Origin of the sequence: Micromonospora antibiotica (genome assembly GCF_017599305.1) — a bacterium.
Classification (GTDB): Bacteria; Actinomycetota; Actinomycetes; order Mycobacteriales; family Micromonosporaceae; genus Micromonospora; species Micromonospora antibiotica.
Genome location: NZ_JAGFWR010000020.1, coordinates 1 through 56586 on the forward strand (window position 1 = coordinate 1; position 56586 = coordinate 56586).

55 protein-coding genes (1 of these 55 only partly in view) are annotated in these 56586 nt (G+C 71.6%); 29 read left to right on the forward strand and 26 right to left on the reverse strand.

The features are described from left to right. Positions 1-173: 173 nt before the first annotated feature. A complete protein-coding gene (locus tag JQN83_RS24915; RefSeq protein ID WP_208569591.1) occupies positions 174-956 on the reverse strand; it encodes an aldo/keto reductase in 783 nt (260 codons plus the stop codon). Between the two features lie 116 nt (positions 957-1072). Between JQN83_RS24915 and JQN83_RS24920 the strand changes: the two genes are divergently transcribed. Beyond that, positions 1073-2260 (forward strand): threonine synthase, encoded by a 1188-nt coding sequence (locus tag JQN83_RS24920; protein WP_208569592.1) that lies wholly within the window; start codon positions 1073-1075, stop codon positions 2258-2260. Positions 2261-2442: 182 nt separating this feature from the next. Here JQN83_RS24920 and JQN83_RS24925 read toward each other — a convergent pair whose 3' ends face one another. Next, positions 2443-2835, reverse strand: coding sequence for a cupin domain-containing protein (locus JQN83_RS24925; protein ID WP_219467678.1), 393 nt, complete (start codon positions 2833-2835; stop codon positions 2443-2445). Positions 2836-3072: 237 nt separating this feature from the next. Beyond that, positions 3073-3480, reverse strand: coding sequence for a hypothetical protein (locus JQN83_RS24930; RefSeq protein ID WP_208569593.1), 408 nt, complete (start codon positions 3478-3480; stop codon positions 3073-3075). Positions 3481-3733: 253 nt separating this feature from the next. Between JQN83_RS24930 and JQN83_RS24935 the strand changes: the two genes are divergently transcribed. Beyond that, positions 3734-4429, forward strand: coding sequence for a response regulator transcription factor (locus JQN83_RS24935; protein ID WP_208569594.1), 696 nt, complete (start codon positions 3734-3736; stop codon positions 4427-4429). Positions 4430-4543: 114 nt separating this feature from the next. On the opposite strand, the gene JQN83_RS24940 is transcribed toward JQN83_RS24935, so the two are convergent. After that, complete coding sequence (locus JQN83_RS24940) at positions 4544-5944, reverse strand: cellulose binding domain-containing protein (RefSeq protein WP_208569595.1); 1401 nt, start codon at positions 5942-5944, stop codon at positions 4544-4546. A 203-nt stretch (positions 5945-6147) separates the two neighbouring features. On the opposite strand from JQN83_RS24940, the gene JQN83_RS24945 reads away from it, so the two are divergent. Continuing rightward, positions 6148-7242, forward strand: a complete 1095-nt coding sequence (locus JQN83_RS24945) for a beta family protein (RefSeq protein WP_208569596.1) — start codon at positions 6148-6150, stop codon at positions 7240-7242. Positions 7243-7247: 5 nt separating this feature from the next. Here JQN83_RS24945 and JQN83_RS24950 read toward each other — a convergent pair whose 3' ends face one another. Beyond that, positions 7248-7529: a HesB/IscA family protein gene (locus JQN83_RS24950; protein WP_208569597.1), complete on the reverse strand. Its 282-nt coding sequence runs from the start codon at positions 7527-7529 to the stop codon at positions 7248-7250. A gap of 238 nt (positions 7530-7767) precedes the next feature. Here JQN83_RS24950 and JQN83_RS24955 point away from each other — a divergent pair, with 238 nt between their 5' ends. Then, the gene (locus JQN83_RS24955; protein WP_208569598.1) at positions 7768-8493 is read left to right on the forward strand and encodes an aquaporin; all 726 of its coding nucleotides are present in this window, start codon (positions 7768-7770) and stop codon (positions 8491-8493) included. A gap of 162 nt (positions 8494-8655) precedes the next feature. Here JQN83_RS24955 and JQN83_RS24960 read toward each other — a convergent pair whose 3' ends face one another. The 3 genes from JQN83_RS24960 to JQN83_RS24970 all read right to left on the reverse strand — a co-directional run bounded on the left by JQN83_RS24960 (position 8656) and on the right by JQN83_RS24970 (position 10880). Then, positions 8656-9093, reverse strand: a complete 438-nt coding sequence (locus tag JQN83_RS24960; protein WP_208569599.1) for a nitroreductase family deazaflavin-dependent oxidoreductase — start codon at positions 9091-9093, stop codon at positions 8656-8658. Between the two features lie 75 nt (positions 9094-9168). Continuing rightward, a complete protein-coding gene (locus JQN83_RS24965; RefSeq protein WP_307799673.1) occupies positions 9169-10065 on the reverse strand; it encodes a hypothetical protein in 897 nt (298 codons plus the stop codon). A gap of 221 nt (positions 10066-10286) precedes the next feature. Further along, entirely contained in the window at positions 10287-10880 is a 594-nt protein-coding gene (locus JQN83_RS24970; protein WP_208569600.1) for a pentapeptide repeat-containing protein, read from the reverse strand. A 78-nt stretch (positions 10881-10958) separates the two neighbouring features. Between JQN83_RS24970 and JQN83_RS24975 the strand changes: the two genes are divergently transcribed. Beyond that, the gene (locus JQN83_RS24975; protein WP_208569601.1) at positions 10959-12191 is read left to right on the forward strand and encodes a serine hydrolase domain-containing protein; all 1233 of its coding nucleotides are present in this window, start codon (positions 10959-10961) and stop codon (positions 12189-12191) included. Between the two features lie 45 nt (positions 12192-12236). Here JQN83_RS24975 and JQN83_RS24980 read toward each other — a convergent pair whose 3' ends face one another. Continuing rightward, positions 12237-12701 (reverse strand): PPOX class F420-dependent oxidoreductase, encoded by a 465-nt coding sequence (locus JQN83_RS24980; protein ID WP_208569602.1) that lies wholly within the window; start codon positions 12699-12701, stop codon positions 12237-12239. A 43-nt stretch (positions 12702-12744) separates the two neighbouring features. Continuing rightward, a complete protein-coding gene (locus JQN83_RS24985) occupies positions 12745-13386 on the reverse strand; it encodes a DUF6642 family protein (RefSeq protein ID WP_208569675.1) in 642 nt (213 codons plus the stop codon). A 312-nt stretch (positions 13387-13698) separates the two neighbouring features. Between JQN83_RS24985 and JQN83_RS33900 the strand changes: the two genes are divergently transcribed. After that, positions 13699-14478 carry a D-Ala-D-Ala carboxypeptidase family metallohydrolase gene (locus tag JQN83_RS33900; protein WP_307799676.1) on the forward strand — a complete coding sequence of 260 codons (780 nt, stop codon included), beginning with the start codon at positions 13699-13701 and terminating at the stop codon, positions 14476-14478. Between the two features lie 92 nt (positions 14479-14570). On the opposite strand, the gene JQN83_RS24995 is transcribed toward JQN83_RS33900, so the two are convergent. The 4 genes from JQN83_RS24995 to JQN83_RS25010 form a co-directional block, all read right to left on the reverse strand. Next, complete coding sequence (locus JQN83_RS24995) at positions 14571-15008, reverse strand: hypothetical protein (protein WP_307799679.1); 438 nt, start codon at positions 15006-15008, stop codon at positions 14571-14573. Positions 15009-15153: 145 nt separating this feature from the next. Then, positions 15154-16578, reverse strand: coding sequence for an ATP-binding protein (locus JQN83_RS25000; RefSeq protein WP_244253157.1), 1425 nt, complete (start codon positions 16576-16578; stop codon positions 15154-15156). Between the two features lie 70 nt (positions 16579-16648). Continuing rightward, positions 16649-17425 carry a response regulator gene (locus JQN83_RS25005; RefSeq protein WP_208569677.1) on the reverse strand — a complete coding sequence of 259 codons (777 nt, stop codon included), beginning with the start codon at positions 17423-17425 and terminating at the stop codon, positions 16649-16651. A gap of 28 nt (positions 17426-17453) precedes the next feature. Next, positions 17454-18695, reverse strand: coding sequence for a sensor histidine kinase (locus JQN83_RS25010; protein ID WP_208569605.1), 1242 nt, complete (start codon positions 18693-18695; stop codon positions 17454-17456). A 133-nt stretch (positions 18696-18828) separates the two neighbouring features. Here JQN83_RS25010 and JQN83_RS25015 point away from each other — a divergent pair, with 133 nt between their 5' ends. Genes JQN83_RS25015 through JQN83_RS25030 form a run of 4 tightly spaced genes read left to right on the forward strand, consistent with a single transcriptional unit; the run spans position 18829 to position 21835 of the window. Continuing rightward, positions 18829-19728, forward strand: coding sequence for an ABC transporter ATP-binding protein (locus JQN83_RS25015; protein ID WP_208569606.1), 900 nt, complete (start codon positions 18829-18831; stop codon positions 19726-19728). Positions 19729-19733: 5 nt separating this feature from the next. Further along, the gene (locus JQN83_RS25020; protein ID WP_208569678.1) at positions 19734-20507 is read left to right on the forward strand and encodes an ABC transporter permease; all 774 of its coding nucleotides are present in this window, start codon (positions 19734-19736) and stop codon (positions 20505-20507) included. Between the two features lie 2 nt (positions 20508-20509). Beyond that, on the forward strand, positions 20510-21229 hold the full coding sequence (locus JQN83_RS25025) for a YqeB family protein (RefSeq protein ID WP_208569607.1): 720 nt from the start codon (positions 20510-20512) through the stop codon (positions 21227-21229). Positions 21230-21271: 42 nt separating this feature from the next. Then, a complete protein-coding gene (locus JQN83_RS25030; RefSeq protein ID WP_208569608.1) occupies positions 21272-21835 on the forward strand; it encodes an SOUL family heme-binding protein in 564 nt (187 codons plus the stop codon). Here JQN83_RS25030 and JQN83_RS25035 read toward each other — a convergent pair. Beyond that, entirely contained in the window at positions 21723-22949 is a 1227-nt protein-coding gene (locus JQN83_RS25035; protein ID WP_208569609.1) for a hypothetical protein, read from the reverse strand. The two genes, JQN83_RS25030 and JQN83_RS25035, sit on opposite strands and share 113 nt — an antisense overlap. A 59-nt stretch (positions 22950-23008) precedes the next feature. Between JQN83_RS25035 and JQN83_RS25040 the strand changes: the two genes are divergently transcribed. The 5 genes from JQN83_RS25040 (at position 23009) to JQN83_RS25060 (ending at position 27842) form a co-directional block, all read left to right on the forward strand. Then, positions 23009-23941 (forward strand): ParA family protein, encoded by a 933-nt coding sequence (locus tag JQN83_RS25040; RefSeq protein ID WP_208569610.1) that lies wholly within the window; start codon positions 23009-23011, stop codon positions 23939-23941. Further along, positions 23938-24396, forward strand: a complete 459-nt coding sequence (locus JQN83_RS34225) for a Rho termination factor N-terminal domain-containing protein (RefSeq protein ID WP_208569611.1) — start codon at positions 23938-23940, stop codon at positions 24394-24396. The genes JQN83_RS25040 and JQN83_RS34225 overlap by 4 nt, the downstream gene beginning before the upstream one ends. 144 nt (positions 24397-24540) lie before the next feature. Continuing rightward, a complete protein-coding gene (locus JQN83_RS25050) occupies positions 24541-25737 on the forward strand; it encodes an endonuclease (protein ID WP_208569612.1) in 1197 nt (398 codons plus the stop codon). A gap of 163 nt (positions 25738-25900) precedes the next feature. Further along, positions 25901-26752 carry an aldo/keto reductase gene (locus tag JQN83_RS25055; protein WP_208569679.1) on the forward strand — a complete coding sequence of 284 codons (852 nt, stop codon included), beginning with the start codon at positions 25901-25903 and terminating at the stop codon, positions 26750-26752. Between the two features lie 205 nt (positions 26753-26957). Continuing rightward, on the forward strand, positions 26958-27842 hold the full coding sequence (locus tag JQN83_RS25060) for a cellulose binding domain-containing protein (protein WP_208569613.1): 885 nt from the start codon (positions 26958-26960) through the stop codon (positions 27840-27842). 52 nt (positions 27843-27894) lie between these two features. On the opposite strand, the gene JQN83_RS25065 is transcribed toward JQN83_RS25060, so the two are convergent. Together JQN83_RS25065 and JQN83_RS25070 are read right to left on the reverse strand one after the other, a co-directional pair. Beyond that, a complete protein-coding gene (locus JQN83_RS25065; protein ID WP_208569614.1) occupies positions 27895-28263 on the reverse strand; it encodes a globin family protein in 369 nt (122 codons plus the stop codon). Positions 28264-28413: 150 nt separating this feature from the next. Next, positions 28414-29736: an AAA family ATPase gene (locus tag JQN83_RS25070; RefSeq protein WP_208569615.1), complete on the reverse strand. Its 1323-nt coding sequence runs from the start codon at positions 29734-29736 to the stop codon at positions 28414-28416. A 573-nt stretch (positions 29737-30309) separates the two neighbouring features. Here JQN83_RS25070 and JQN83_RS25075 point away from each other — a divergent pair. From JQN83_RS25075 to JQN83_RS25110, 8 genes are all read left to right on the forward strand, one after another. Further along, positions 30310-31062 carry a Crp/Fnr family transcriptional regulator gene (locus JQN83_RS25075; protein WP_208569616.1) on the forward strand — a complete coding sequence of 251 codons (753 nt, stop codon included), beginning with the start codon at positions 30310-30312 and terminating at the stop codon, positions 31060-31062. 74 nt (positions 31063-31136) lie between these two features. Further along, the gene (locus JQN83_RS25080) at positions 31137-31730 is read left to right on the forward strand and encodes a Pycsar system effector family protein (protein WP_208569617.1); all 594 of its coding nucleotides are present in this window, start codon (positions 31137-31139) and stop codon (positions 31728-31730) included. Positions 31731-31791: 61 nt separating this feature from the next. Beyond that, positions 31792-32496: a Crp/Fnr family transcriptional regulator gene (locus JQN83_RS25085; RefSeq protein WP_208569618.1), complete on the forward strand. Its 705-nt coding sequence runs from the start codon at positions 31792-31794 to the stop codon at positions 32494-32496. An 84-nt stretch (positions 32497-32580) separates the two neighbouring features. Then, positions 32581-33399 carry a nucleotidyl cyclase domain-containing protein gene (locus tag JQN83_RS25090; protein WP_208569619.1) on the forward strand — a complete coding sequence of 273 codons (819 nt, stop codon included), beginning with the start codon at positions 32581-32583 and terminating at the stop codon, positions 33397-33399. Next, on the forward strand, positions 33396-35711 hold the full coding sequence (locus tag JQN83_RS25095) for a hypothetical protein (protein ID WP_208569620.1): 2316 nt from the start codon (positions 33396-33398) through the stop codon (positions 35709-35711). Before JQN83_RS25090 ends, JQN83_RS25095 begins: the two co-directional genes overlap by 4 nt. Positions 35712-35722: 11 nt before the next feature. Then, a complete protein-coding gene (locus tag JQN83_RS25100) occupies positions 35723-36547 on the forward strand; it encodes a hypothetical protein (RefSeq protein ID WP_208569621.1) in 825 nt (274 codons plus the stop codon). Continuing rightward, complete coding sequence (locus JQN83_RS25105; protein WP_208569622.1) at positions 36544-37938, forward strand: OmpA family protein; 1395 nt, start codon at positions 36544-36546, stop codon at positions 37936-37938. The genes JQN83_RS25100 and JQN83_RS25105 overlap by 4 nt, the downstream gene beginning before the upstream one ends. Positions 37939-37941: 3 nt before the next feature. Next, a complete protein-coding gene (locus tag JQN83_RS25110; protein WP_208569623.1) occupies positions 37942-39306 on the forward strand; it encodes a hypothetical protein in 1365 nt (454 codons plus the stop codon). Between the two features lie 188 nt (positions 39307-39494). Here the strand turns inward: JQN83_RS25110 and JQN83_RS25115 are convergent, their stop codons facing one another. From JQN83_RS25115 to JQN83_RS25130, 5 genes are all read right to left on the reverse strand, one after another. Further along, a complete protein-coding gene (locus JQN83_RS25115; RefSeq protein ID WP_208569624.1) occupies positions 39495-40499 on the reverse strand; it encodes a trypsin-like serine peptidase in 1005 nt (334 codons plus the stop codon). A 24-nt stretch (positions 40500-40523) separates the two neighbouring features. Next, positions 40524-41282: an FAD-binding oxidoreductase gene (locus JQN83_RS33365; RefSeq protein WP_307799685.1), complete on the reverse strand. Its 759-nt coding sequence runs from the start codon at positions 41280-41282 to the stop codon at positions 40524-40526. Further along, on the reverse strand, positions 41279-41557 hold the full coding sequence (locus tag JQN83_RS33370) for a globin family protein (RefSeq protein ID WP_244253159.1): 279 nt from the start codon (positions 41555-41557) through the stop codon (positions 41279-41281). Before JQN83_RS33370 ends, JQN83_RS33365 begins: the two co-directional genes overlap by 4 nt. Positions 41558-41849: 292 nt before the next feature. Then, positions 41850-42665 (reverse strand): protein kinase family protein, encoded by an 816-nt coding sequence (locus tag JQN83_RS25125; protein WP_208569625.1) that lies wholly within the window; start codon positions 42663-42665, stop codon positions 41850-41852. A 62-nt stretch (positions 42666-42727) separates the two neighbouring features. Continuing rightward, entirely contained in the window at positions 42728-43189 is a 462-nt protein-coding gene (locus JQN83_RS25130; protein ID WP_208569626.1) for a glycine-rich domain-containing protein, read from the reverse strand. 168 nt (positions 43190-43357) lie between these two features. On the opposite strand from JQN83_RS25130, the gene JQN83_RS33375 reads away from it, so the two are divergent. Then, positions 43358-44869: a helix-turn-helix domain-containing protein gene (locus tag JQN83_RS33375; protein ID WP_307799686.1), complete on the forward strand. Its 1512-nt coding sequence runs from the start codon at positions 43358-43360 to the stop codon at positions 44867-44869. Continuing rightward, positions 44869-45459 (forward strand): GNAT family N-acetyltransferase, encoded by a 591-nt coding sequence (locus tag JQN83_RS25140; protein ID WP_208569627.1) that lies wholly within the window; start codon positions 44869-44871, stop codon positions 45457-45459. The genes JQN83_RS33375 and JQN83_RS25140 overlap by 1 nt, the downstream gene beginning before the upstream one ends. A 230-nt stretch (positions 45460-45689) precedes the next feature. Here JQN83_RS25140 and JQN83_RS25145 read toward each other — a convergent pair whose 3' ends face one another. Both JQN83_RS25145 and JQN83_RS25150 read right to left on the reverse strand, forming a co-directional pair. Further along, positions 45690-46709, reverse strand: coding sequence for a CBS domain-containing protein (locus JQN83_RS25145; RefSeq protein WP_208569628.1), 1020 nt, complete (start codon positions 46707-46709; stop codon positions 45690-45692). Beyond that, positions 46706-48511: a GmrSD restriction endonuclease domain-containing protein gene (locus tag JQN83_RS25150; protein ID WP_208569629.1), complete on the reverse strand. Its 1806-nt coding sequence runs from the start codon at positions 48509-48511 to the stop codon at positions 46706-46708. The genes JQN83_RS25145 and JQN83_RS25150 overlap by 4 nt, the downstream gene beginning before the upstream one ends. 185 nt (positions 48512-48696) lie before the next feature. Here JQN83_RS25150 and JQN83_RS25155 point away from each other — a divergent pair, with 185 nt between their 5' ends. The 4 genes from JQN83_RS25155 (at position 48697) to tmk (ending at position 54810) form a co-directional block, all read left to right on the forward strand. Further along, positions 48697-51765 carry a DEAD/DEAH box helicase gene (locus JQN83_RS25155; RefSeq protein WP_208569630.1) on the forward strand — a complete coding sequence of 1023 codons (3069 nt, stop codon included), beginning with the start codon at positions 48697-48699 and terminating at the stop codon, positions 51763-51765. Between the two features lie 660 nt (positions 51766-52425). Next, a complete protein-coding gene (locus tag JQN83_RS33380; RefSeq protein WP_244253160.1) occupies positions 52426-52710 on the forward strand; it encodes a hypothetical protein in 285 nt (94 codons plus the stop codon). Next, positions 52643-54157, forward strand: a complete 1515-nt coding sequence (locus tag JQN83_RS25165; RefSeq protein WP_372444125.1) for a B12-binding domain-containing radical SAM protein — start codon at positions 52643-52645, stop codon at positions 54155-54157. Before JQN83_RS33380 ends, JQN83_RS25165 begins: the two co-directional genes overlap by 68 nt. Continuing rightward, complete coding sequence (gene tmk / locus JQN83_RS25170; protein ID WP_208569633.1) at positions 54154-54810, forward strand: dTMP kinase; 657 nt, start codon at positions 54154-54156, stop codon at positions 54808-54810. The genes JQN83_RS25165 and tmk overlap by 4 nt, the downstream gene beginning before the upstream one ends. On the opposite strand, the gene JQN83_RS25175 is transcribed toward tmk, so the two are convergent. After that, positions 54768-55325, reverse strand: a complete 558-nt coding sequence (locus JQN83_RS25175) for a class IV adenylate cyclase (RefSeq protein ID WP_244253161.1) — start codon at positions 55323-55325, stop codon at positions 54768-54770. The two genes, tmk and JQN83_RS25175, sit on opposite strands and share 43 nt — an antisense overlap. Positions 55326-55425: 100 nt before the next feature. Continuing rightward, a protein-coding gene (locus JQN83_RS25180) for a PDDEXK-like endonuclease domain-containing protein (RefSeq protein WP_208569634.1) crosses the window boundary here: on the reverse strand, positions 55426-56586 show its 3' portion. It continues 3144 nt past the right edge of the window; only the last 1161 of its 4305 coding nucleotides appear in the window; its start codon lies off the right edge, out of view; the stop codon is at positions 55426-55428.

The window sequence follows — 56586 nt, forward strand, 5'->3', positions numbered from 1 at the left end:
CGCTCCTCATCGAGGACCCTGCCCATTGATGATCTTTGTGTGAGAACTCAGATCATGGACAGGGTCCTCCCCATTCCGCTAGACCTCCACCACCACGAATCCCCCCGACGGTCAAAACACGAGACGCGGGGGGCGTGACCCACAGGGTCACGCCCCCCGCACCCCGTCCGGGCTCAACCGCCCAGGGCGTCGATGTCGCGCATCTCCTCGGCGGTCAGCGAGAAGTTCCAGATGTCGGCGTTGGCGCGGATGCGCTCCGGGGTCACCGACTTGGGGATCACCACGATCTCGTGGTCGACGTGCCAGCGCAGCACCACCTGTGCCGGGGAGACGTCGTGCGCGGCGGCGATCCGGGTCAACACCGGGTCGGCCAGGTCGCTGGCCTTGAACGGGCTGTAGCCCTCCAGCACGATCCCCCGGTCCCGGTGCTCGGTGTGCCGCTGCCGGTCGTACAGCGTCGGGCTCCACCGGATCTGGTTGACCGCCGGGTTCTCCTCGGTGGCCTGGATCAGCTCGTCGAGCTGGGCGGTGGCGTAGTTGCTCACCCCCACCGCCCGGGTGAGGTCCGCGTCCCGGGCGGCCAGCAGCTCGCGCCAGACCGGGATGCTGTCCGCCGGTGACGACGGCGGCCAGTGGATCAGCCACAGGTCGACGTGGTCGGTGCCCAGCGCCCGCAGGCTCGCCTCGATCGTCTCCCGTTCCCGGCCGACCCGGTCCGGCGGCAGTTTGGTGGTGATGAAGACGTCCTCGCGGCGTAACCCGCTCTCCCGCACCGCCCGACCCACCTCCTCCTCGTTGCCGTACATGGTGGCGGTGTCGAGGTGCCGGTAGCCGGCGTCCAGCGCGGCCAGCACCGCGTCGTAGCCGGCCTGGCCGGTGGCCTGCCAGGTGCCGAAACCGAGCAGCGGCATCCGGACGTCGCCGGGGAGCAGGACGGTGGGTTGGTCGAGGTCCATGCCGACCGTTCTACCCGACATCGGAGCGGACATGCCGCGCCCCCGGCGAACCCGGACGGATTGCCGGAGAATGCCGGTGTGCCGAGCATCGACCCGGGCCGACGGCGAGGAGCATCGTGTACCTGACCCACCTGGAATGTCCCCGCTGCGGTCGGGAGCACGACCCCGGCCGGCTCACCAACCTCTGCACGTGCGGCTCACCACTGCTGGCCCGCTACGACCTGGCCGCGGTGGCCGCCACGGTGACCCCGGAGCGCTTCGGGTTGCGCCCGGCCGACCTGTGGCGTTACCGGGAACTGCTGCCGGTGGCCGACGAGCGGCACGTCACCACGCTGGGCGAGGGGTGGACGCCGCTGTTGCGCGCCCCGGCGTACGGCCACGAGATCGGCATCGCCGACCTGATCGTCAAGGACGAGGGACTCACCCCGACCGGGTCGTTCAAGGCCCGGGGGGCGGCGGTCGGGGTGAGCCGGGCCCGGGAGCTGGGCGTACGACGGCTCGCCATGCCCACCAACGGCAACGCCGGGGCGGCCTGGGCGACGTACGCGGCACGGGCCGGGATGGCGGCGACCATCGTGATGCCGTTGGACGCCCCGGTCATCTGCCGCCGCGAGTGCGTGGCCGCCGGTGCCGACCTGCGCCTGGTCGACGGGTTGATCGGTGATGCCGGACGCTGGGTGGCCGAGCTGGTGGCCGACGCCGACGGGGCCGTCTTCGACGCCGGCACACTGCGCGAGCCCTACCGGCTGGAGGGCAAGAAGACGATGGGGTACGAGATCGTCGAGCAGCTCGGCTGGCAGGTGCCCGACGTGATCATCTACCCGACCGGTGGCGGGGTGGGCCTGATCGGCATCTACAAGGCCCTGCACGAGCTGCGGGAGCTGGGCTGGGTGGGCGACAAGCTGCCCCGGTTGGTGGCCGTGCAGTCCACCGGCTGCGCGCCGATCGTCCGGGCGTTCGCCGCCGGGGAGGACCGCGCCCGGCCCTGGGTCGACGCGCACACGGTGGCGTTCGGGATCACCGTGCCGGCCCCGCTGGGCGACGAGCTGATCCTGACCGCGCTGCGGGAGAGCAGCGGCACGGCGGTCGCCGTGGACGACGCGGAGATCCTCGCCGACCTGCGGGACTTCGCCGCCCGGGAGGGGTTGCTGCTCTGCCCGGAGGGGGCGGCCTGCCTGACCGCCGCCCGCCACCTGCGCGCCGGTGGCTGGATCCGGGCCGACGAGCGGGTGGTGGTGCTGAACACCGGATCGGGGCTCAAGTATCCGGAGACGGTCGACGTTTCCGGCGTACCCGTGCGGTGACCGCCGGCCGCCCGCCCGGGTGCCGACCCGCGTCCCACGGACGGCACGTCCCACGGGACGCCGGTGGCGTCGACGCCGCCGGTGAGCGGTAGCGGACCTGCCGGATCTCGGCGACGACGAAGGGCCCCGGCCACACGCACCGGGCGTGGGCAGGGGCCCTGTCGGTCGGCGGTGGCACCGGGTCAGGACGTCGGCGGCTCGTCCTGGCCGGCGGCCTCCGCCGCGTCGGCTTCCTCCTTGGTCCGGTGCACCACCTGGTCGGCGTGCTCCGGCGGGCCGTAGACGGTGTAGAGGACCAGGGGGTTGGGCCCGGTGTTGACGAAGTTGTGCTTCGTCCCGGCCGGCACCACCACCAGGTCACCCTGGGCGACCTCCCGCGTCTCCCCGCCGACCCGGGCCTCACCGGTGCCGCTGACGAAGGTCAGGATCTGGTCGATCCCGTCGTGGACCTCCTCGCCGATCTCGCCGCCCGGCGGAATAGTCATGATCACCAACTGGGTCTTCTCGCCGGTCCAGAGCACCCGGCGGAAGTCTGGGCTCTTCTGGGCGACCGTCGCGATCGTGAAATGCTCCATGTTCCGCTCATACCCGCAACGACGACGGATCACGCCGGGCCGTGCAGATGATGGAATTCCCCGCCCCGGGCAGGTTTGCCCGTCGCCGGATCGGGCAACGAGCACTCCAGACCGGCGCGGCGATCGCACCGGTCGAACCAGGTCCCCGCTGGCGTACCGCCGGATGGCTGCGATGGTGGGAGACGGTCGGAGCGCGGCGACGGACGGCCGGTGGGCCGTACGGCGCCGTGCGCCCGTTCAGGCCAACACCGCCAGGTGGAACGGACGGTCGGAGACGCTGCCGTCGGTGGCGAACGTCTTGACGAACACCCCGTTGGGGATGCCGGTCCGCCCCACCACGCTGATGCCACCGGGCGGCGCGAGCCCGGCGCTGCCGGCCAACCCGATCGTGCCCACGTAACCGGCCCGGCTCACGTCCTGGTCGAAGACGACCTGGTACATGCCGGGGGCGAGCCGGGTGGCGGAAGCCGCGCCGAGACCACGGGCCAGGACGCCGTTGGCGTGCACCACGGCGTAGAGCATCCGGGCCGAGACGGGCATGCCGGTCTGCCGGTAACTGACCAGTTGGGCGTCGGCCAGGGCCACGTCGTCGCGGCCGGGAACGGGTTGGGTGGCCGGGCGACGCCGGGGACCGGTGCTGGACATGGTGCTCCTGCCTGCCGGCCACCTTCTCGGGCCGGGAGCGATGGGGGGTGACTCCACGATCCGCGCCGTACGGCCGGATCCGTACCTCGAAAATATGTCGGTCATGCCGGCTACCACCAGTCGACCGCATGTCCATTAGCTGACATAAACCCGCCTTGAGCTGCGCAAACTCCGCCCATCGGCCGAGCTGCGCCCGCCTGCGGAGCTGCGCCCGGCCGGCGGGCGGGTCGGCGGCCGGGGCTAGCCTGCTGGGGTGGCCCGACTGCTGCTCGTCGAGGACGATCTGACCATCCGTACCCCGCTGGTCCGGGCGCTGCGCGACCGGGGACACGCGGTGGCCGCCGCGTCGACCGCGATGGAGGGTCTGCGGCACACCCTCGACGACCGGCCCGATCTGGTGGTGCTCGACCTCGGCCTGCCCGACCTCGACGGCGGCGAGCTGCTGCGGATGCTGCGTGCGGTCAGCGCCGTACCGGTGATCGTGGCCACCGCCCGCGACGACGAGCGGGAGATCGTCCGGCTGCTCGACGCCGGGGCGGACGACTACGTCGTCAAGCCGTTCACCGCCGTGCAGCTCGATGCCCGGGTGCGGGCGGTGCTGCGCCGGGGCGGCCCCGACCGGCCCGACGGCGAGGCCGTGCTGGCGGTCGGCGGGCTGCGCGTCGACCCACGCGCCCGCCAGGTCACCCTGGACGGCGTACCGGTGGAGCTGACTCCGCGCGAGTTCGACCTGCTGCACCACCTCGCCGGCCGGCCCGGTGCGGTGGTGACCAAACGGGAGCTGCTCACCGAGGTCTGGCGGATCCCCTACGGCGGGGCGGACAAGACCGTCGACGTGCACCTGTCCTGGCTGCGCCGCAAGCTCGGGGAGAGTGCCCAGCAGCCGCGCTACCTGCACACCGTGCGCGGGGTCGGGGTGCGGCTCGCCCCGCCGGGGGACGACCGGTGAGCCGGCGACATGGCGCACCGGCGGCGGCAGGTCCCGGTCTGCTGCCGGCGCACCCGGCAGGGTGACGACCGGCCGGTGCCCCGACCGGGGTCGGGACACCGGCTCGGCGGTGGGTCAGCGGACGGCGCAGGTCAGCACCGTCGGGGGCTGGTTGTCACCGGTGCCGACCAGGCCCCAGGTGGTGGTCGCGCCGGGGGGCAGGCTGCCGTTGTAGTTGGCGTTGGTGGCGGTGACCTGCCGGCCGGACTGACTGACCGTGGCGTTCCAGGACGAGGCGATCTGCTGCGCGCCCGCGAAGGTCAGCGCGGTGGTCCAGCCGGTGATGGCGGTGCTGCCGACGTTGCGCACCGTCACCTCGGCCTGGAAGCCGCCCGACCAGTTGCCGGTCACCCGGTATCCGGCCGAGCAACCGGCCACCGGCGCGGGCGTGCCGGTGGGAGTGCCGGTCGGTGTCGCGGTGGGGGTGCCGGTCGGCGTGCCGGTGGGAGTGCCGGTCGGCGTCGCGGTGGGGGTGGCCGACGGCGTCGCGGTGGGGGTGGCCGACGGCGTCGCGGTGGGGGTCGGGGTCGTCCCGTCCGAGGTGGTGTAGTCGGCCCGGGTGTACGCCGCCGAGCACGTCCCACCGCAGGAGGCGGGCAGCGCGAACCGGTAGACCCGACCGTTGTTGACCAGCGTGCCGGCCGCGTCGCGGACCCGGATCTGGAAGTCGGTGCCACCGGACGCGGTCGCCCCGATCACGTACGACTGTCCCATGTCGCTGTTCATCGTGGCGGCCGTCCACACCCCACCGGCCAGGTATTCCACCCCGTGGATGCCGTTGGGCAGGTGCGAGACGGCGATCGCCGGCCAGTACCGCTGGGCGCCCTTCATGAAGCCGATCCGGATGTCGCCGGAGTAGTCCGGCGCGGGCACGAACGACCAGGAGACGTGCCGGTTGTTCCAGTGGGTGGGGTTCAGGTCCCCCACCGGCGTCCCGTTGCGCACGAACCGGTTGAGCGAGGCGGTGGAGAGGTCCAGGTGGTAGGGGTCGTCACGGCACCAGGCGTTGCCGTCGCCGCAACTGTCCGCCACCACCATGGTCAGGGTCGCCCCGTTGTAGGCGTCCGTGGTCCACGAACCGTTGCGGCAGAACGGCTGACCCGGTGCGCCGTCGTTGACGCCGGTGCAGTAGTCGCCGATGGTGACCCGCACGAACCGGCCACAGTTGAGGCCGTTGTTCCACAGCCCGATCTTCGCCGCCTGGCTGGCCGGGATCGGCCGCAGCGGGTACGACGAGTAGTCACCGGGCAGGTCGTAGGCGTTGAGCGCGACGAAGTCCGGCGAGTCCAGCTCCGCCTGGGGCAGGCCGCAGCCGCCGTACGGGGCACCGAGGCCGTCGAAGTGGGTGGCGTTGCCGGTGACCGGGGTGCTCGGCTCGGGCACCGCGAGCGCACGGGCGGGCAGCGGAACGGCCAGCAGCAGCGCGGCGGCGGTCAACGCCGCGAGCAGGCCGGCACGGTGACGCGACGATGTCATTGGGGGTACGCCTTCCGGGCAGGATGGAGCGGGGACATGGTGATCGGATGCCCTTCCACGCCCGGCGTACCGCCCACCCATGCCACCACCGGCACCGGCCACTGTCAATGCCCGATGTGGAGGGCCCCGGGTACGGTGCCGATCCGTCAGGACGATTGCCGGCAACCCCTGTGGCAGGGCCGGTCGGCCCGGTAGATTGAGGTATGGTGCCCGCCCCCGGGGGTCGGGTGGCGGAACCGGTCTACCGCCCCATCCTCACCAGCAGACGCGGTGAGCTGGAGGCGCTGGGTCATCTCGACAGCGCCTCGGCTCCCCTGGTCGCCCCGGTCCTCGACGTGTCCCCGACCGATACCGGCCTGCCCGATCTGCTGCGCCGGCTGCCCGCCGGTCTGGTGCCGGCCGTCGACGTCTGCGCCCTGCCCGACGGGCCGGCCGGCGAGCTGGCCCGGTGGGACCTGCCCGTCCTGCCGGTGGTCGGGTTGGCCTGTGGCGACCGGCGGTTGGCGGCACACGGCGCGGCCTGTCGGGCGTACGCCCGGGGTGCGGTGGTCCGGCTGCGGATCGGCCGGGACCGGGCCGGCCCGGACGCCACGACGACGGCGGTGGAGCGGATCTGGCGGCGGACCGGGCTGGTCCCGGAGCAGTGTGACCTGCTGGTCGACGCCGGTGACGTGTGCTGCCTCGCCGACCTGCGGGTCGCCGAGCCCCGGGTGCGCCGGGTGGTGGACTGGGCCTGCCGGCACGCCTGGCGCACGGTGACCGTGGCGGCCGGCGGGATGCCGCCGTCGCTGTCCCGGCTGCGCACCGACGAACCGGTCCGGGTCGACCGCTGGGACTGGCTGTTCTGGCGTCGGCTGACCGACCTGGGCGTCGGGTACGGCGACTACGGGGTGGTCCCCGCCCCGCCGGGCGACGTGGAGCCGGGCGACCGGCTGCCGACGGTGCGGTACACCGCCGACGACGGGTGGTGGATCTACCGCTGGTCGCGGCGGGGTGGCCGGGGCGACGAACGGTTCGCCGACCTGTGCCGCACGCTGGTCACCGCCGCACACTGGCCGGCCGCCGGGGCGGGGTTCTCCTGGGGTGACCACGAGTTGCTGCGGCGGGCCCGCCGGGTCACCGGGGCCGGGTCACCGGCGAACTGGACGGCATGGAGCACGTCACACCATCTGGCGCACGTGCTGTCGGAGCTGACCGGGCCGGTCGACGGGCGTCGTCGGGGCCCACCGACGGGCGTCGACGACCGGGACGGGTTCACCCGGCCGCACCGCGGCGGGGAGCACCGGTGGGCCCGCTGACCGGGTCACTCCTGCTCGGTGAAGCCGAACTGGACCACGCCCTCGTCGTCGACGGAGGCGTCCACGGAGGTGTCGTTGAGCAGTTCGGCGGCGTCGGGGTCGAGGAAGATGCGGGCCCCCTCGGTGTCGACGACCTGATCGCCCTGCGCCGGCACGGGCACCAGTTCGATGGTGAGCGCACCGGCCTCGGTGTCGGCGGCGATCCGCAGCCCGCCGTCCTGGGCCACGTCCTGCTGGGCCGCGAGGTCACGGATCACGAGTACGGCGTTGTCGGTCATCGTGAGCATGGTGGGACTCCTCGGGATCATCGGGATCATCAGGGTCGGAACGTCGCTCGACGACACGTGCGCGTTCCCTGCGGCGAACCGGTGCCCGCCGGGTGATTCGGGGCGTCTTCGTGCCGCCCTCCCCACCCACGGTGCCTGCCGCCCGGAGGTTCGTCAAATAGAGCGCCGGCTATCGGCGAATCCGCAGAACATCCACGTTTCCGCTCCTCAGCGCCCTGATCTTTCCTACCCTGAGCGCATGGACGCTGCCCGACGGTACGCCGCAGAACTGCTCGGCACCCTGCTGCTGGTCCTCGCCGGGGTGGGCACCGCCGTCTTCGCCCAACTCCAGGGCGGCGTGGTGGCCGTGGCGCTGGCCTTCGGGTTCGTGCTGGTGGGGTTGGTGTACGCGATCGGCCCGCTCTCCGGCGCGCACCTCAATCCGGCGGTGACGATGGGGGTGCTGCTCTCCGGCAAGATCTCCGTGGTCGGCGCGGTCGCGTACTGGATCGCGCAGTTCGTGGGGGCCACGGTGGCCGGCTTCGTCATCTGGGGGCTGGTCCGCTGGGGTGGCGTGGCGGACCAGACGGGAGCGTTGGGCACCAACGGTTACGGGGTGCACATCAACCGGGGTGGCACGGCGGTGCTGGAGGTCATCCTGACCTTCCTGTTCGTGCTGGTGGTGCTGGTGGTGACGAGCCGGGTCGAGCACGCCGGCTTCGCCGGTCTGGCGATCGGCCTGGCCCTGGTGGCGGTGCTGCTGGTGGGAATCACCCTGGACGGCACCTCGATCAACCCGGCCCGGTCGTTCGGTCCGGCCGTGTTCGAGGGCGGTGCCGCGCTCCGGCAGCTGTGGGTGTTCATCGTCTTTCCGCTGCTCGGTGGGGCGCTGGCCGCGCTGGCCGCCCCGCTGCTGGTGGCGCCGAGCCGGCACTTCCGTGCCGAACCCGACGCGCCCGATCCGGCCGCGCCGGACCCGACCTGACCCCGACCACCCCACCGGGCCACCCAGCCAGGGCCACCCGACCAGGGCCACCCCAACGGGGCCACCCGACCGTGGTCAGCTGACCACGACCACCCCGATCAGAGCCACCCGACCGGGGTCAGCCGACCGGCTGAGCCCGACCGGTGGACGCCACCCGGGCGGTCAGCGCCGTTGCAGCACCACCACCGGGATCTCCCGGTCGGTCTTGCTCTGGTATTCGTTGTAGGCCGGCCAGATGCCGGTCATCCTCGGCCACATCCGGGCCCGCTCCGCCGGCTCGGCGGTCCGCGCCCGGACGGCGAACGTCTCCGGGCCCACCTGCACCTGTGCGTCGGGTTCGTCGAGCAGGTTGAGATACCAGGAGGGGTGCTGGGGCGCACCACCCTGGGAGGCGACGATCAGGTAGTCGTCGCCGTCCCGCCCGTAGATGAGCGCGGTGCGGCGTAGCCTGCCGCTGCGCCGGCCCCGGGTGGTCAGCAGCAGCGTGTAGACGCCCGGCTGCCACTCGTGCCCCTCGGCACCGCCGGTCGCGACGTACCGCCGGATGTGATCGGCGACCCAGCCCTCGGGGCTGTCCAGCACCTGCTCGTCGGTCGACATCTGCGCCTCCGGGTAGCTCGTGGCATCGACCCGGCCACGCTATCCCGACATAAACCCCAAAGGCGGGCGAACGACTCAACGCACCGCTGCCGCCTGGAGGTTCACGTTGCCGCAACTGCTGTTGAAGGTCTTCTCGACGGTCCAGCGGATCAGCAGCTGCTCACCCCGGGGCACCCGGTACCGGATGACGAACTGGGCGGTGTGGGTGGTGTGCGGGTCCTCCAGCCGCAGCGTGCGGGTCGCGCCGCCGGTGGACAGCCGCACGTCCAACCGACCCTGGGCCATCCAGGTCCCGGCGAAGAGGTGCACCGTACGCGGTTCACCGTCGCCGGTCACGGCCAGCGCGAACCCGTTACCGACCCCGCAGACGAACACACCGGTGGCGGTGGCGGAGACTGCCGGCACCCCGGCACCGTCACGCCACCCGAACAACTCGGGATTGGTGTCGTACCGGTCGCGTGCGCCCCGGCCGCCCTCGTCGCGGATCTCACCGGTGCCGCCGTTCTTACGGATCAGGGTCTCCGGCCGGTTGAGGCCCCAGTGCACCCAGTCCCGGGCGCCCAGGGCGGTCAGGTCCACCTCGGCGGGCACCTCGGCCCGGGAGACGCTCAGCGTCGGCGCGGCCGGGGACGCCGCCGGGGTGGCCGTCGGCGTCGGCGGCTCGCTCGGCGGCGGCGGGGTGCGTTCCCGGGGCTGCAGGCCGGGTGCGGCGACCCCGGCCTCGCCCGACACGCCCACCCCCGTCGCCCCGGTCGGATAACCGGCCGGGGTCGGCGCACCGGCCGGCAGCACCAGGTCGGGCTCCGCCGGGTCCGGGTCCGGGCCCAGATAGGTCACCAGCACCGCAAGGCAGGCCAGACCGGCCACCGAACCGATCGCCCAGCGGCGGCGTTGCCGGCGACGGGCCTCCCGCCGTTGGGCGATGCGCGTCGTCGGGCCCGGCCCGATCCGCCAGGTCTCTTGGTCGTTCACGTGTGTCCCACTCCCCAGCCCGACGCCCGCGACCGGTCGGGGAGGGGGTGCGGTCGCGCCGTGAGCGTTCTCACGTTTTCATTCCAGGGCCGCCATGCGCCATATGCCAGCGGGTGGGCGTTTCCAGTTTGTTACCAAGTGCGTGCCGGGGAAAGTTTCCTACCTAATATGAAACCCCAGCTCAGCCGCGAAATGGCCAGAAGATCAACGATAGGGGGCCGTCAGCGGATCTCGAAACCCAGCGCCCCGGCCAGCACCATCGCCTGGGCCGGGTCGATCACCGCGCCGGCCCGCTCGACCGCCGTCGGGTCCAACGCGGTGAGGTCGCTGCCCCGCAGATCGGCCCCGGTGAGACGCACCGCGCGCAGCTGGGCCGCCGAGAGGTCCACCCGGGCCAGGGTCGCGCCGGTCAGGTCCGCCCCGGACAGGTCGACCTCCCGCATCCGGACGTCGCTGAACTGCGCGCCCCGCAGGTCGGCCCCGGGCAACCCGACGAACGACCAGTCCCCGCCCGACACCCGCAACGGACGCAGCGCGCACTGGTCGAACGTGCTGCCGACCAGCTTGCAACCGGTGAACTCGGCCTCGAACAGGTTGCACCGGCGGAACCCGCAGCGGACGAAGGCCGAGTCGGTGTGCCGGGAGGAGTTGAACGACACCCCGCCGAAGTCACACCCGGTGAACGAGGCGCCCCGGGTGACCGCCTCGGTCAGGTCGACGTCGGTGAAGACGCACCGCACGAAGTGCCGGTCGACCAGCTCCTCGGCGTACCAGTCGGTATGGCGGAACGTCTTGTCCTCGATGGTCTGCGGCACCACCCCACCCTAGGTGCGAGCACCGACACCACCACCGCACCTTCCGTCCGGCGCGTACCGGCTAGTAGTTTCGGCCGGGTGAGCGTGGCACCCAGCACCGACCCGACCCGTACCGGCTTCGACCCGGCCCGGCTGGCCCGCATCGACGAACACTTCGGCCGGTACGTCGACGACGGGCGGCTGGCCGGTTGGCAGATCGTCGTCACCCGTCGCGGCGAGGTGGCGCACTCCTCGGTCCGTGGGCTGCGCGACGTGGAGGCGGGCAGCCCGGTCGAGCCGGACACCATCTGGCGGATCTACTCGATGACCAAGCCGATCACCTCGGTCGCGGCGATGATGCTGTGGGAGGAGGGCCGGTTCGAGCTGACCGACCCGATCAGCCGCTGGCTGCCGGAGTTCGCCGACGTCCGGGTCTTCGACCGGGGTTCGGCGCTCAAGCCGTACACCGTGCCGGCGGTCGAGCCGATCCGGGTGTGGCACCTGCTCACCCACACCGCCGGGCTCACCTACGGCTTCGCGCAGACCTCGGTGGTCGACGCGCTCTACCGGGCCGCCGGCTACGACCTCGGCGTCCCGCCGGGGCTGGACCTGGCCGGGGCGAGCGCCGGGATGGCGCAGCTGCCGCTGCTGTTCCAGCCCGGCACCGGCTGGAACTACGGGGTCTCCACCGACGTGCTCGGCCGGCTCATCGAGGTCGTCTCCGGGCAGAGCCTGGCCGACTTCCTCACCGAGCGGGTCCTCACCCCGCTGGGCATGACGGACACCCGGTTCTGGGTCGATCCGGCCGACGCCAAACGGCTCGCCGCCCTCTACACCCCGCACCCGGGCACCGGCCGGGCGGTCCGCGCCGACCAGCTCGGTGCCGCCGCGCTGACCCGCCCGGAGTGCTTCTCCGGCGGGGGCGGGCTGGTCTCCACCGCCGCCGACTACCACCGGTTCACCCAGCTGCTGCTGCGCGGCGGCGAGCTGGACGGCGTACGACTGCTCGGGCCCCGCACGGTGCGCTACATGACCCGCAACCACCTGCCCGGCGGCGGCGACCTGGCGTCGCTGCAGCCGCAGGGGTTCGCCGAGACGGTGCTCGACGGCATCGGTTTCGGCCTGGGCTTCGCCGTGGTGCAGGACCCGGTCCCGGCCAAGGTGCCGAGCAGCGTCGGCGAGTTCTACTGGGGTGGGCTGGCCAGCACCGCGTTCTGGGTCGACCCGGCCGAGGAGATCACCGCCCTGCTGTTCACCCAGCTGATGCCGTCGAGCACCTACCCGTTGCGCTCGCAGCTGCGCCAGCTCGTCTACGCCGCCCTGGTCGGCTGAGCCGCGCCGGGCCGGGCGACGGCGGTGCCGGCCCGGCCGGCGGGGTCAGTCAGCAAGGTTGGCCGGGAAGCCGCCGGTGGCGATCGGGCCCCAGCTTCCGATGGTGACCCGGATCAGCGACTTGCCCTGCGCCACCATGGCCGCCCGGTACTCGTCCCAGTCCGGGTGCTCGCCGGAGATGCTGCGGAAGTACTCCACCAGCGGGTCCAGCGCGTCGGGCAGGTCGAGCACCTCGGCCGTGCCGTCGACCTGCACCCAGGGGCCGTCCCAGTCGTCGGAGAGCACGCAGGCGGAGACCCTCGGGTCCCGGCGGATGTTGGCGACCTTGGCGCGCTGCGGGTAGCTGGAGATGACCAGTCGCCCGGCGGCGTCGACCCCGCAGGCGACCGGGGAGGACTGCGGCCGGCCGTCGGCCCGGGTGGTCATCAGCAGGACCCGGTGGCGGGGGCGGACGAATTCGATCAGGGCGTCCCGGTCGACCCGGGTGTTCGTTGCGATGCTGCGTGCCATCCCCCGGTTCTACCAGGTCCGCCCCCCGGTGGCCCCGGTGGCGTCAGCCGGGGCGACCGGTGACCCGACCCCGCGCCGGCTGGGCGGGGACCCGGGGGCGGACGGTGGGCCGCCAGGCTCGGCCGTTGGCGTAGATGACCCGGAAGCCGAGGTACGCCGCGAGCGGCGCCCAGTGCGCCGAGCCCATCCGCAGCTCGGCGGCGTTGTGCCGTTGGCCGTTGGCGAGCACGTCGAGCAGCACCGTCTCGAAGGCGGCCGACTCGACCCAGTCGACCTCGCGGGTGAAGCCGCAGATCAGGGCCGCGCCGGTGACGTCGAGGAAGTCGCGCAGCGTGGCGTCGGAGGCGCGCAGCACCGAGCAGCTGCCGAAGTAGAGCCGCCGGCCCTCACCCCGGCCGGCCATCCGCTCGGCGACGTCGGCCAGCTCGACGGAATCCCAGTCGGTGAGGCAGAGCCGGCTGGGCTCGCCGTGCATGGCGAAGAAACCGACCCGGTGATCGGCGTACTGCTTGAGCAGCCAGCGGTCGAGGAAGTAGAACAGCTCGTCGCGGGTGGCGGCGTCCTTGTGGATGTAGCGGATGCGGCCGAGGCGTTCGAGCAGTTCGAGGGTGGGCAGCACGGAGCCGCGCTCGTTGAGGTCGCGGTGCCACTGCCCCTCGACACAGAAGACCCCGCCCCGCGCCACGTGCACCTCCCCGACCTCGCCGGCCGGGACGACGTTACCGGGTCCCGGTCACGAACCCCTATCGCCCTCGGTGCCCGACTGGTCAGTTTCGACAGACTTCGCCTTGGTGGCGAAATCCGTCCCCGGTCGGTACGGCCTGACCGAATTACCATTCCCCGCATTTCACAGGCAATACCCAGGTATCGCTAATCGCGAGGACAATTCTCCTTTATCACCACGAATCAGCTCGCCAGCTGTCAGGGTGGAGGTCGCAGGACGTCCCGGGCGATGCCCTGTTCACCACCCCAATCACTTCCAATCGGGAGGACTTCTGTGCGCCAGAACACTGTGAAGCGGGCACTCGTCGCGTTCGCCCTGGCTCTGCCGGGAGCCGCGATCGCCACGGTGGCCGCCGCGCCAGCGGCCCACGCCGACGGCTGCTACACCTGGAAACGCGACCTCTACCAGGGTCGCTCCGGGGACGACGTCCGCCAGTTGCAGATCCGGGTCGCCGGATGGGCGGGACGAGGGGGAATCGTCCGGATCGACGGGGACTTCGGCCCCGAGACCGCCGCCGCGGTCAAGCGCTTCCAGAGCGCGTACGGGCTGCGCAGCGACGGCATCGCCGGCAAGCAGACCTTCACCAAGCTCTACCAGCTCCAGGACAACGACTGCACGCCGGCCCACTTCAGCTACCGGGAGCTGGACGACGGCTGCGGCAAGGGCGGGTGGAGCGGCGGCCCGCTCTCCGCCACCGACACCAAGGCCACCGCGGTGCGCACCATGTGGAAACTGGAGGCGCTGCGGCGCAGCCTGGGTGACAAGCCGCTCAACGTCACCAGCGGCTTCCGCGACTCCCGCTGCAACAAGCAGGTCGGCGGGGCCTCGGACAGCCAGCACCTCTACGGCAACGCCGCCGACCTGACCTCGGGGAGCAGGTCACTGTGCGAGGTGGCCCGCGCCTCCCGTGACCACGGGTTCAGCGGCATCTACGGCCCCGGGTACGCCGGCCACGACGACCACGTCCACGTCGATTCCCGGCGGGAGAACAACCGCGACACGTCGACCAACCGCACCAGCTGGGCGGCACCCGACTGTGGCGTCAGCCGCTGACCCGCGCGGCAGCCGATGCCGGCCCGGCCCCACGGGATCATCGGGGCCGGACCGGCATCGGGGTACCGGAGGCGTCGGCCGGGCCTGACCGCTCAGCTCGCCCGGGGCCAGCGCGGCGCGGCGGCGGGGGGTGTCACCGGCCGTCCCGGCACGCCGCCACGCACCGCGGGCCGCATCCCCGCAGCGGACGGCCGTGCCCCGGGTGTCCCGGGCCGGCCGACCTGGCCACGGGCCGGATAGCCGGCCGCCGCCGGGGCGGTCCGCGCCGGTGCCGTCCCGGGCCGGGGCGTGGTGTAGGTGAACGGGAAGGGCACGTGCACGAACGGATTTCCGTGCCGGATCAGCGCGTCGATCTGACGATCGTTCAACCCGTGGTTCTCCAGCACCCGTCGTCCCCAACGGTGCAACCGGCACGGGTACGACGACCCGTCGTTGCGGCACAGCGGCCCGTTGGGCCACTCCTCGGCGGCGTGCACCACGACCGCCCGTACCGCGAGCCGGACGTCCTCGGGTGTCAACGAGACGGGCACCGGCACCTCACCCAGAACCTGATCGATGGGGTCCGTCGACTGCTCACCAACTCGCACGGCAGGCCTCCCGCAGCTCGGCAGCAGTTGCGGCTGAATCGCCGCAACGCATCCTCGCGCAGTGGTACGGGCGGTGACCGGCGTCGGTTCAATCCCCCCAGGCGGTGAGCAGATCCTCCGGCGTCAACACCTGCACACCGTCCACCACCGCACCGGCCCGGGCGACCGCCAGCAGCGCCACCTGTTCGTCGGCACCGGGCAGCCGGGACCGGTGCAGGGTGAGCCGACCCAGATCGTGCCCGTCGAAGGGCCGGTTCTCCAGCCACTTCACCGAACCGACGACGGTGATCCGCCGGGCGACCGGGCCACGGTCCGCCCCGACCAGGTCGATCTCCGGGTCGTTGGACCGGGTCCAGTAGCCGCCCACCACGCCGGTGTCCTCCGGCAGGTAGCCGGCCGGCAGTCGCCGCACCGCCTCCCGTACCACCGGTTCGATCGCCCGTCCCCGCCAGGACGTCCAGGAGGCGCGGATCCTGGCAAGGGTGAGATCGCCCCGCCCGCGCTCGATCTCGGGCAGGTACGGGCCGAGGAAGGTCAGCCAGAAGCGCAGGTACGGGTCGGCGACGGTGTACCGGGTCTCCCGGGAGGGGCGGATGGACAGCGGGGTGGCCACCTCGACGATGCGCTTGTCGGCCAGCAACCGCAGCGCGCGGCTGAGCGAGGCCTGGGGCAGGTCACCGGCAGCCCGCGCGATCAGGGAGAAGGTGCGCTCACCGGAACCGATGGCCCGCAGCACCAGACCGGCCTGCGACTGGGTCGGAAACTCGGCGGCCAGCGCCCGTTCCGCACTGACCAGAAGGGCGGAGGTCGGGTCGGTGACCGCGTCGGCGAGATAGTCGGCGAGGCCGGCCCCGGCGGGCCACTCGTCGAGGATCAGCGGTAGGCCGCCGGAGACGAGATAGGCATCGAAGGCGTCGGCGGGGGCCGCCCCGAGCATGTCCCGGACGTCGGTGGGGCTCAGCGGCGGCACCACCAGCTCCGTCGCCCGCTGGTGGAAGGGCCGCCCGTAGTCGTTCAGCGCCTCCATCATCGCCAGGTCGGAGCCAATGCCGATCAACAGCACCGGTAGCCGTGACAACTCCCGGTCGAACACCTTCTGCAGGGTGCCTTCCAACCCGGGATCCGTGGCGATCAGGTAGGGCAGCTCGTCGAGGACCACCACGGCCGGCCGGTCCGTCGGCAACGCGGCGGCCAGCAGGGTGAGCGCGGCGTCCCAGGTGCTCGGGCGCTGGGCGGCGAAGAGTTGCGCGCCGGGCAGGCTGGACCCGACCACGGCCTCGACGAACAGGGCAAGATCGGCAGCCACGGTGGGCTGGGCGGATGCGGTGAAGAACAGGTGGGGAATCCCGGCCCGGTCGACGAACTCCTCGACCAACCGGGACTTACCGACCCGACGACGCCCCCGCATCAGCAGCGCACGTCCGGGGCGGCCGGCCCGCCCGCCCCGGACGACCTTGGCCAGCATGCCGTCGAGCAGGGCGAGTTCCCGGTCCCGCCCGACGAAGCCGTGCATAGCCCGCTCCGATGCGTGCAGATTTGATACCACCAAAAATGAGGGTATCAAATTTGAGTGCTTCAGATCGTCAGGCCAGGCCCGCGTCGTGCACCAGCAGCGCCACCTGGACCCGGTTGTTGAGCGCCAGCTTGGTCAGCAGCCGCGACACGTACGCCTTGACCGTCGCCACGCTCATGAACAGCTCCGCCGAGATCTCCGCGTTGCTCCGGCCGTGGCCGAGCGCCACCGCGACCTCCCGTTCCCGCTCGGTGAGCCCGGCCAGCAGCCGCAGCGCCCGGTCCCGGCGCGGGTCCGCTCCCGGCGTCGACCCGATGGTCAGGTGGCTGATCAGCTGGCGGGTCACCGTCGGCGACAGGGTCGCCTCACCGGCCGCCACCCGCCGCACCGCCCGGACGATCTCGGCGGGTGGGGTGTCCTTGAGCAGGAAACCGCCCGCGCCGGCCCGCAACGCCCGGAGCACCTGCTCGTCGGCGTCGAAGGTGGTCAGCACCAGCACCTCCGGCGGGTGCGGCAGCGCCCGCAGCGCCTCCGTGGCGGCCAGCCCGTCCACCCGGGGCATCCGGATGTCCATCAGCACCACGTCGGGCGCGCACGCGGCGACGGCGGCGGGCACCTCGTCGCCGTCGGCCGCCTCGCCGACCACCCGGACGTCCGGCACCCCGCCGAGGATCATCGACAGCCCGGCGCGGACCAGCGCGTCGTCGTCGACGATCAACACCCGCACCGGGCCGTCGTCGCCGTCCGGCAGGCCGGTCACCGGACACCACCGGCCACCCGCTCGGCAGTCCCGGCCGGGCGGCCCGTGCCCACCGGGACGACCGGACAGGCCAGGACGACCGGACAGGCCGGGACGACCACGGCAACCGGGCGGCTCATGCCGGCCACGGCAACCGGGCGGCCAGCCGGAAGTCGCCGGTCGCGCCGTCCCGGCCGTGCGTCAGCCGGCCACCGGCCAGGTTGACCCGCTCGGCGATGCCGACCAGCCCGGTGCCGGCACCGGGCAGGCCCGCAGCCGGTGAGCCCACCGGCCAGGGGTTACGGATCTCCACGGCCAACTCCTGCCCCGGCCCGCCGGCCAGCCGGACACCGACCGCCGTGTCGGGGGCGTGCTTGCGCGCGTTGGTCAGCCCCTCCTGCACGATCCGGTACGCGCTGCGCCCCACCGCCGTCGGCACCCCCGCCAGGTCGGCGACCTCGTCGACCAGGGTGACCCGTACCCCGGCGGCCCGGGACTCGGCGACCAGCGCGGGCACGTCGGCGAGGGTGGGCTGGGGGCGTTCCGGTGCGGCGTCGCCGCCGGAGGTGTCGGCGCGGAGCACCCCGATCACCTCACGCAGGTCCTGTAGCGCGGCGTGCGCACTGCCCCGGATCACCCCGGCCGCCCGCGCCACCTCCTGCGGTGACGCGTCCGGACGGAACTCCAACGCCCCGGCGTGCAGGCTGAGCAGCGAGATCCGGTGCGCCAACACGTCGTGCATCTCCCGGGCGATCCGGTTGCGTTCCAGCTGCCGGGCCTGTTCGATGCGGAGCTGCTGCTCGGCCTCGGCCCGGTGGGCGCGGTCGCGCAGCGACAGCACGAGCTGCCGGCGGGCCCGGACGAACAGCGCCCACGCCACCACGATCCCGACGAACATCACCGTCCAGGCCACCGTCGCCAGGTAGGGCAGCGTCGGGTCGGGGCGCACGACGGTGTAGAGCGGGATGACCGCCAGGTGGAAGCCGACCAGCGCCGCGCCGATCGGCAGCGGCCGGTGGACCAGCACGGTGAACACCACGACCAGCAGCGCCACCCCGGCGGTCACCGAGAACAGGGCCAGCGGCAGGCCGGCCACGGCCAGCCCGACCGGCCAGCGCCGGCGCAGCCACAGGGCCGCGCAGAAGATCAGGCCCGCCGCCAGGTCCACCCCGACCAGCCAGGGCGGCCCGGCGTTGTGGGCGAACTGCGGGTCGGGCGACACCGCGTCGCCGAAGCCCACCAGCGCCCAGCCGACGGCGAGCAGGAAGGCCACCGTGTCGACCAGCCAGTCCCGGGGCGTACGACGGGATGCCCTCGTCTCGGGCGTCAGCGCCCCCGGCAGCAGCCAGGGATGATCGGGTACGACGGCAGCACTCACCCACCCATGCTAGAAACCCGGCCGGCCGCCCGGACACCAACCAAAGTCGAGGTCTGCCGGTAGACCTAGGTAGGGGTGACACTCGACCGCCGGCCGCAGCGCCCGGCCGGGTGGTCGCGACAGGCTCGACGGCATGATCACCGTGAAGAACCTCACCAAGCGGTACGGCCCGCACCCCGCCGTCGACGACGTCTCCTTCCGCTGCGAGCCCGGCACGGTGACCGGCTTCCTCGGCCCGAACGGGGCGGGCAAGTCCACCACCATGCGGATGCTCTGCGGGCTGACCCGACCGAGCTCCGGCACCGCCACCGTCGCCGGCCGGCCCTACCGGGAGCTACCCAACCCGGGTCGGGAGGTGGGTGTGCTGCTGGACGCCTCGGCGCAGCACGTCGGGCGCAGCGGGCGGGAGACGCTGACCCTGGCCGCCCGGACCATGGGCGTGGACGCCGACCGGGTGCCCGCCGTCCTGGACCGGGTGGGCCTGAACCCGGTGGCGGCGAAGCGGCGGGTCGGGGCGTACTCGCTGGGGATGCGGCAGCGGCTCGGCCTGGCGCTGGCGCTGCTGGGCGAGCCCCGGGTGCTGGTCCTCGACGAGCCGGCCAACGGCCTGGACCCGGAGGGGATCTTCTGGATGCGCGGCCTGCTGCGCGACTTCGCCGACCGGGGCGGCACCGTGCTGCTCTCCTCCCACCTGCTGCGGGAGGTGGAGGCGGTCGCCGACCGGCTGGTGGTGATCGGCGGCGGCCGGGTGGTCGCCCAGGGCGGCAAGGACGAACTGCTCGCCGGGGCGGGCACCCTGGTCCGGGCCCGCGACCCGCACGCCCTGCGGCTCACCCTCGACCGGGCCGGGCTGGACGCCACCGCCAACGCCGACGGCGGGTGCGTGGTCCGCGCCGAATCCGACGCCGTCGGGCAGGCCGCCGCCGACGCCGGGCTGGTCCTCACCGAGCTGCGGCCGGCCGGCGGCGGTGGCCTGGAACAGCTCTTCCTCACCCTGACCGCCGGCGCGAGCACCAAGGAGGCCGTGCAGTGACCACCATGACGACCACTCCCCCCGACACCGTCCGCAGGGCGGTCCCCGGCCCGTCCCTGGCCCGGCTGATCGGGGTGGAGCTGCGCAAGCTGGGCGACACCCGGGCCGGCCGTTGGCTGCTGGCCTCGATCGGGCTGATCGCCGCCGCGATCGTCGCGCTGCAACTGCGCTTCGTCGACGACGCCGGGCAGACCTTCAGCAACTTCTTCACCGCGTCGCTGGCGCCGGTGGCGTTGCTGCTGCCGGTGTTGGGCATCCTGTCGATCACCGCCGAGTGGTCCCAGCGCACCGCGTTGACCACGTTCGCCCTGGTGCCGCGCCGGGAACGGGTGATCGTCGCCAAGCTCGCCGCCGTGCTGCTCGCCGCGTTGGCGTCGGTGCTGGTGAGCCTGGCCGTCGCCGCCGTCGGCACCCTGCTGGCCGGGGTCACCGGCGGGGCGGGCGACTGGAACTTCGACCCGGCACTGGCCGGGCACGCCGCCGTGTTCCAGGCCATCAACGTGCTGATCGGCGCGGGGTTCGGGTTGCTGCTGCTCAACACCCCACTGGCGATCGTCACCTCGCTGCTCCTGCCGACCGTGTGGGGCATCCTGTCCGCGATGATCTCGGCGCTGCACGGTCCGGCCCGCTGGCTGGACACCTCGGTCACCATGGAGCCGTTGCTCGGCCCGGACGTGACCGCCGGGCAGTGGGGTCGGCTCGGGGTGTCCCTGCTGGTCTGGGTGGTCGCGCCGCTCGCCGCCGGAACGGTGCGCACACTGCGGCGCGAGGTGCACTGACCATGCGGGCACGGGAGCCGGGCGCCCCGACCACGGTCGGCGGTGACCTCGGGGATCTGCTGGTGATGTGGGTCGGCTTCCCGCTGCTGGGCGGCGCCCTGGGCGGGCGGCTGCCCATGGTCGCCGACTGGGTGGCCGGGCTGCCCTGGGCTCCGGTGCAGGGCTGGTTCGAGCTGGTCGCCGGGTTGCCGTACCGGCGGGCACTGGTCGGGGGCCTGCTGCTCGGGATGCTGGCCGGGCTGCTCCTCGCCCACGTCGGCACCCGGGAGCGGTTGATCGTCACGGTGGACCGGGGCGGGGTCCGGTTACGCCGCGACGGCGTCGACCGCGAGCTGGCCCGACGCACCGTCACCGCCGTCTTCGTCGACCGCAAGGAGCTGGTGCTGCTCGGCCCGGCCGGTGCGGAACTGGCCCGGGAACGGTCCGACCTGAGCGGACGACGGCTGGGCGACGCCTTCCGTGAGCACGGTTGGCCGTGGCAGGACGGCGATCCGCACCGGGACACCTACCGCCGGTGGGTGGCGGGGCTGCCCGAACTGCCGCCGGGGGCGGACCCGCTGCTGGGCGCGCGGCAGCGGGCCGTCGAGGCCGGCCGGCAGCGCGACGCCCGGGAACTGCGCGGTGAACTGGCCCGGCTCGGCGTGGTCGTCCGGGACGAGGGCAGACGGCAGTACTGGCGGACCGTTCCGCTTCCCCGGGAGGAAACCCCGCACGGGCGGTAGCGTTGCGGTGGAGAAGATCCCCCGCGACCGGGAGCGTGTCCGATGACCGAGCGGCAGCCGTACCGGGTGCTGGGCCGGCACCCCGGCTTCGAGCTGCGCCGGTACCCGGCCCACCTGGTCGCCGAACTGCACATCGACGGCGGGTTCGCCGCCGCCGGCACCGCCGCGTTCCGGCCGCTGGCCGCGTATCTGTCCGGGGCCAACCGGTCCCGCCGCCGGATGGGCACGAACGGGCCGGTGGTCCAGGCGGCGACCGGCTCCGAGCAGATCGCGATGACCGCGCCGGTGGTCCAGGAGGAGGGCGACCGACCCGGGGCCTGGCGGGTGTGGTTCGTGCTGCCCGCACGACTCACCCCGGCCACCGTGCCCGAACCGGAGGACCCCCGGATCACCGTCCGGGAGATCCCGGAGCAGTTGGCCGCAGCGGTCCGGTTCGCCGGGCGGTGGACCGACCGGGCCTTCGATCAGCGGGCCACCGCGCTGGGCCGGGCCGTCACCGACGCCGGCCTGACCCCGTCGGGGGCGATCCGGTACGCCCGGTTCGACCCGCCGTGGAAGCCGTGGTTCCTGCGGCACAACGAGGTGGTGCTGCCGGTCGTCGAGTGACCCCCGGCAGCGGCCGGGTCAGCAGCAGTGCGGTGCCGAGGCCGGCGCACAGGCCGGCCAGTGCGGGAAGCACGTCCGGGTCACCGCCGCCGACCGGGCTGTTGCCGGCCAACGCGGTCAGCGACGCGCCGAGCGGGAAAGCCGCACTGACCAGCAGCGCGACGTACCAGAGTGCCAGTGGGGCGACCAGGGTCACCGGGACGAGCACCGCGTACCGCCGCCAGGCCGGCACGGCGTCCGGACCGGGCCGGGTCAGTGACGTCACCCCCACCAGCAGGACCGCGCCGAGCACCGCCGCCGGGAGCAGCCGGTCGGCCGGCCCGACGAGCCGGACCAGCAGCAGACCCACCCCGCCGACGGCGGCCAGCGCGCACCCCGCCGCGCTGCGGGCCCGCCCCCGCCCGGATACGGCGGCCAGCGCGCCCGCCACGGTCAACGTCAGCAGGAGCAGGCCGGTCACCAGGGTGGCCGGACCGAGCGCGGGCTCCCGGTCGGTCGGCGACCGGGTCAGCACGGCGACCAGCGCCGACACCGCCGCCACGATGGCCATCCCGGTCAGCATGGTCCGGTCCCGGCCGGCCACGCCCGCCCGGTGCCGCGCTGCCGGACCTCCCCGACTGTCCGGTGCCGCCACTCCTGCCCCGCCGGGCGGGTTTCCCGGGTCGGCCCCGGTCGCCCGGTGGATCGGACCGTCCACACCGGTCTGCGCGTCCCGGCGTACGCCGAGGGTGGCGGTGATCCCGACGGCCAGCCAGCCGGCGGCGACCAGCAGCACGGTCGCGCCGGGGCCGGTGGGGTCGGCCCGGTCGACGGCGACGTCGGCGGCCAGCGCGGCGCCGCCGAGCAGCACGGCCGGCAGGGCCCAGGAGCGCCGGCCGCCGCCGGCCAGCACCAGCCCGGACACGACCGCCACCAACGCCAGGAAACGCAGGTCACGGGCCCAGTAGGTGTGCGCGCCGGGGAGTCGCTCCGACCAGGGGCCGGCCGGTTCGGTGAGCGGTTGCCAGCGGGTCATCCCGACCGCCCAGCAGACCACGGCCACGCCGGCGAGCCCGGTGCCGACGGCGGCGAGCCGGATGACCGGTCGCGGAGCGTGACCGGGCGGGGTGGGCATCATGGATGGTCAGACGACATCCGGACGGTTACGGTTCCCCCTCTGGGGAGGTGCCGCCGGTGTACGTCGTGTCCGTGATCAACTACAAGGGCGGGGTGGGCAAGACCACCGTGACCGCCAACCTCGGTGCCGAACTGGCGAACCGGGGGATGAAGGTGCTGCTGATCGACCTCGATCCGCAGACCAGCCTGACGTTCAGCTTCTACGACCCGGACGACTGGCGGGAGCGGCTACGCGACGGCCGCACCGTGAAACGCTGGTACGACGGGCTACGCGGGGACACCCCGGCGGTTACGTTGGGTGATCTGGTGGTCTCCCCCGGCCCGGCCAACGCGCACCTGACCGGGGCCGGCCGGCTGGACCTGATCGCCTCGCACCTCGGGCTGGCCGACATCGACCTGGCGCTGGCCCGGGGCGTGGCCGACGGGGAGGACTACGACCGGGAGCTGTTCCGGGTCCGGGGCGCGCTGGCCGAAGGGCTGCACGACGCGGCGCTCGACGGCTACGACCTGGTGCTGATCGACTGCCCGCCGAACTTCAACGTGGTCACCCAGTCCGCCGTCATCGCCAGCGACCACCTGCTCATCCCGGCGAAGGCCGACTACCTGTCCACCCTCGGCATCGACCACCTCTGCGGCAGCGTCCGGGAGCTGGTCGACCGCTACAACGCCGACGCCCGCCGGTTCGCCACCAGCCGCCGGCACCACAAGGTGGCCCCGGACATCGCAGGGGTGGTCTTCACCATGATCCAGCTGACCGCGCAGCGACCCATCGCCGCCCACCAGGGCTACCTGGATCAGGTACGCGCCCTGGGGCTGCCGGTCTTTCCCACCGCGCTGCGGGAGAACATCACCCTGTTCGCCGGGAACACCCCGCGCGGGGTGCCGGTGGTGCTGCGGCACCGGGTCACCTCGCCGGTGGTTCAGGAGGAGCTGCGGCAGATCACCACGGAGTTCATCGCCCACCTGCAACCCCGTGAGGTGACGGTGTGACCGGGACGCCACCCGGCGGGGACCTCGCGGCCGGGGTGCTGGCCCGGGTGGGTGAGCTGCTCGCCGGGCTGTCGGCCGCCGACGTGGCCGCGCTGACGCAGGGCCGGGCCCGGCTGGCCGTCGTCCCGGTGACGCCGGCCGGCGACCCGGTGGCACCGGCCGACGGCCCGTCGGACCGGCCGGCCGCCCCGACGCCGCTGTCGCCGACCGCGCCGGTGCAGCCCGCCCCGTCGGGCGTCGACCTGGACGCCGCGTCGGCCGCGCTCGACGCCATGGCACGACGCGGGGACGGTACGGCGTACCTGACGCCCTGGGCGATCCGGGACCTGCGGGCGCTGGCCGCCCGCCTCGGGTTGCGCGGGGTGGGCGGCCTGCGCAAGGCGGAGCTGGTGGAACGGCTGGTCGAGCGGACCATCGGTTTCCGCGTCGCCTCCGCCGCCGTCCGTGCCCGCTGAGCCGGTTGCCCGTCGGACGGGACTCCGCCCGCTGAGCCGGTCGCCCCGCCTGTCGGGACCCTGTCGCGTAGCGGTTCGCGGTGGCCGGGAATTCACCTCGTCGACCTCCCGCCGGTCGGGTGCCGGCCGATAACATCGCCGGGCATGGATATGAAGAGCAGCACCCGCCCGCGACCCGGGCGGCTGATCGCCGCGCTCATCGCCGTCGTCACCCTGGCGGTCCCGGTGGCGGTGTCCGCCACGTCGGCGTCCGCGGCGGCCACGTCGACCGTGGCGCAGGCCCTCGCCACCCAGGACGGCCGGACCGCCACGGTCACCGGCTACGTGATCGGCCAGCCGACCGCCACCAGCACGGTGCTCACCTCCGGCTACACCGCCGACACCGCCATCGCCCTGGCCGACACGGCCACCGAGACCGGCACCAGCCGGATGCTCTACGTCCAGATCACCGCCGACTACCGCAGCACGTTCGGGCTGTTGACCAACCCGTCGCTGCGGGGCCGGCAGGTCACCGCGACCGGGACGCTGACCGCGTACTTCAGTCACGGGGGGTTGAAGAGCCCGACCGCGATGAGCGTCGGTGGCGGCGGCACGCCGACGCCCACCGCGAGCGCCTCCCCCACCCCCGCGCCCACCGGCTCCACCGGGCCGTACGACTCGACGTACTACGCCGGCGCGGTGGGCAAGAGCGGCAGCGCGCTGCGCACCTCCCTGCACACCATCATCAAGACCCAGACGAAGCTCAACTACGACCAGGTGTGGGAGGCGTTGAAGGACACCGACCAGGACCCGGCGAACGCCAACAACGTCATCCTGCTCTACAGCGGACGGTCGCAGAGCAAGAGCAGCAACGGCGGCGGGGCCAACGACTGGAACCGGGAACACGTCTGGGCCAAGTCGCACGGTGACTTCGGCACCGCCACCGGGCCGGGCACCGACGTGCACCACCTGCGGCCGGAGGACGTGACGGTCAACTCCGCGCGCGGCAACAAGGACTTCGACACCGGTGGCAGCGCGGTCGCCGAGGCCGCCGGCAGCTACACCGACGCCGACTCGTTCGAGCCCCGCAACGCGGTCAAGGGCGACGTCGCCCGCATGATCATGTATATGGCGATCCGGTACGAGGGTGACGACGGCTGGCCGAACCTGGAGATGAACAACTCCGTCACCAACGGCAGCGCACCCTACCTGGGCCGGCTGCCGGTGCTGCTCCAGTGGCACCGGCAGGACCCGCCGGACGCCTTCGAACAGCGCCGCAACCAGCGCATCTACGAGCGCTGGCAGGGCAACCGCAACCCGTTCGTCGACCACCCGGAGTGGGCCACCGCGATCTGGGGCTGAACGGTCCGGTTGTCGCAGATCACCCCGGTCGGGCCGTGAGGACGCGGCCCGACCGGGTACACCCTCGTCGTGACACACCCGCCCGGCGGGCGTGCGGGCTGCGGTCCGGCGGCCGACCGACGCGCCGAACCGGGCGAACACGACGATGGGAGAGACAGCCGACATGGCGCACACCGTTCCCGACATCAGCCTCAACGACGGCAACACCATCCCGCAGCTCGGCTTCGGGGTCTACCAGATCGAACCGAAGGACACCGCCGAGGCGGTGCGCCGGGCGCTGGAGATCGGCTACCGGCACATCGACACCGCCCAGATGTACGGCAACGAGGCGGAGGTCGGCGAGGCGGTCCGCGCCTCCGGGCTGGACCGGGGCGAGGTCTTCGTGACCAGCAAGCTGAACAACGGCTTCCACCGCCCCGAGGACGCCCGCAGGGCGTTCGAGTCGACGCTGTCCGCGCTGAAGATGGACCACGTCGACCTGTTCCTCATCCACTGGCCGCTGCCGACCCGCTACGACGGCGACTTCGTCTCCACCTGGAAGACGTTGGAGGAGTTCCAGCGCGACGGCCGGGCCCGCTCGATCGGGGTGTCGAACTTCCAGGTGCCGCACCTGGAGCGGCTGGCCGCCGAGGCGGACGTGGTGCCGGCGGTCAACCAGATCGAGGTGCACCCGTACCTCACCAACGAGCAGGTGCGCGCGTACGGCAGTGAGCACAACATCCTCACCGAGGCGTGGTCGCCGATCGCCCAGGGCAGGGTGCTCGACGACCCGACGATCGTCGACGTCGCCGAGCAGGTGGGGCGCACCCCCGCCCAGGTGGTGCTGCGCTGGCACGTGCAGCGCGGCGACATCGTCTTCCCGAAGTCGACCACCCCGAAGCGGATCGAGGAGAACTTCCGGATCTTCGACTTCACCCTGGACGACACGGCGATGGAGCGGCTCAGCGGGCTGGACCGGGGCGAGTCGGGCCGGACCGGCCCGAACCCGGACGAGTTCGACTACATCCCCGCCTGAGCGAACATCTCCGCCGCCCCGACGCGGCGCGACCACGGAGCGGGACCCGGGCCAGGGTCCCGCTCCGTCGTGCGCCGCAACGGGTGGCGCTCCCCGCCGGGACGGCAGGGGGCGGTCGGACGCTGTCGAGCTGACGACGTTGGCGAATCAACGGCACCATCTCCGTCATTGATGCACGTGCGTCGATATCCGTACCATCCGGGGTATGCGTGCCCGTCGTGTCACCGCCACCGCCACCGTCGCCGCGCTCGTCAGCCTGGTCGCGGTCAGCGCCGCCCGCGCCGACGACACCCCGGCACTGACCACCCCCGGCGCACCCGTGGTGGTCGCCAACGACCCGCACCGGCTCAGTCTGACCTGGACCCCGTCGACGTGGAAGGGCGAGCCGGGCGGCCCGATCACCTACGACGTGCGCTCGCCGATCGGACCGAACGCCTACCGGGGACTGGGTAGCACGCAGACCAACGCCGTCACCCTCACCGACCTCGCCCCGGGCACCGACTACCGGATCGCCCTCCAGGCGTACGCCCTCGGCGGCTACTCCGACACCTCGGCGGTCACCACCGTGCGCACCGCGTACGGGCGGGCGAAGGTCGACTACCTCAACCTCGACTGGGCACCCACCGACAACCAGGCCCAGTTCCGGCTCGCCGTCACCAACACCGGCACCGCACCACTGGACCTGACCACCGTGCGGGTCCGCTACCACCTGCGCTTCGAGAACGGCAACGCGGCGCTGACCAGCGAGTGCGACTGGGCGACGCTGGGCTGCGCCACCATCCGCCGTACCCTCCAGTATTTTCCGCCGCCCGCGCCGCCGCCCGGTCCCGGCCCGACGCCGACCCCGACCGTCTACCCGGTGCCCGGCACCCCCTTCCCCGGCTGGGTGGAGCTGACCTTCACCACCGGCGTCCTCGCCCCCGGGGCCTCCTCCGGGCCGATCCAGCTGCGGCTGCACCGGCCGAACTGGACGGCGATCGACGAACGCGACGACCCGAGCTGGCAGGCGGCCACCGGCGCGTGGACCCCCAACAGCCGGATCACCCTCGACGTCGACGGGGTCCGCGAGTACGGCGACAACTGGGGCTGACCGCCGTCAGGTGTGCGCCTGCCCGCCGACGGCCGTTCGCCGTCGGCACGCGTCACGCACGGGCATCGCCGGCGACGGCGCGCTGGGCCGCGACGATCGTGTCGACCGGCAGGCCGAGGCCGCAGAGCACGGCGGCCAGGTAGTCCAGCACCCGCCAGTGCTGCTCGTCGGTCAACCCGAGCCGCCGCCACGCCCCGCCGGCCGCCCGCCCACCGTCCCCGCCGGGGTCACCGAGGGCCACGGCCAGCAGGGCGGTCAACCGGCGGGCGAGCCAGGGCCGGTCCAGCCCGATCAAATACGGCGCCAGCTCGGCGTCCGACGCGACCAGGCGCAGCCAGCGGATCACCACCGCCCGTACGCCGGCCGGGCCGAGCCAGTCGAACGCGTTCCGGGGGCAGGTGACCAACTCCGTCGTCCGCACACCCGTCAGTACGGATCACGGCGCACGCTCAGTTCATCCCGGGCAGGCATGACCACTTCAGCCAGCGTCGCCACCTGGCCGGAGCGGTCCCGTCGGGCGTCGTCACCCGTGGCGAGACCGGCCCCGACCCCGGCGCGCACCGCATCGGGTTCAGGTCGACGCCCGGTGGTCCGCCAGGAACGCCAGGGTGGTCTGGTTGGCCGCCCAGCCGTCGGGGAACTTCACCGGCACGTCCAGGTGCACCGACTCCGTCGACGGGTGGGCGTCGAGCAGCTCACCGATGCCGGCGCGGGCCACCACGATGCAGGCGTGCCGGTGCCGGGAGGTCAGCACGCACAGCCGACCCGACTCCAGGTGGAAGTTCGTCGCGTCCCGCCGGCCGGAGAGCGGGTGCAGCACGATCGTCACGTCGTACTCGCGGCCCTGGAGCCGGTTGGCGGTGTCCACGGTGATGCCCGCCCCTTCCGGGCCGAGGTGGGCACGGATCGCGGCGGCCTGGTCGCGGTGCGCGGCGCCGACGGCGATCCGGTCGGCGGTGACCGGCGTGCCGGCCGGCGCGTGCTCGGAGACCGCGACCGCGCCCCGGTGCAGCACGCGCAGGGCGAGCGCGGCGCACGCCGCGGCGGCCTCCGCGTCGGTACGCAGGGTGTGCCGGGCCGGCAGCTCGTGCAACGCCCAGCCGGTGCCGACGGCCAGCTCCACCGCCGCGTCGAGCGCGTCGCCAGGCCCGGGCCGGGTCAGCGTCAACGCCCGGTCGGCCGGGCCGGTGCCGGCACGGAACCCGGTGAACGGGTAGAACGCCGCCGCGACCACCGGGGCCGCCGACGCCGGTAGCCGCCAGGACACGGGCAGCCGGTGCACGGGCAGCTGCGGGTTGTGCCGCAGCAGCACCGCCACCGCCGCCTGCATCGGGTCCCAACTCAGGCCCGTCCAGCGCAGCGTCTCGACGGTGGAGAACGGGTCGAGCTGCCCGGGGTCACCGACGAACAGCGCCCGTTCGAACCTCCCGGCCACCCGCAGCAGGGCATCCGACCGCATCTGGTACGCCTCGTCGACGATCGCCCACGGCCACTGGCCCGCGGTGACCGTGGCCCACTTCGCCGCCGTACCGATGGTGACGGCCGGGTCGCCCAGGTCGGCGACCTTCGACGCGACCCGGACCGTGTCGTGGCCCCGGACCCGCTCCGACGGCCGGTAGTCGGTCGCCGACAGCCGGCCGATGCGCAGCTCGGGGGCTTTGGTGGCGAGCCGGTCGATGAGGTCGTCGACCTGCTCGTTGGTCTGCGCCACGATCATCAGCGGCTCACCGGCGACGGCCAGCTCGACGGCGGCCCGCACCACGAGGGTCGACTTGCCGGCCCCGGGCGGGGAGTCGACCACCACGCCCCGGTGGTCGCCTGCGCGCAGGTCGGCCAGGACGGCCGCGACGACCTGTTCCGCCTCGACGGCGGGCGGCACCTCAAGCCCGATCATCGGCTCCCCTCCTGCCTGCTGAGTCTGGACCCTACCGGCAGGGGTACGACCGGCCGGCCGGACCGCCAGCGTTGGACGGTCCTTTCCGACACGGCGGTTTTGTCCGGTGTCCGACACGGCATCGGAAAGGCCGGTGGGGCGACGTGGCTGCTCCCGGCGGCGGCCGGTGCGACGGGCCGGGCCCGGGCTGTCGACCGGGACGCCACCGGCCCGGCGCGACCGGCTGACCGGCGCGTTCTCCACGATTCCAGCGACGTCGACAGATCTGCCGGTGTCGTCGGGACTGTTCCGGTCCGCCCACCGGGCGACGCCGAGGTCGGCGACGACGTCGGCGTCGGCGGCACGAACGGTGTGATCCGCCCCCGAACAGTTGCCACCGGCGGTCGCCCTTTCGCACCTCCGCTTACCCATTCGGCGGATCACAGGCTATTGACGGCAACGATAGAAAGGACGCCTTCCCGTTCTTCCGCCCCGGGACCTGAACCACACCCCGCGTCCTGTGCACGGGACTGCCCGATTCAACGTCGACGGGCGAGGCGGAGCACGCGATTCACGAAGAGGAGAGCGTTCCCCATGACATCTCGTTCTCGGAGCGACTCTGCCAGCAGCGACCCGGCCGCAGTTCCCGCCCATTCCCCTCCGGCCGGCAGCTTTCTCGGCGGCCTCTCGCCCGAGGCCCGCCATGCCCTGGCCCAGGCCGGCACCCGGCACGACTACCCGGCCAACGCCACGCTGTTCCACCAGGGCGACCCGTCCCGGCACGTGGTGCTGATCGAGCAGGGCTGGGTCAAGGTCACCTCCACCTCACGGCAGGGTTGGGAGGCGCTGCTGGCCATCCGGGGACCGGGCGACATCCTCGGTGAACTGTCCGCCGTGGACGCCCGACCCCGGCTGGCCACCGTCACCGGGTTGTCGCCGATCCGGGCCGTGGTGCTGACCGCCGAACGGTTGCACCGCTGTCTGGCTGACAACCCCGAGGTCGCCCTGTCGTTGCTGCGTCACCTGGCCTCCAGCCTGCGTGAGGCCGACGGCCGGCGGGTCGAGTACGGGTCCAGCAACGGCGACCACCGGCTGGTCGTCCTGCTGGTGGAACTGCTGGACCGGCACGGTGTGCCGACGCCGGAGGGGATCGCGCTCGACCTGCCGCTGACCCAGCAGGACCTCGCCGCGTCCGTCGGGGTGTCCCGGGAGGTGGTGGCCCGGACGCTGCGGGTGCTGCGGCACCGGCAGGTGCTGCTCACCCGACGGCGACGGATCGTGGTGGTGCAGCCGGAGCTGCTGCGGTCCCTGGCCGGTTCTGTGTCGATGTCGACATCCGAGCCGTAGGGCTCGACATCGAGCGCAGGGCCCGATTTCGGGACCCTCATCGGGACGGCAGTCCTGCGGTTCCGAGGAGTCCCATGTACCGAGCAGCCCGTGTCCCCAACGACCGCGTCCTGCACCGACGGGTACGCGCCGCCGTCGCCGCCCCGGGCGGGGGCGTCGACCGTCCCGGCCGGCCGGAGGGGGACCGGCAGGCGGCGCTGCGGCTGGCGGAGCGGCTGATCGCCGAGGCCCGCGAGGAGCTGCGCCGGGCGGACGCGAAGGCGTCGCAGTGGCTGACCATGTCGGGCGGTGTCGTGCTGGCGATGCTGACCGTGCTGACCGGCACCCGCTGGTCGCCGGGGCGGTTGACCGGCGCGGCGGCCTGGGCCTGGTGGTCGGGTTGCGCCTGCGCCGCGGTTGCCCTGTTCGCCCTGGCCATGGCGTTGTTGCCGAGGACGGCGGGCGCCGCCGAGGTGCGGCAGGTCGCGTACTTCGGGCACGTGTACCGGCTGCGCGACCCGGCACTGGTCCGCCGGTACGTCGAGCGGGCCGCACAGGACACCATGCCGGGCCTGATCTCGCAGCTCTGCTGGCTCAGCCGGCTGGTGATGACCAAGTACCGCTGGGTCCGCATCGGGACGGTGCTCATCGCGCTCGCCGCCGCCCTGGTCGCGTTGGCGCTGCTCTGACCGACCCGTCGACACCTGACCGACCCGTCGACACCTGACCGACCGAGGAGAGGAGAGACCGGTGGCTTCCCACACCGAGGACCCGAACAGGACGTCCACCTGGTGGTCGCGGACGAGCTTCGCCGGCCGGCTGTCCGATGCCGACCGGGCCGCCCTGCTGCGCATCGGCGGGCGGCAGGAGTTCCCGTCCGCGCACGCCCTGTTGCGGCAGGGTGACCGGGGTCGCCACCTGCTGCTGCTGACCACCGGACAGGCCCGGATCATGGTCGAGGGCAGCCGGCAGGGGCCGCGGGGGATCGCGCTGCGGTTCGCCGGTGACCTGGTCGGTGAGCTGTCCTATCTCGACGACGGTCCCCGGTCGGCCTCGGTGGTCGCCGTCGGGCCGGTGGTGGTCCGCCGCATCCCGGCCGAGGCGTTCGACGACTACCTGCGGCGGCATCCGACGGCACACCGGTCCTTCGCCCGGTTGCTGGCCGATCGGCTCCGGGCGGCTGACAAGCGGACCGTCACCGCGTCGTTCGACACGACCACCCGGGTCGCCGCCGTGCTGGCCGATCTGACGGTCCTGGTGGACGACGAACTGGTCGCCCCCACCACCCAGCGGGAGCTGGCCCAACTGGTCGGCGCGTCGCAGATCTCGGTGCACCGGGCGTTGCGCCGGTTGGCGCACCTGGGCCTGCTGGTGACCCGGCACGGCTCGATCGTGATCGTCGACGAGGTCGGGTTGGGACGGTTCGCCGATTCGGCGGCCGACCCCATCACCTGATGTAGATCAACTAGCCGGTTTCACAATTCCCGCCGCAGAGTCGAAACCGGCCCACCCCTCAGTAGAAAAGGACGAACAATCGCCATGGAACTTCCACGACACTGGACCGTCGTCTCGTTGGACATCGTCAATTCCAGCGCGGGCGGATACCCGCGTCAGTCCGATCTGGCGACCACGGTGGAGCAGATAGTCGGCCGGATCGAGCACCGGTGCCCCTACCCGGGTCGCTGGATCCGTCGCGAGCGCGGCGACGGGGAACTCATCCTCGTTCCGGCCGACGTGCCGATCGCCTGGGTCCTCGCCGGTCTGCTGCCCCAGCTGCGACAGGAGATCCTCGACCACAACCGCAACAAGCACCCCGACCACCTGCTCCGGCTGCGGGTCGGCATCGACTGCGGAGACGTGAGCGTCGACACCGCAGGCGTGCCCCGGGGCGGCGACGCGATCGTGGACGCGGCCCGACTGCGCGACTGCGGCGCCAGCCGGGAGGCGGCGGTCGCGGTGCCGGCCGCGCCCGTGGTGGCGGTCGTCTCCGACGAGGTCTACCGCCGGGTCGTACCGGTCAACGCCCTCGGCATGGAGTCGTGGATGTTCCGGTCCGTCCGCGCGGTGGTGCCGGACAAGACGTTCCAGGCCAACGCCTGGCTCCACCTGCCGTCCCAGCCGCCGCCGGCGGTCAGCGCGGCGGTCGACGGGCCCGCGACGGCGCAGACCCCCGACCGGTCCGCGTCCGCGCCGGCCGGCGACCCACGGGACCTGGCCCGCCTGGCCCGGCAGGCCGCCGGCCTCCACCGCAACCACGACGCCCGCCAGCAGGGCGACAACGTGGGACAGATCGTCTACGGCGACCACGCGACCGTGACCAACCACGGTCCGATCAGCAAGGGAGGAGGATCGGCATGACCACCGACCCGCCCGCCAACGGCGACGAGAAGAACACCGCGGCGAGCGACGGCACGCCGGACCACCCCGTCACGGAGGAGAAGTCGTCGCCCGACCCCGGTGAGGCCGCCGCGCCGGCCCCGGCCGAACAGCCCGGTCGCTCCCCGGCGCCGGACCCGTCCGGCCCCGGGCAGGGCGACGCCCGCAACCGGATGAACCAGATCCGCGCGTCCGGCGCGAAGCCCGTCCCCGGCGACTCCGGCGGCAAGGACGAGAGCTGGCACCACGCCGACGACCCGGTACGCGGCGGCACCGGGCCCGACCCGGTCTTCTCCAACGTCGGGCAGACCGTCTACGGCGACCACGCCATGCTCATCAACATCCAGCTCTCCGACGGGCGTCGGATCACCCTCCTGCGGTCCCAGCGCACCCAAGCCGAACTGCTCGAGGCGGAGCACACCTCGGTGATGGTGGCCTGCTTCGACGACGCCCTCGAACGCCTCCGGGACAAGCGGGTCGTCGTCCTGCGCGGCGGCGTCGGCACCGGTCGGCGGACCACCGCCGAGCTGATGCTGCGGCACGTCGTCGGGCTCGACCGGGTGGTCGGCATCGAAGACCCCGAGGTGACCCTCACCCAACTGGCCCGGCAGGAGGGGCTGCTGCTCAAGGACCACGGCACGGTGCTGGAGCTGCCCGCCAGCGAGGCGGTGACGATCGGCACCCTGCGCGCCTTCGAGTTGCTCGCCCGCACCGACTCGGCCTACGTGGTGATCCTCGACGGACACGGCGACACCGCCGACCCGACCCTCGCCCAGCACACCGTCGACTACACCCCGCCGCCGCCGGAGAACGTGCTCCGCCGGCACCTGCGGCGGCTGCTGCTGCGGCAGCGGGGCTGCGCCGACAGCTACGCCGCGTGCGACGGCGACTGCTGGGAGGAGTTCATCGACCGGTGCGTGACGCACGACGGGATCGCCACCGAGCTGGCCGCGCACCCCCGCCCCCGGCAGACCGTCGAACTCGCCCAGTCGCTGGCCGGCTGGAGCGGGGTCGACGAGGAGCTGGGCATCGCCCTGGGCGGACTGCGTCGCCGTCGCCGCGACGTCGTCGCCCGCCTGCTCAAGCAGGACAGCGCGGAGAAGGTCCTGGAGGACCCGCAGGCCGCCCCGCGCCGGCAGGCGTTCCAGCTCGCCTACGCGGCCCTGCACGACCTCCCGTTGGCTGACGTCTTCGACGCCAGCGAGTTGTTGCTGGGAATCCTCCAGGCGGTGGAGAGCGGTGCCGAACGGCCGCTCCGGGTGGTGTTCGACGGCGGCGTCGAGCAGATGCTGCACGCCTGGGGCGGCGAGTCCCCCCTCGCGGCGGCCGAGACCGGCGAGCAGCCCCGCCGGGCCCGGCTCGCCGATCCCCGCCTGCTCTTCGACGTCCTCGACGTGGTGTGGCACGACTTCGACGGCGTCCGGTTGCCGCTGCTCGTCTGGTTGGAGGAGCTGGTCTTCACCCGCCGCGACGAGGTCCGGCGGCGGGCCGCACAGATCACCGGCTGGCTCGCCACGTACGACTTCGACGAGGTCTGCAACGGGATGCTCCGGCAGTGGGCGGCCGACGAACGGGGCACCGGCCGGCAGGCCGCCGCCTGGGCGCTGCACGTCGCGGCGTACGACGACCGGCTCGTCGCCCGCATCCAGGGTCGGGTGCTCAGTTGGGTACGCAGCGCCAACCCGGCGCTGCACGACACCGCCGCCCGCGTCTACAGCACCCGCATCGGCCGCCTCGCCCCCGCCGACACCCTGCGGGAGCTGCGTACCCTGGCCAGCCGGGACGACCTCAACGGCAGCGCCTCGGTGGCGCGGGCGCTGATGGACCTCTACCCCGTCGCCCCCGAGGAGACCTGGCGCACGCTGGTCGCCTGGAACGACGAGGACCTGCACCGGCTGCGGGTGCACGCCGCCCGGGGCATGACCCTGCTGGGACGGCTCGCCGGTCCGGCCCCCCACGAGGGGTGGCCGCTGCTGCTCACCGCCGTCGAGGGCTTCACCCCGGAGCCGGCTGAGCTGGCCGCGCTCTGGCGGGGTGCGCTCGGCGACCCGACCACCGCCCCCCGGTCCTGGAAGACGCTGCACATGTGGCTGCAACTGGGCGACGAGGACCCGGTGCTGGCCGACCTGCTGGTCGCCCTGTTCTCCGCGGTGTTCGTCGGCCGGCTGGTCGGCCGCAGCCGCTTCTATCTGCGCGACTGGTCCCGGCAGTCGGCCACCGCCCGCCGCCTGCTCGCCCCGCCCGGCGCCGCCGCCGTCGGCGGGGCCACCACCGATCCGTCACAGCCCACCTGAGGAGGCAACCCGTGAGCATTCCGACATCCGGCCGTACCGTCGCCCGGCGCAGTCTGTGGCGTCGGCTGGTCGACTGGTTCCGTGGCACCCCACGGGGGCAGGTCACCAGGGACGAGGAGATCACCTACCAACCGACCGACGACAGCACCCTGCTGACCGCGCTCTGCCAGGGTGACGTCTACGAGTTCCAGGTACACACCACCCTGGTCTGGTCCGCCTTCCTGCCCTACCACGACCTCGTCGCCGAGGCGGGTGAGTTCACCGCCAGCGCCCGGGACACCGTCCGCGAGCGGATCTGGGAGGTGGCGCGGAACTTTTCGCCCTACCAGTCGGTGGAGGCGGAGCAGGCGATCCAGGAGGCGCTCAACCCGCAGTGGTGCTACCGGGGCGCCGCCGGCATGGTGCGGTGCCGGGCCAAGGTGCGGGTGCTGCCCGACCCCCGGGTCCGTGACCACCTGCTGCCGTTCGAGCAGCGCAAACTCGACGTCGAGGCGAACACCACGCTGGCCCTGCTGCGCGCCGACCGGTTCGAGCAGGTGGCGCGACGCTGGCAGCAGCTGTTCGACACCCTCGGCCACGACGCGATGGTGGCGTACGCCGCGCAGCTCGCCGATCCGACCGTCTCGGCCGTGGTCACCAGCCTGGTCAACCACCGGCGGGCGAGTGCGGTGCAGCTGGTCGACGTGCTGCGTCAGGCCAGCAAGGACCACGAGAACGTCGGCCTCTACGAGTTCGCCAGCGCCTACGACGCGGCCCTGCAGACGCTGCGCCGGCAGATGCACCTCGACGAGGGCGGCTTCCCGATCGCAGCGGTCGAATCCGGGGCCGAGTCATGAGGCCCGACCCCACCGACGGCCCCGACCGCGTCCACGGCCCCGACCGCATCGACGGGCCGGGCGTGCTCGACGGGCCGGGCATGCTCGACGGGTCCGGCCCGGTCGGGAAGGCCGGCCGGGGCAGCGGGCACAGCAGGGGCACGGCGCTCGGCCGGGTCACGCTGGCGGCGGTCACCGTCGCGGCGCTCAGCCTCGGTGCCGGATGCGGCGGCGAGGAAGAGCCACCGGACCCGTGCGTGACCCCCGCCGGGTCTGCGGCCCCGACCGGGGTGGGCCGCACGGCCGTGCTGCTGGACGTCTCGGCGTCCACCCGGGGGGCCGGGTCGGCACCGGACTGGGCGGCGGAGGTGGACGCCCAGGTGGCTGCCGCCGTCGACCGTGGGGACGTGGTCTCCATCGGCGCCTTCGACGGCTCAGCGTCCACCGTCGCCTGGGCGATCCGCGACCGGGCGACCGCACCCACCAGCACCCGACCCAACAACCAGCGGCTGGAACGCGAAGCGACGAAGTCCTGCCTGCGCAGGTCGGTCACCCAGGCGGCGCGGATGCCGGCCCGTACCGACGGCACCGACGTGTTGGGCGCGTTGGGTGTCGCCAGTGGACAGACCGCTCCCGCCGGCGAGGCCCGCCGGACGGTGGTGATCGCCACGGACGGGTTGGGCACCGTCGGCTGCACCGACCTCAGCCGGGCCCCGGCCGGTGGGGCGGCAATGATCGAAGCCGCCGTCCGGGACTGTCCGGCGCGCGCCGGATGGCCCACCGAGCTGGCCGGAAACCACCTGGTGATGCTCGGGGTGGGGCATCCCGCCGAGGGCCAGCCGATTCCGGAGACCGGGCAGCTGGCCTGGCTGCGGCAGTACTGGCGACGGCTCTGCGCGGCGGCGCAGGCAGCCTCCTGCGAGGTCTCCACCGCCCCGGTGCCCGTGCGGTCCGGGGGAACGGGGGGCGGGGCCGGCCAGCCGCCCACCGACCCACCGGTCAGTTTCCGTCCCGAGGGGGGACCGCCGCTGCCGGAGCCGGACGGCACCGTCTGGCCGGTGCCGTCGGCCACGTTGTTCGCCACCGACTCCGACGAGGTGGGGCCGGCCGGGATCGCCCGGCTCGGGCAGATCAGGAAGGAGATCGGCGAGGACCGGGTCACCCGGGTCGAGGTCGTCGGCTACACCGACTCCCGGGGCAGCGACCGCCACAACCAGGACCTGTCCGAACGCCGGGCCGCAGCGGTCGGGGCGGTCCTGCACGGCCTGGGGCTGCCCACGCCGGTCACCAGGGGCGCCGGGGAGACCGGCCGGATCTGCCTGACCGAGCAGCGGCCGGGCGGCGCCTGGGACGAGGAATGCCTGCAGCGCAACCGAAGGGTCGAAATCGTGATCAGCACAGAGAGCGGATGAGCGATGACCGACAATCTCGTACGCCACCACGACAGCGGCAACGGCCGCCGCTACCCCTCAGTGCAGTGCCCCCCGCTGCTGACCCTCGGCGCGACCCGGTTCGCCGAGCCGGTCGCCACGCCGGAGCCGTACCGGCCGGACCAGTTGTCACACACCGAGTCGGCCCGCCTGGTCCAGGCCAAGGCCGACGCGGAGGAGGCGCTGACGGCGTACCACCAGCGGTTGAAGACGGCGGGCGACCGGATGGTCGACGCCTGGCACCGGGCGAAGCTGGGGTTGCACCGGCTGGAGGTGCTGCTCGCCGAGCGGGAACTCGGCGCGGCGGCACGCCAGGAACGACTGGTGGAGTCGGACCACGCCGCCGACGGCGTCGAGGACCGGCGGTACCGTCCGGGCTGGCAGCATCCGGCGTTCGTGTGGACGGTGATCCTGCTCAGCGCCGTCTACGACACGGTCTTCCTCGCCGAGTCGTTCCGCGACGCCCTCGACAGCGGCGGGTCCGTCGAATACTGGGTGGCGTTCCTGCCGGGGGCCGGGATCTTCATGGCGCTCACCCTCGCCGGCTACTGGCTGGGGGTGCCGCTGTTCCGGCACCGGGCCAGGGCCGAACGGCGGCGCTGGCGGGGACAGCTGGGCTGGCGCATCCTGCTCCGCCGGGTCTTCGTGATGTGGCGCCCGGAGGACGAGGAGCGGCAGCCGGGCGAGCTGCCCTGGCCGAGCTGGGTGCTGCCGGTGGGCTTCGCCACGCTGGTGGTCGGGGTGCTGGCGTTGTGGGCGAAGCTGCGTGGCAGCCACCTGGACCCGCACCAATCCGACCTCAAGTGGCCGCTGGTCGGTCTGCTGGTGCTGCTCAGCGTGTCGGCCATCGCGTTCAAGGCCGGCGCGCACAACCCCGCCGCCGACCGGGCGAAGCGGGTGGGCCTGCGCCGACGGGCCGTCACGCGACGCTACGACCGGCTCAAGGCCAGATCGGAGAAGCAGCTGGCCGAGCACGAGAAGGCCTGGCAGGAGCTGCACCTGGCGGTGGAGGACGCGGTGACCGGCGTCTGGCGGCACGTGACCGACGCCTGGACCGAGATCGCCGAAGGGCGGGCCCGGCACGGACTCACCGGTATGGTCGCCCCCGGCTTCGTCACCTCCGCGGACACCGACGCGTCGACCCGCGCCCTGTTCGCGGGGCTGGCCGGCCCGTCGCTGCGGCTGGAGACGCTGCGGGTGACGCAGGACCTGCTCGACCGGCACCGGCCCGAAATGCTCAGCGCGGAGCAGACGGCCCTGACCGAGCAGCTCAACGCGCAGCTCGACGCCGCCACCGTCGATCCCTGGCCGGACCCGACTGATGGGGGTCCGGCCACCGGTCAGCACTGACGGTGACTCCCGGTGCCGGCGGGGGGTGCGCCCCGCCGGCACCGGGGCGGGTACAGGTCCGTCAGGTCGTGGGCGGCGGGCCGACCCGGCCGCACCGCCCACCGCCCCCGGCCCCCGCACGCCGCGCTCCTGGTGCGGGATCCGGATCACTGCCGGGAGCGGTCCCGCCGGCCGGCCACCGCACCGGATCAGCTGTGTTGCGCCTGCTGGAACAGGGGCCGGGTGATCGGCGTGCTGAACTGCGGCCCCACCAGGTAACGCTTCCCCGGGATGTAGCCGTGGGAGTTGTCGCCGACGACGGTGCCGAGCCCGGTGTGCCGGTCGAAGTTCGCGAAGCGTGGGCCACCGCTGGAGCCGCCGCCCATCACGCACGCGGTGCCCCACTGGCCGGGCGGCTCCGGCCACTCCTCGGTGGACTGTTGCTCGACCGCCGGGCCGGCGCAGTAGGCGAGGCGTTCACCGGTGTACTCGGGCAACCCCTCGCGGGCCTCGTCGGAGCTGGCCCGGGGGTAGCCGAACTGGTGCACCACCCGCGCGCCGGGCACGTCGTAGCCGATCCGCTGGGCGGTGCCGACCGCGTCCTGCACCCGGCGTCCGTCGCTGTTCGGGTGGAGCACCACGAACGCCTGGTCGTACGAGTCGTAGAGGCTCTCGATCTGGTCGTTGAGCAGCCACGTCGGGGAGACCACCGACAGCCGGGCGACGAACCTGCCGTACGGTGCCCGGCCGTCCCGGTAGCCGGGGACGAACAGCACGTTGGCCGACCACTGGTTGTCCTCACCGAGGAGGTCGGTGTTGTTGACGCAGTGCGCGGCGGTCACCACGGTGCTGCGGTTGGCGCTGTCCAGCACGGTCGCCGTGCAGCTGGTGTCCTCGCCGTGGTCGGTGAAGAAGAGCCTGCCCACGGTGCGTGACAAGGCGTCCGCCCGCTTCCAGGGTGCGCCGTCGGGCTTCGCCACGGGCGGCACCTGCGCCGACGGGGTCTTCAGATCCGCGATCCGCTGCGGCGTCCAGTACGCCAGCACCGCCTGCCGCTCGGCTGCGGTGACGGCCACGGCGTGGGTGGCGACGGGGCCGGGCGTGGCGGTGGCGGGCTGCTGAGCGAGCCCGGTCAGAGTCGTCGTCACGAGCGCGGTGACCGCTCCCGCGACGCCGACGCGACGACGCAGACCGGGGGTTGGCTTCAATGTCATGACGGGGAACGTAGGACCGGAATGTCAGGAAGACGTTTGCGGAAAAATCCCTCCCGCTCCACGGTCTGACGCCGGAATCCGGTGCGGCAGGTTGATGCGGTCGGCGGGCACACCGGCGGCGAGCAGCCGCAGCCGCGAACCCGCCAGCATCGGAGGCGGTCCGCAGACGTAGACGACCTGGTCGGGGCGCAGGTGGTCGAGGGCGATCGTGAGCGCGTCACCCCGCCCGGCCGACTCCGCGTGCGGGTCGTGGGAGAACGCGGGCACGATGGTCAGCCAGTCGTGGGCGCACTGGAGCTTGTCGAGGGCGATGGCGTCGTACAGCTCGACGAAGGTGCGTGCGCCGACGACCAGCGTGACCCGGCGGCCGTCGGGGGCGGCGGCGACCTGCTCGACCAGGGCGCGCAGCGGGGCCAGCCCGGTGCCACCGGCCACCAGCAGCAGGTCGCCGCCGCGCAGGTGCAGGCCGGTGTCGCGGGGCGGGCCGAGGTGCAGCAGCTCGCCGGGGCGTACCTCGTGGACGAGGCTGCCCGAGACGGTGCCGGCGGCTACGGCGCGGACGTGCAGCTCGACGGTGCCGTCGGGGCGGGGTGCGTTGGCCGGGCAGTACCACCGCCAGCGACCGGGGTGCCGTGGGGTCTCGACGGGAACCGCCTGGCCGGGGCGGTGCGGCAACCGCACCCAGGGGCGCAGGGTCAGGATGGCGATGCCGGGGCACGGCCGGTCGTGACCGATCACCCTCGCCGGCACGCCGTCACCGGCCCCCAACTCGGCGGCGCTCACCGGGTCACCGCCCGACGCACCTGGGCGATCCGCCCGTCGGGCAGGTCGGCCGCCCAGCACACCCCCACCAGGTAGTCGCCGATGCGCCGATGCTGCTCCTCGGACAGGCCGAGCCCACCCCAGGCGTCCGCCGGTTCCCCGGCGAGCGCGGCGGTCACGCTCGCCGTCAGGTGCGCGGCCAGCCGGACCCGATCCACCCCGATGAGGTACGGCGACAGCTCCGCATCCGCCGTCACCAACCGCAACCAGCGGTGGACGATCTCCTCCGGGGTCATGCCTGCGCACCGCCCTCGGGCGTGACCTGCGCACGATCGGACAGCAGGCACGGGTACGGGGTGTGCGCTCCTTCCTCCTGATCGGTGGCAGGGACGGGGAGGGCTGTTGCGGCGGTGTTCATGGTGTCTGCGGCCCCTGTACGTCGGCGGGAGGGTGACGGGCGCCGGGGCGGGCGGGGACGAGGTCGCGTCGTACGGGTCGACACGCCCCGGAGCCCAGCACCCACCCCGGGCCATGCATCAAACCCTGGTCGAAGATCCCCAGCCGGCTATGCCTGGATACTCGCGCCGGTCATGCGCCATGGGTATACGCAGGGGGGCGGGATCGGTACGCCGACCAGCGACGGGCGGCGGCGAGGAGCGGACGGTGGTGGGGGCGAGGGGCGGTGCGTTGCTTGCGATGCCAGAGCCGAACGAGCGCCTCGGCGAATGCGGTGACCGCGTCGTCGGGGGCTGCCGCGAAGGCGGGGATCTGCGCTGCCCACGTCTCGGCGTCGACTGGATCATGTCCCGCGCGGACGAGCCGCAGCACGAGAAAGGCGGCGTCGATCCAGGCAGCGCCCCTGGCGGGACTGGACCAGTCGACCAGGTGTAGGCGGTCACCCAGCAGGAAGTTCCGTGGCGTCATGTCGGTGTGCAGGAGGGTGTCACCGTCGACCAGTTCGGGGACGATCAGGTCGCGCCACCGGTAGGTGAAGCGCTGGATCGACACCGGAGGGGCAGGCGTCAACGTATGCGCCAGCCCGGCCAGCAGATCGACGAGCGGTGCGAGGTCTGGAGAGCCTGGAGCCAAATCGGGATGCCGGCCGGGGACGTGGTCAAAGCCGAGCAGCAGCCAGCCGGACTGCTCGACGGTCCAGCGCAGGCGTGGCGCGGCGGGCGGGAGCCACCTGTTGACCCTGGCCTCGTTGCGGTGGAGCCAATCGGTCGGTCCGTCGACCTGGCAGCCCTTGCAGAAGAACATGCCGGCAGCGGTGTCCAGGGTGACGGCCAGGTCGCAGTTTGCGCCAGCCGGCACCGTCACCGCCGACCGGATCGGGCCGACGTGGCGGGACACCTCATCGCGAACCCTGTCGGGCAGCTCTTCCCAAGGCTGACGGCGTGGCATGTGGGCCTCCGACGGTGAGGCGGTCCCGGAAGCCTATGCCTCCGGGCCGCCTCACCGTCGCGTCACCGCGTGGGACTGTCGGTGCAGCCCGCGTGGCACTGCGTGCACTCGGTCGCCACACCGGCCCACAGCGGATGGTCGAGCGTGAAGCCGGCGGCGACGATCGCAGAGACGGTGCGGGAGATCGGCGCACCGATCGGCTCCGGCGACGACGGGGGCGGGTCGTCGGAGGTGGGCTCCGGCTCATGGTGGATGAACCGGCCTGCGGTCCGCTGGCAGAAGTCGGCATAGTCGCGGGTGTGCAGGATGAACGTGTGCCATCCGATGTCCACCATCTCGGAGGGACCGATCGGCGCCGTGGTGACAGCGCAGGCCCCGAGGAAGGCCAGCGCCTGATCCACGATCCTGGGTGGGAGGTCCGGGGACATCTCGGGATGGTCCTGGGCGATGCGACGGGCCAGCCGGGTGAACAGCTCGTCAGAGACGAGTTCCCTTCCGGCGCGGGTCGTGCTGGACAACAGCATGGCGCTCCTTCCGTTGGTGTCCAGCCCAGGCTGGCCCGGTCCACGCCGCCCCCGGATGACAGTGCGAGCATCATCGATATACGCGCTGCGTATGCCACCCGACCACGCAGCGGGTTCAATGGGTAGGCTCGACTTCGGATACAGCCGCCCGCGATTGGCGAGGTTGCCGTGACACACACCAACTGCCCCAGGTGCGGCGGAAGGCTGGCCCGCGACAACGACAGCGGCCGGTGCACACCCTGCCAGGCCGCCGAGCGCGACCGGATGGGTGCCCCTCCGGCGGTGCCGGCGTCCTTCTGGAATCACGAGCCGGTACGGCAGGCGCTCGCATCGCGTCACCTGGGCCGGGTCATCCGGGCATACCGGTTCCATCCGTACCACGGGCGGACGGCACTGTCGCAGACCGTGGTGGCCGGCTGGCTGGGCATCACGCAGGCCCAGCTGAGTCGGGTGGAGAACGGACCGCCGGTGGTACACCTGGATCGGCTGGCCCACTGGGCGAAGATCCTCGGGATACCGAACGCCCTGCTGTGGTTCAGCCTGCCCGACGTAGGGCTCGACCCGTCCCGGCAAGCAGCCAGCTGGCCGGGCCTACCAGAGCCGGATCGCCACAACCATGGAAACCTCGTGGGGCCGCCCGCGACGCCAGCATCGTCCGAGGCATCGACGAAGGAGGTGGTCACGACGGACCGCCGGCAGTTCCACACGCTGGCAGCTTTGGCGGGACTTGGTTCCATGGGCGAGTGGGGCTTCCTCGCCACGCCCGCGGACGAGTCTCCGGCCATCGGCCTCGAACACGTCCGCCTGGCCACTTCGTTGGTGAAGGAGTTCCGGCAGGCCGACGCGGTGGCCGGCGCCAATCAGCTATGCGACATCGCCATCCACGTTCATGGTCGCCTCTCATCCTGGGCCGCGAAGGCACGCTACAGCCGAGACGTCGCTGAAGCCCTCCAAGCATCGCTCGCCGACCTTGCCGCCCAGACGGCCTGGCTGGCGATCGACGCCGGCCGCAGGGCAGCTGCGCGTCCGTATCTCAACGATGCCATCACCAGGGCACGCCTCGCCGACGATTCCCAGGTCGAGGTACGTGCGCTCGCGCAACTAGCACTTCTCAACGGGGATTCCCAACCAACCGAGTCGCTGCATTGCGCGGATGCCGCCCTGCGGATATCCGCCGGCTGGGCCACCCCACGTCTACGGACACTCCTGCACCTCCGCCGGGCATGCGCATTCGCCGCGCTTCAGGACCGCAGCGCGTTCGAGCGCGAGATGCGCAAGGCACGCCAAGAGTTGGAACGGGGCCCGCACGAGAGCGACCCGGAGTTCATCCACTTCGTCAACTTCCAAGAGGTGCAGGGTCTGGAAGCACTGTCGTTCCTCGCACTCGACCAGCCGAGACGAGCAGCCGAGGCGCTCCGCGACGCCATCACCACCGCGTCCCCCGCACATCGGCGCAACCAGGTCTACTACCGCGTAAGGCTGGCCGAGGCGACCCACCGGGAAGGTGACGTCAACGAGGCCGCACTGATGGCGCTGGACCTCCTTCCTGAGGTGAAACAGATGAACTCCCGGCGCGTGACTCGGCACCTGGCCGACATCCGGTCCACGTTGGGTCAGGTAACTCGACCGACTACTCCTGTCCGGAACTTCATCGAAGCCTTCGACGGCGAGGCCGTCTGATGACCGAGCAGCTGACCCTCCGCCGTTACGACGCGGCCGAGTCCGAAGGAATCACCGAGCGACTGATCGACCTCTACCTTGAGGCTCATGCGGGCGACGGCGGTTTCTACAGTGCGGACCGCTACCGTCGCCAGCTTTCGGCGCATCGACAGCGCGCAGGGTGGGTGTTGATCACCGCGACGCTGGCCGAAGAGTTGATCGGCTACGTGTACGGGTTCCCGCTCGCACCCGACACCCGATGGTGGGACGGCATTGAGGAGCCCGTACCGGCCGGCTTCACCGACGAGGACGGGCAACGCACCTTTGCCATCTGCGAACTGCTGGTGCGGGCCGCTTGGCGGCGGCAAGGCGTCGCGCGAACGTTGCACGACAACCTTCTCGGTAGTCGGCATGAGGAGCGGATGACGCTCCTCGCCCGGCCAGACAACGGCCCAGCCCAGGCCGCCTACCGATCCTGGGGGTGGCAGACCGTCACCCGGCTTCGGCCCGGCTGGCCCGACGCGCCACTGTTCGACATTCTCACCTACGACTCACGCAAGGTGTGCTCGCCTGAGTGGCCACCGGTCGCTCAGGGCAACCCACGCCCGTGACCGGCGGGTTGCCCGGAGCCGACCGGCTCGGGACACAGCAGCCGAATCTGGGTGGAAGCATGGAGTCGTTTCACAGCGATTCTCGGGACGACAGCGACCCATCCAGGCAGGGCCTTCGCCCTACCTGGTGGCCGCTGGCCACGGGGAGCGACATCGTGACCAGCGGCGAGCCAGGCCCTGACACCCTGCGGCAGCCGTGACACGGCTGCCGTACGGCCGGGTCAGATTCGTCAGAGTAGTTGCTTGAGCAGACCCGAGAACTCCTTCAACTCGTCGATCTGTTGGTCACTGAGCGCTTTTTCGTCAAAGTGAGCAATCTGGTTACGTATGACTCTCACCCTGTCCAGTTGAGCCACGAACTGGGATCTGTCTACGCCGCCCCAACCCAGCAGTTTCCAGTTCTCGACTGCATTAAGGCGTTGCTTCCCGTTCCCCTGCTCACAGTCCAGAAGCTTGACATACTCACCAAACATCAACTTGGAGAAGTCACCCGAGTGACTTTCCCCCTTCAGCTTCTTGACCGAATCGCCAGCAAGCTTGGGCCCCAGGCACTTCCGGAGACGGAACTCGATCTCACCGACCAGGAAGAACGGCAATGCAATGTTGTGGAACCGCTTGGCGATGTCAGAGCCGGTTATTATCCCCACGAAGACGCCGCTGTTTTCCCGCACCAGCAAATATCCGTGACGCCGAATCTCGGGCAAGCGGGTGAAGAGTTCCTGGTGAACCTCCGCCACGGGGATCCCATCACGGACCATGGACTTCGCGAGCGTGGGACTAGTCTCCCCGATCTCGTACCGCGCAGTGATGGAGTCCCAGGTCACGACACCCTTGAGATCGGCAAGCCCGTCGATCACCGGCAGCTGCGAATAGTTCTTCACGCGCATTGTATACACAGCGGAACGCAGCGACGACTTGGATGTGACCGAGTCGATTCCCGCACGAGCCGAAGGCACGTCGCCGATCCGAAGTGGCTGCTGGGGCAGCGTGCCTGTCTGCACCTCCTCTTCCGCTTCCTCCTCGACGAACGGCACCGCCGCCTGAGGAACGATCAGCATGTCGGTCTTGAGTCCGCAGGTAGTGAAGGAGGGGTGAGTATCGAGGCCGACCTCATGCAACGCTTCCTGGATCAGGGGAACGGTCTGATAATTGCGGACACGCTCACCGAACATTTCCAGAAGGGCAGGAACCCGTATGGTCTTCCCCTTGAGATCGAGCAGTTCCTGACGGCTTGGAAGAGACAGACTCACCGGTCCACCTCGATACGGAAGACCGTTTGCTTACCCATGGCCTCATTGACCAACTCAACCAGTCTAGCCGACCGGTCGTCATAGAACTTGTCAAAGTCGTCCTCACGCAGCAAATCTGGATTGATCACGTGAGTGGCGACCACGTCATCGAACCATTCGGGCCGCGTGCCGGTTTCCCTGGCAAGCACCTGCAAGTAGGCCGATGGCGAGCCCGTCAGACTCTTGCTCGCCCGGTAGGACAAAGGGGTCTTGTTCACGATCGAATTGCCCCGCCAGTCACCGGGAGCATGCCGGGCCAGCCACTGCTTCGGGAAAACGTGACGAATATCGACAGCATGCTGCAGGATCGACCCCGGGGTGAAAGGAGATTCGCTGTGGTACCAGTCGACGGCACCCTGCTTGACGAGCAGCGCAAAAATGCCCTTGTAGGCGGCGCTGTTACGGGTGGTCAGGGTATCCAAACGGTCGGCCAGGAAGGCCGCTTCCGCGATGGTGTCGGGCACGCTCAGCAACTGACCCTTCGCTGCGGCAACGAGTTGCTCGACATCACGGGTGAAGCGACTCTCAGTCGCACCACCATACATTTCACCCAGTACCCCACACCAGTACCAGCGGGTGAGCAGTTCCCGGGTGCCCACCTCATCGGCCTGGTCATCGAGAATCGCTCGCACCGCCGCCAAGGGCACGAGTTGGGTTCGGTAGGGAAGGTCGGCCTGCCGCACGATGAACTGCTCGTTGAGGAACCCCCCGACCCAGCCGAAGGCACTCGCCACCCTGGGCGCAAGCCGAATGAAATCATCCAGCGGCAGGTTCAGGAGGTCGCGCCGTTTACATGAAACGGCCATGTTCGGCCTGGTCCTCTTGCGTTCCCACGTGTTGACTAGGGTGACGGCTTGCAGAAAATCGCTGGTGCTCAAGCCATCGTCGACCCCCTGCTCCAGGCGCCCCAAGACCGGGTATGCGGTGGCCAGGGTCCGCTTGATGTCCTGCCACACGTCCGGCAACCGGTAGTAGTCGCCGTGGTTCTGCTCGTATTGACTGTCGCCTGCATAGGTGGCGGTCAGCAGTTCGAACACGTTTAACGGAACGCCGCCGGTGTTGACCCGCTCGAACACCGAACAGACGGCATCCTTGGTGGTCGAGGCAGCAAGCTTGATCATGGGAATCTGGAACGACCTGATGTTGTGGAGAATCCGCTGGTCGAACTTGGCCCACAATTCCCAGTTCGCGTCGTCCAGCATGACGAATTCCCGCTGCCATTCGGTAACCTTGTTGCTGTTAAAAACATCGCTCAGTGGAAAATGTCTCGCCCCGCATTCCTTCGATCGACTACTGAGATCGAGGTTAATCGTACGAGCGAAGTTCGAACGGAGGACACGGTCCTTCGGTACGGAAACGATGGCCTCGTCCCGGTCGGTGGATGAACCCACAGCCCGTTCGATGTCCACGTAATACCAACGCTCAAGCTCCTTGTTGCGATCATCGACGGTCCGCACCGGTTGGTCAAGGTGCAGGGCCTGGAACAGGGAGGTGAGCCGTTGCTGACCGTCCAGTAGCAGAAGGTCAGGCACAACCGCCCGGCCAGCCTCAGCACCAGTCAGGGTACGAGGACGAAAGGGCTTCTTACCACCCGTCTCGAGCGTCATCACAACGCCGAGCGGATAGTCAAGGGTGACCGTGGCGATCAGCTCCCGGATGCGCTGGTCATCCCACTTCCACTCGCGTTGGAAGTCTGGCAGCTGCAGCACCCCCGACTTGATATCTTTCAAGAGTTCGTGAAGCTTCGGACTGTCGAGCGCCATCGAGCGATCTCCCTGGGAACCTATCGTGAGAGCGAACCGGTCAGATTATCGACCGTCACTCTGATGGTCAAGGTCAGCTCAACGGAGAATCCCCTGGGGAATCGACTGCGGCACACGGCCGACACTCGGGGCACCGCGCAGTCGGCGAAAGTCGGCAGAGCTGACACACGCTAACCTCCACCCTCATGGACGACGACGGGCTTGCGATGGGGATCTACGAACACCTGGTCACCCACCATGTCGCCGCCATTCTCCAGCCCCTGGATCCGGCCAACGTCCAGCACCAGCCCCTGGACCCCGCCGACTCCCATCACCCCCTCACCCGGCACCTCGCCGCCCTGGTCAGCCGGGCCCTGCAAGCCGTCCCCAACGGCGAGGACAAGCTCCGCCACCAGGTCGAGTTGACCAACCGGATCGCCGAGGCCATCGCCACCCTCAGCCCCGCCGCGACCGACCAGCACGACCAGATCGCCGACGCCAAGAACCTCCTGCACGCCATCGCCGCCCCACCCACGCCCCCGGCGCAGCCGACCTTCCCGCAGCGCCCCACCACCCCGCTTTCTACCGGCGCGCTGCTGGTCAACGGCAGGCACCAGCCCCGCATCGGCCACGAGGTCACTCACGAGATGGCGTCGGCGGAGCGGGTCGATCTGCTCTGCGCGTTCATCAAGTGGCACGGCCTGCGGATCGTCGAACCCGCCATCCGTGAGCTGATCCAGCGCGGCGGCAAGCTACGCGTCATCACCACCACCTACCTGGGCGCGACCGACCAACGCGCCCTCGACCGGCTCGCCGAACTTGGGGCCGACATCAAGGTCTCCTACGAGACCAGGACCACCCGACTACACGCCAAGGCGTGGCTGTTCCGCCGCCACCACGGGCTGACCACCGCGTACGTCGGGTCGAGCAACCTGTCGAAGGCCGCGCTGGTCGACGGGGTGGAGTGGAACGTCCGGATCTCGAACGTCGAGCAGCCGCACGTCATCGACACGTTCACCGCCACCTTCGAGGACTACTGGAACGACCCGGCGTTCGAGACCTACGACGCCGGGCGGGACGCCGAACGGCTGCGCCGCGCGCTGCGCGGGGAACGGCGCGAGGACTCGCCGACGCAGATCGCCAACCTGGACGTGCGGCCGTACCCGTACCAGGCGGAGATCCTGGCCGACCTGGACGCGGAGCGGCAGGTGCACGGCCGGCACCGCAACCTGGTGGTGATGGCGACCGGCACCGGCAAGACGGTCGTCGCCGCCCTGGACTACCGGCGGCTGCACCGCGCCGGGCAGGTCGACTCGCTGCTGTTCGTCGCCCACCAGGAGCAGATCCTGCGGCAGAGCCTGTCGACGTTCCGGCAGGTCATGGGCGACGGCAGCTTCGGCGAAACCCTGGTGGGCGGGCAGGTGCCGACGCACTGGACGCACGTCTTCGCCTCCATCCAGTCGCTGCAAAGGCGGGAGATCGACCCGCAGGCGTACGACATGGTGATCGTCGACGAGTTCCACCACGCGGAAGCGCCGACGTACGCCCGGCTGTTGGAGCGGCTCGCGCCGCGCGTACTGCTGGGGCTCACCGCGACGCCCGACCGGGCTGACGGTGGCGATGTGCGGCGGTGGTTCGACGGCCGCGCGGCCGTGGAGCTGCACCTGTGGGAGGCGTTGGAGCGGCAACTGCTCGCGCCGTTCCAATACTTCGGGGTGCACGACGACACGGACCTGTCGCACCTGCGGTGGCGGCGCGGCCAGGGATACGACCTGGCGGACCTCGACGGGGTCTACACCGGTGACGACGCGCGGGCGCGGATCATCCTCGGGGCCGTGCGGGACACCGTGGACACCGCCCGGATGCGGGCGCTCGGGTTCTGCGTGGGCATCGGGCACGCCGAGTTCATGGCCGACTGGTTCACCCGGCACGGCGTACCGTCGGCGGCGGTGACCTCGCGGTTGGACCGCACGGACCGCGACGGTCTGCTGCGGGAGTTCCGGGCCGGCAAGCTGCGGGTGCTGTTCACCGTCGACCTGTTCAACGAGGGTGTCGACCTGCCGATGGTCGACACGATCCTGATGCTGCGGCCCACCGAAAGCGCCACCATCTTCCTCCAGCAGTTGGGCCGTGGGCTGCGCCTCGACGACGACAAGCCGTGCCTGACGGTGCTCGACTTCATCGGCGGGCAGCACGCCAACTTCCGGTTCGACCTGCGCTGGCGGGCGCTGACCGGGGTCAGCCGGCGGGCCGTCAAAGCCGCCGTCGAGCAGGACTTCCCGTCGCTACCCAGCGGCTGTCACGTGCAGCTCGACCGGGTCGCCAAGGAGATCGTGCTCGACAACCTGCGCACCGCGTTGCCCACGTCAAAGAGGGGCCTGGTGGCCGAGCTGCGGCAACTCGGCGACGTGAGCCTCGCCGAGTTCCTGCGGGAGACCGGCCTGGAGGTGGAGGACGTCTACCGGTCGGCCGCTGTCGGCGGGTGGACCGGGCTGCGGCGGCTCGCCGGCCTGGACACCTCGGCCCCCGGCCCGGCCGACCGCGAGTTGGGCCGGGCCATCGGCCGGATGCTGCACCTCGACGACGTCGACCGGCTCGACCTGCTGGCCCGGGTCGCCGCCGGTGACCCGCCGCCGGCCGGGCGGCTGTGGAACATGGTGCACTTCGACCTGTGGGGGCCGCAGGCGCCGCTGGCCGCCCGGGAGGAACGCCTCGAACAGCTGTGGGCGGAACCGGCCCGCTGCGCCGAACTGCGCCAGGTCGCCGAGGTGCTGCGGGAGCGCATCCACCGGGTCACCGCACCCGTCGGCGTACTGCGGGTGCACGCCCGCTACAGCCGCAACGAGGCGTGCGCGGCGTTCGGCATGACCAACCCCGGGTCGCTGCGGGAAGGGGTGAAATGGTTGGAAGCCGAGCGGGCGGACCTGTTCTTCGTCACCCTGGTCAAGTCGGAGCAGCACTACTCCCCCACCACCATGTACGCCGACCGGGCCATCACCGAACGGCTGTTCCAGTGGGAGTCGCAGAGCACCACCTCGGAGTCGTCCCCTACCGGGCAGCGGTACATCCACCACGCGGCGCTGGGCTCGACGGTGCACCTGTTCGTGCGGGAGACCCGGGTGCCGGACCGGGACCTCGGCGCACCGGCCTACCTGTACGCCGGGCCGATGACCTACCAGCAGCACAGCGGCGAACGGCCGATGCGGATCGTCTGGGAGCTGGCGACCCCGCTGCCTGGTGACCTGTACGCGGCGGCCCGCACCATCGCCGCCTGAGCGGGCGAAGTCGAGCCGTTCACAAGCCCTCACGAAAGTGGACCACCGTCTTCCGGTCAGGCTCCGGCGAGCCGGGCGGTGGCATAACGAGCGCGGTGAAACAATCCCGGGATCGACTACGAACAATCAGGCGGGGGCCCCGTGAGCTTTGACTTCCTCATGACGGACCATCCCTCCTGGCACGCGGAAGGCGCTGGCAGGGTACGCGTACTGACCTGTGGCCCCGGGTCGTTCTGGATCGTCCGGGTCCAGGGTCGTCAGGTCACCACGACCCGGGTACGCGGCGACCAGGTCCCGCCCCCTTTGGACGTCTTCTCGGCCCCGAGGGCCCCGCGCCCTCAGTCGGAGCCCATCCACGCACCCCTGGCCGAGATGGGATCAGTAGCACGTCTACGCAACCCCGACCTGTGGGAGGCAGTTGCGACAGCGATCATCCGGCAGGTGATCCGTGCAGGGCAGGCCCGCAAGTTGCACCGGGAATTCTGTCGCCGATTCGGAGACGTGATCGCACTATCCGGTGAGACGGACCTTCATACTTTCCCCTCCGCCCAGCGTGTGATAACTCTGAGCGATGACGACTTCACCATCAGTGGTATGTCGTTCAAGCGCAAGCCACTCCGGCACGCTGCCACGGCATTCCTCACCCATGGTCGGTCCTGGATGGACCTCTCACCATCGGTACTGGCCAAGGAACTCCAGACCGTCTCCGGTATCGGTCCGTGGAGTGCCGGTGCCGCTGTCGCCGACTGGAGCAACGACTGGGCCCTCTACCCTTACGCCGACCTGGCGGTCCGCACCTGGGCCCGACATGCGAACCCCCACCACCACTGGGCCAACGACGAACCGACCTTCGGCCGGCAGTGGCGGCGGGTGACCGGTGACAACCTGGCCACCTACACCCTCCTCACCCTCGCCTACGGCACCCAGCAGGCCGGAGCTGTCTGACCCTCCCATCCTCGGCGTCACGCCCGGCACACCGATCGACCTTCTGCTGGTCAATGCTCCGCTCCGCGATTACTCCCTCCGCCCCCGGGTCAACGACTTCACCCTGCCGGTATTGGGCATGGGCTATCTCGCCACCTACGCCACTGCCCAGGGCTTCACCGTGGGCGTCCTCGACGGTGAAGCCCTGGGTCTCGGTATCGCCCAGATCCAGAACATCATCAACGAGGCCGCACCCCGCTGGGTGGGCTTCAATCTGCTGGCACCGACCTACCAGTTGAGCGCCCGTATCGCCGCAGGACTCGACCCGGCGATCCAGCTCATGGTCGGCGGGCACCAGGCGAAGGCGATGCCACAAGCCGTGATCGAGGACCCTCGGTTCGCCCGGCTGGAAGCACTGGTCATCGGCGAGGGCGAAACCCGGGTAGCGGCACTCCTCGAAGATCACCGCAACCGGGTGCGGCTGCCCGGGGTGATGTGGCGGGATCCGGTGCTGCGAAGCCCGGTCACGGGCGGCATGCCGGGCACGGCATGGCACCTGGCTCCCGACATCGACGCCCTGCCGTTCGTCGACCGTCGATTCTTCGCCGCTGACCCGTACCGGTCGACCGATGGACCGCTTGAGGCGGCCATGGTGGGCGCACGCGGCTGCCCTTACGACTGTTCATTCTGCGGGGCGGCAGTCAGCGCCAACCCAGACGTCACCATCCGCACCCGCGATCCGGCGAACATCATTGCCGAGATGGATGCTCTGAACGTCCGCTACGGCGTGACGGCGTTCCGATTCGTGGACGATCTCTTCCTGGGCCACGAACGCTTCATCCGCCGATGCATGACGGCGTTCACCGAGGCCGGAATCGGCGACCGGTACGTCTGGGACGCCACCGGTCGCATCAACATCCTCGCCCGCACCAGCGACGCCCTTTTGGAGACGCTCGCCAGCAATGGCTGCCGTGAAGTGGCACTGGGCATCGAATCCGGCAGCGAACGTCTGCTCGGCTACATCGGCAAGCGGATCGGGCCGGCACTGACGCGGAGGGTCGTACACCGACTCACTCGCCTGGGCATCAGCGTCAAGGGCTACTTCATCCTCGGCCTGCCCACCGAGACGCATGCCGAGTTGGAAGCGACCGTCCGGCACGTCCACGAGCTGTGGGACCTCACCGAGCACCTGCCGGGCAGCTTTCGGGCGAGCGTCTTCGAGTTCCGGCCCTATCCAGGCACCCCCGAGTGGCAGCGGCTGATGGCGACCGGCCGGTACGACCCGGCCGACCTGCTCGACTACACCGCTGTCGACCTGACCGGCGACGGACTGGACGAGGCGATGCGTGCTCGCGACGAATTCAACTTCTCGGTGAACCTTCAATTCGGGGAGGTCGCGTTGCCCCAGGTACGACGTCGGCTGATCGATCTAGCGCGTGCCCAACATGAGCGGTCGTCCACCCGATGACCGGTCGGTTCATCGTGATCGACGGCCCGAGCGGCGTGGGCAAGACGACCACCGTCGCGTTGCTCGCCAGCCTGGTGGCCGCGGACGGGTGGGAAGTTCACCGCACCAAGGAACCGAGCCACACCACGCTGGGCGAGACAGCCCGACACGGCACGGACGAGTACCGAGGGCTGACGCTAGCCTGTCTGGTGGCCGCCGACCGCTACCACCACCTCGACACCGAGATCCGTCCGGCGATTACCGCCGGGAAGGTCGTCATCTGCGACCGGTATCTCGCCACCTCGTTGGTGCTGCAACGCCTCGACGGAGTGGACGGGGCGTACATCTGGGCCCTCAATCAGCACATCGATCGGCCGCATCTCACCATCATCCTCACCGGCGATCCGGTCCGTTCCCGCGCCAGAGCCGCCGCACGCGGCATTCACAGCCGCTTCCATCGCGGCGGTCCGGAGGCGGGGTACCACGAGCGGGAACGCTACGACCAGGTGGCGGAGGAACTGGCAGAGGCCGGGTTTCCGGTGCACCTGCACGACGTCGGCGAACAGCAACCCGAGGAGGTGGCAGCAGCACTGCTGTCACCGGTCCGAGCACTGCTCACTGTGGCTGGTACTCAGCCACCGACCGGTAACGCGGCGCGCATCAGCGAGTCGTAGGTCTCGGTGCTACGTACCAGCTCCACACCGAGCGTGTGGGCGAACCGGTCCAGCTCCCGCTGGACCTCGACCGCCGACCGGGCACCGTCCACCAGGACCTCGATCTCGAAGAACGAGCCGAGCCCGTCGACCTCATCGAGGCAGAGCAACATGTCCTCGATCCGGGCCGTTCGCCTGGTCTTCACGATGCGCGTCGTCGGATAGAAACCCATCGCCAGGATCGCCGCGTGCATCGCCTCCCGTTCCACGACTTCCGTCTCGTGTTCCGCGCAGGCGAGTTCGTTCTCCAGGGGCTTCTTCACGCAGAAGGTGTGCCGGCCGTTCTCGGTACGCAGGCGAGCGAACGCCGCACCCACCTTGCTCTGCCCGTAGGTCCAGCCGTTGACCGCGTACGCCTGGTCATCCTGCCGGGCTGGCTCGGAAAAGACGGCGCCCCGAGCAGTCAGGGCACGAGTCAGCGCCGGCGGATCGGTCACCCGGTACTTGACCTCGATCTCCCGCAGCAGGGTCGACATGGCCTCTCCAGAAATCCGGTTGATCACGTACCGGACACTCAATCACGGCAGCGGCCCGCGAACAGTCCGACACCCGGGCGGCATGCCTCGATTCCGACAGTTAGCCGGACGTAGCGGATTCCCCAGCCCGGCTCCCCCCGATGCCCAACTCCTCGATGCGCTGCCACAGCGGCGCCAACGCCGCGTCCGGGTCCCGGCTGAACACGCTCCCCCGGATGCGTACGAAGACGCAGTTGCCGACCCGTTCCAGCACCGCCTGCCGGCGCATGTCGCTCTCCCACTGTTCCGGCCCGTGGTAGGCGTCCCCGTCGCACTCGATGGCGAGCCGCCGCCCGTCCGGCGCGGGCAGCACGAAGTCGATCCGGTACGAGCCGACCCGGAACTGCGGCAACGGCCGCAGCCCCCGGCGCAGCATGCGTCGCAGCACCTCGCGTTCGAAGTCGCTGTCGCAGCGCTGTTCCAGGTTGTCGTACGCCTCCTCGGCGGTGGTGACGTTCTGGCAGTAGCGCAGCAGCAGACCCCGGGCGTCGTCGGGGCGCAGGTCGTCGGGTTGCACGGAGTGGAACACCCAGAGCTGGTCGCGGGCCCGGGAGGCGGCGACGTTGACCCGCCGGTGGTGGTCGCGTTTGGTGAACGCGGCGACCGGCCCGTGGTGCGGGGAGACCACCGTCGACACCAGCACCACGTCGCGTTCGTCGCCCTGGAAGGTGTACGGGTCGCCGACGCGCAGCCGGCGGCGTTCCATCTCCTCCTCGCCGATCTCCTCCCGCAGCCGGGCCAGCAGGTAGAGGGCCTGCCCGCTGGTGCTGAGCAGGCTGACCACGCCGATGCTGCGGCCCGCGTACGCCGGGTCGGCGACGATCGTGGCGACCCGAGCGACGAGGGCTTCGGCCTCGGCGACGTTGACGTTGCCGTACGTGGGCAGGTCCTGGCGGACGCCCTCGGGCACGTGCACGGTGACGACGGGGTCGCCGATGCCGGCGGGCCGGTCGGTGCGCAGCGGTTCGATCTCGCCGCCGTAGTAGGTGTCGCTGGAGAAGCCGATGATCGCCGGCACGGACCGGAAGTGTTCGGTGAGCAGGATCCGCTCGGGTGAGCGGCGGACGGCGTGGTCGTAGAGGCTGCTCTCCGGGTCGAAGTGCTCGGCCGACGGCACGTCGACCAGGTGTGAGTTGATCAGGCCGGTGACGCTGCCGACGAAGGAGAGCTGCGGCCCGATCTGCTGGTCGTCGCCGACCACGACGGCCCGTTCGGCCAGGCT

What these genes read in the sequence shown, in the direction of transcription:
- JQN83_RS24915 (WP_208569591.1), bottom strand. Translation starts at nt 956, where the DNA reads ATGGACCTCGACCAACCCACCGTCCTGCTCCCCGGCGACGTCCGGATG.
- JQN83_RS24925 (WP_219467678.1), bottom strand. Translation starts at nt 2,835, where the DNA reads ATGGAGCATTTCACGATCGCGACGGTCGCCCAGAAGAGCCCAGACTTC.
- JQN83_RS24930 (WP_208569593.1), bottom strand. Translation starts at nt 3,480, where the DNA reads ATGTCCAGCACCGGTCCCCGGCGTCGCCCGGCCACCCAACCCGTTCCC.
- JQN83_RS24940 (WP_208569595.1), bottom strand. Translation starts at nt 5,944, where the DNA reads ATGACATCGTCGCGTCACCGTGCCGGCCTGCTCGCGGCGTTGACCGCC.
- JQN83_RS24945 (WP_208569596.1), top strand. Translation starts at nt 6,148, where the DNA reads ATGGTGCCCGCCCCCGGGGGTCGGGTGGCGGAACCGGTCTACCGCCCC.
- JQN83_RS24950 (WP_208569597.1), bottom strand. Translation starts at nt 7,529, where the DNA reads ATGCTCACGATGACCGACAACGCCGTACTCGTGATCCGTGACCTCGCG.
- JQN83_RS24955 (WP_208569598.1), top strand. Translation starts at nt 7,768, where the DNA reads ATGGACGCTGCCCGACGGTACGCCGCAGAACTGCTCGGCACCCTGCTG.
- JQN83_RS24960 (WP_208569599.1), bottom strand. Translation starts at nt 9,093, where the DNA reads ATGTCGACCGACGAGCAGGTGCTGGACAGCCCCGAGGGCTGGGTCGCC.
- JQN83_RS24980 (WP_208569602.1), bottom strand. Translation starts at nt 12,701, where the DNA reads ATGGCACGCAGCATCGCAACGAACACCCGGGTCGACCGGGACGCCCTG.
- JQN83_RS25000 (WP_244253157.1), bottom strand. Translation starts at nt 16,578, where the DNA reads ATGCACGGCTTCGTCGGGCGGGACCGGGAACTCGCCCTGCTCGACGGC.
- JQN83_RS25015 (WP_208569606.1), top strand. Translation starts at nt 18,829, where the DNA reads ATGATCACCGTGAAGAACCTCACCAAGCGGTACGGCCCGCACCCCGCC.
- JQN83_RS25020 (WP_208569678.1), top strand. Translation starts at nt 19,734, where the DNA reads ATGACGACCACTCCCCCCGACACCGTCCGCAGGGCGGTCCCCGGCCCG.
- JQN83_RS25025 (WP_208569607.1), top strand. Translation starts at nt 20,510, where the DNA reads ATGCGGGCACGGGAGCCGGGCGCCCCGACCACGGTCGGCGGTGACCTC.
- JQN83_RS25030 (WP_208569608.1), top strand. Translation starts at nt 21,272, where the DNA reads ATGACCGAGCGGCAGCCGTACCGGGTGCTGGGCCGGCACCCCGGCTTC.
- JQN83_RS25035 (WP_208569609.1), bottom strand. Translation starts at nt 22,949, where the DNA reads ATGCCCACCCCGCCCGGTCACGCTCCGCGACCGGTCATCCGGCTCGCC.
- JQN83_RS25050 (WP_208569612.1), top strand. Translation starts at nt 24,541, where the DNA reads ATGGATATGAAGAGCAGCACCCGCCCGCGACCCGGGCGGCTGATCGCC.
- JQN83_RS25055 (WP_208569679.1), top strand. Translation starts at nt 25,901, where the DNA reads ATGGCGCACACCGTTCCCGACATCAGCCTCAACGACGGCAACACCATC.
- JQN83_RS25060 (WP_208569613.1), top strand. Translation starts at nt 26,958, where the DNA reads ATGCGTGCCCGTCGTGTCACCGCCACCGCCACCGTCGCCGCGCTCGTC.
- JQN83_RS25070 (WP_208569615.1), bottom strand. Translation starts at nt 29,736, where the DNA reads ATGATCGGGCTTGAGGTGCCGCCCGCCGTCGAGGCGGAACAGGTCGTC.
- JQN83_RS25075 (WP_208569616.1), top strand. Translation starts at nt 30,310, where the DNA reads ATGACATCTCGTTCTCGGAGCGACTCTGCCAGCAGCGACCCGGCCGCA.
- JQN83_RS25080 (WP_208569617.1), top strand. Translation starts at nt 31,137, where the DNA reads ATGTACCGAGCAGCCCGTGTCCCCAACGACCGCGTCCTGCACCGACGG.
- JQN83_RS25090 (WP_208569619.1), top strand. Translation starts at nt 32,581, where the DNA reads ATGGAACTTCCACGACACTGGACCGTCGTCTCGTTGGACATCGTCAAT.
- JQN83_RS25095 (WP_208569620.1), top strand. Translation starts at nt 33,396, where the DNA reads ATGACCACCGACCCGCCCGCCAACGGCGACGAGAAGAACACCGCGGCG.
- JQN83_RS25105 (WP_208569622.1), top strand. Translation starts at nt 36,544, where the DNA reads ATGAGGCCCGACCCCACCGACGGCCCCGACCGCGTCCACGGCCCCGAC.
- JQN83_RS25110 (WP_208569623.1), top strand. Translation starts at nt 37,942, where the DNA reads ATGACCGACAATCTCGTACGCCACCACGACAGCGGCAACGGCCGCCGC.
- JQN83_RS25115 (WP_208569624.1), bottom strand. Translation starts at nt 40,499, where the DNA reads ATGACATTGAAGCCAACCCCCGGTCTGCGTCGTCGCGTCGGCGTCGCG.
- JQN83_RS33370 (WP_244253159.1), bottom strand. Translation starts at nt 41,557, where the DNA reads ATGACCCCGGAGGAGATCGTCCACCGCTGGTTGCGGTTGGTGACGGCG.
- JQN83_RS25125 (WP_208569625.1), bottom strand. Translation starts at nt 42,665, where the DNA reads ATGCCACGCCGTCAGCCTTGGGAAGAGCTGCCCGACAGGGTTCGCGAT.
- JQN83_RS25130 (WP_208569626.1), bottom strand. Translation starts at nt 43,189, where the DNA reads ATGCTGTTGTCCAGCACGACCCGCGCCGGAAGGGAACTCGTCTCTGAC.
- JQN83_RS25140 (WP_208569627.1), top strand. Translation starts at nt 44,869, where the DNA reads ATGACCGAGCAGCTGACCCTCCGCCGTTACGACGCGGCCGAGTCCGAA.
- JQN83_RS25150 (WP_208569629.1), bottom strand. Translation starts at nt 48,511, where the DNA reads ATGGCGCTCGACAGTCCGAAGCTTCACGAACTCTTGAAAGATATCAAG.
- JQN83_RS25155 (WP_208569630.1), top strand. Translation starts at nt 48,697, where the DNA reads ATGGACGACGACGGGCTTGCGATGGGGATCTACGAACACCTGGTCACC.
- JQN83_RS33380 (WP_244253160.1), top strand. Translation starts at nt 52,426, where the DNA reads ATGGACCTCTCACCATCGGTACTGGCCAAGGAACTCCAGACCGTCTCC.
- tmk (WP_208569633.1), top strand. Translation starts at nt 54,154, where the DNA reads ATGACCGGTCGGTTCATCGTGATCGACGGCCCGAGCGGCGTGGGCAAG.
- JQN83_RS25175 (WP_244253161.1), bottom strand. Translation starts at nt 55,325, where the DNA reads ATGTCGACCCTGCTGCGGGAGATCGAGGTCAAGTACCGGGTGACCGAT.